Consider the following 57671-nt stretch of genomic DNA (forward strand, 5'->3'; position numbering starts at 1 on the left):
CACGGAACCGATGAAGAATATCGCTCCGATCACGGAAGAAGAAAGTAAGCCGCGCAGCAAGGCCGTGCCTATTGCCATTGTTGTCATTGTGGCTTTTTTCATTGTCGGGCTCCATTTTGTAACGAAGGGTGACGCTACTACTGATAGTAACGCCAATCCGCCGGCGGTGGTTGCTGCTGAAGATTCTTCGGAAATCAGTCAGGATATGCCTGAAGGAGCCGAAGCTGTTCCTGCAGATTCCATCAAGGACGAAAAGAATGAAAAGGTGACGCAAGCCGATGTCGATAAGGCTATGAAAAAGTCTGAAAACCTCCCGGCATCTGCAACGATTTTCATTTCGGCATCTTCTAAGAAAGATACCGTGACGGGTCCGGTTTCGGACAATGGCCGCACGAAGATTGAACTTGTCGGTTCCGGCGAAATGCGTTCCTGGGTCGGCATCAAGCGCGACGAAGATGATGATGAATTTGTGAAAGAAGCGAATATTGCAACGGTCGATAACAAGCTGGTCTATACGGCTAGCGGCACGTTGTATATCGTGATTGGCGAACCGCGTGCTATTGGCAAGATGTATTTGAACGGAGTGGAAACCCCGGTTCCTGTGCCGAAGTTTGGCCGTGTGGCTCGCTTTAGCGTTTATGACGGTCGTGTCCTTAAATAAGAGGTGCTAAGATGCGTTCTTCTAAGATTTCTCGCAAGACGGGTGAAACCGATATTCAGCTTTTCTTGAATTTGGATGATTGCTCAAGAGGAAAAATCAGTTCGGGTTCGGGATTCTTGGATCACATGCTTAACTTGTTCCAAGTGCATGGCGGTTTCCATCTCGACTTGACCTGCAAGGGCGATACTGAAGTCGATATGCACCACAGCATGGAAGACATCGCCATTGTGCTTGGCCAGGCTCTCGTTGAAGCTTTGGGCGACAAGAAGGGAATCGAACGCTACGGTTTTTACTTTGTTCCGATGGATGAAGCCTTGAGCCGCGTTTGCATTGACTTTAGCAACCGCATCGGCTTTGTCTGGAATGTAAAGCTCCCTGCTGCAACTGCAGGCGGAATCGAAGCCAGCATGTTCGAGCACTTCTTCAAGAGCCTTTGCGAAAATGCACGCATGAACTTGCATGTGGAACTGTTCTACGGCAATGACAACCACCATTGCCTGGAATCGATTTTCAAGGCTTTTGCTCGTGCCGTTGCTATGGCTGTGGCTCCTTCGCGTAACGTGAAAGGCATCCCCAGCAGCAAAGGCGTTCTGTAGTAAGGTCGCGAGAATCGTCGCGGTTGAAAAGCGCGAGAATTGCCGAACTTGTCATGCCCGCGAAAGCGGGCTTTATCTTTATTGTCATGCCGGACTTCGTTCTCTTTGACCACTTAGAACTTTAGTTCTTACGTGGTCATGATCCGCGTATGGGGACGGCATCGCCTTTTTAGAATCCTTTTCACATCTTGTAAAGCTTTGCATGGCGAAACTTCGGTTTCGCCATTTTTTGTAAAGAATCCTTATTTTGTGAGATATTTAACGTATTAATATACGTCCTGCATATTAAGTTATTTCTTATAAAAGTTTTATGTTTTGCCTCGGTGTGGGTGTTTTAGCGAGGCCGTGATGAAAGTGATTTCTACGACATTGAAGTTGGCGTGTAGCCCTTTAGCTTTCTGCGATATTGCATGGGCTAAAAGCGATGTCGACTATCGTAAATCGCTTGCTAAAGCACGCGTCTATATGGTGGCTAAAAAGCCCCGCGTTGATTTTTGCAATATGAAATTTTCGGGGCGTAAAATTGATTTTGACCTCGTGAGCGAATGTGGTCGCGTAAGCGTTTCTATCCCTACCGATGAACCGCTTTTTAAGCCGAGTGAAAAGAAAACGCTTGTAGTCGATGTTGGTACTGACGCACCGCATGTTCTCGCTAAAGATGAAATTGTTGCAAAGACTCATGGAATAAAATTCTATGAAGTTGATACGGCGTTCTTTGAAAAGGCAAGCGACAAGGAACTGAAAAAGTGCTTGGACGAGGACTCCTTTGTGGCTTGGCTGACGCCCGAAAGACTTTTGTACCTTTATTCGAATCGGTTGATTCGAATTCCGAATTTGGATAAAACCAAGTGTTTCCTTTGGAATTACGAACCGATGTTTATCGGGAAGGTGGTGCGTCCTGTTGTTAAAAATGCAGAAACGCGCCATGCACGCGAGACAATCCTTGATATGCTCGAGTCCGAAATTGAAGATTGCGAGGATATCTGCAATGACGTTGTGCTCCTGTTCTTTGATGTTGAAGAGCGGGATAATAGCCTTTTAATTGGCAATGCGGTTTCGATCAACGAATTTCAACTCCCTTTAAACGGTCTTGCCTTGCCTTCAATCGATTTGCTTGCGGTGGCGGCCGAGAACGTTTTTACCGAAAAATTCAAGCCCAAGTACAACGCCGCCCTTTTCCACCCGTACCTCAATGGTGAGGATGTCGCAACCGAGACCGAATACGATGCCGTTGATTACGCCGTCGATGACTGGATGACTCTTGTATTCAAGGGGATGAAATGGTATGGCGGGCTTGAAGGAAATTGCTTGGTGTATAGCAAAGGCAATAATTTACGTGTGATGGCACCGACGTCATTTGATGATTTCCTAGAAAGGAAGTTTATCGAATCCGTACTCGCGTGTTCTTGACGTCATGCTGAGCCTATAGGGCGAAGGATCCAGTAATTTCACGAATTATTTTGTCATGCCCGCCTTGAACGGGCATCGCCTTTATGAAACGCAATGTTTCTTGTGAGTGACTAAAAATTGCTAATTTTTAACAAAAATTGCTAAAATTTTATAAAATTTGAAAAATTTGTTTCATTAGTGTTGAATTGTTGGACTGCATAATTTATCTTTATTGGTGTAAAGGTTACATGTAAAAATGAAATCCGTTTTTGAATACAGAAACTACCGCGAGTACATTCGAGACTTTTACGAGAGTCGTAAAAGATGTTCCGCGTTCACTTGGCGCGAATTTGCCAAGCAGGCTGGTTTTTCTTCTTCGGGATTTTTAAAGCTTGTCTGTGACGGTAAAACCCGACTTTCGAAAGTGGCGGTAGAAAAGGTCTTGCCTGCGATGAATTTGTCTGGGGAACAGGCGGAATATTTCCGCTTGATGGTCTCGTTCTGCGATTCGCAACAACCTGAAGTCCGCAGTTCATCATTTGAAAAAATGATGAAGATTGCGCAAGAAAACCGCGTGGAATTTTTGGAAGCGAAGTCGTTCGCGTATTTTTCGTCGTGGACAAATCCCGCGTTGAGGGAACTTGCCCCGATTATGAAGGGCGCAACTCCGCTTGAAATGGGGCATGCGCTTGTCCCTGCAATTTCTGCTGCAGACGCTCGCGAATCTTTGGAACTTCAGGAATCGCTTGGCCTCTTGAAAAAAGACGAATGTGGAAATTATCATCAAACGAGTGAAGGTGTTTCAAGTACCCGCGAAATGGTGTCGGCAACGGTTGTCAGTATGCAAAAGCAGTATGCGCAACTAGCTGCTGATGCTTTAGAACGTTATACGCGCGATTACCGCCACATCTCTGGAATGACGATGGGGCTAGACCGTGAAGCGTATGAACGCTTGGCTTGTGAACTTGATGCTTTCCGCAAAAAAGTTGCAGAAATTGTGTCTAACGTGAAAAGTTACGACCGCGTTTATCGAATGAATTTACAGCTCTTTCCATTGAGCAAAAAGGTGGATAAAAATGAAAAAGAATAAATACTCTATACAAAGTGTTTTGTCAATTTGCTTTGCTTGCTTAATTGTTTTTGCAGGGTGTGCTGGCTTTACCGAAGATGGAAATTCTTTAGAAACAAATAACTCAATTGATATTAATTTAGAAAGTCAATTTGCTGCGGCTCGCACCACTCAGATTGGAAAAGTGGATGTGGGCGAAACGGAAAGCACGATAACTATTATTCACGAACAGATCGGTGCATGCGTTAAGAAAGATAGTGTATTTAAATGGGATGAATCATTCTATTGGGGAGATACGATAAAATATTATTGCAGTTTCAAGGGCGATACTCTTGTTCTTACGGATTCTTCTATAAATCATGATACAGGTTTGCCTACTTATACATCGTTCTTTTTTGTCGGAGGAACTAACGGTGTGCTAGATGGCATTTGGATGGTGTCTCCGTGTGTTTCATTTCAAGGTGATCTTGTATGTTGGGATGATGGCGTAACGACGTTTATTCAAATTGATGGCGATAAAATAGAATTCCGTGAATCTCAAGATAATTTTGATTATATGAGTTCAGGTTTTGTTTATAATCTCTTTTCTTTTATTGATAGAAAACCGCGGATTGATTATTCAGTATTGAGTCAAGCTGATATATTTGCGCATTCAATGGATTTGGAATATTGGACTACTCAAGATAACTTTGTTATTAATAATAAAACAAATAGAAACATGACTTTTACGTATGAAGGTAGATTCTGGACTTTGAATGTTGATTATGTCAGTAGGTCTGATTCTGCGGTTGTGAGTCTCTCGTCTGGTGACGCCACCTGTCAATGGCACTTCCGTGAGAAAAAGAGTTCTTTTCAAGAATTATGCCGTGAAGAATTTGAAGAGTATCTGTATAGCACTTATTGGTATAGCTTTGATACTTATGTATGGAACTATAAAAATAACAATTACGAGGAATTCGGTTCTTGTATTAACAGAATCCAAGGCATTGAAAAAAATTAAAAATAAATTGTGTTAGGAGGAAAATATGTGGTTAAAAAATAGAATGGGCAAATTGGTGGTGACCCTGTTGGCTTCCATGCCGTTGCTTGTTTACGCTTCCGGTTTTGCGACAGATGCGGCGGATAAATCTCTGCGTTTGGGCATTCACGCTGGCGTAAACAAAGTTAACGAAGTTACCGATGCTCCTTGGGGGATTTATGCCGATGGGGTGGGGTATGGCGGAACGCTTTCGTTTGATGTGTTGTACCGTATTTCACCTCGGTTTTCGCTCCATTCTGGTGTGGGCGTGGATTACCGCTATTTTGGTTCAGATCACCAATTTTTGGGATGTGAAACGGAAAATACAGTAATTGATCTAGATGTAGAAGGTTCGTCTCGTAGTGAATGTTTTTGGTCCGGTTCAAATAAAGACTATTTGCTTTATCTAGAAATCCCGATGTTGGTGCAATTTCATATTCCGAATATTCTCTATTTCGAGGCGGGGCCTGTTTTTGATTTTAAACTCATGCGGAAAAAAGACTACTTTGATAGAGAAATTCGTGAAGATAAATGCCAAGAAGACCGCATTGCTGGAGCTGGCTTATCTGTAGGTTTCGGGCACGTTTTTTCATCGGGCTTTTTCATTGATGCCCATTTGTCGTTCCAATTGACGGATCTTGTGTCTATTGATAAGAGCTGTAGCAGTTATACTGTTACTACGTGGAAGACTTATCTCAATCCTGAGACGGGGGAGACCATCAATGAGAAGGATTTTGATTATATCGAAAAAATTGAAGTGGGTTCGTATTTCTTGATAAACAAAATCCAGCTCGGCATCGGCTACTGGTTTTAAACGGGCGTTTTGCTCTTTTCCCCGGCAATCTCACGAACGAGTTTCGGTACGAGGTAGCCGGGGAGTTTTTTGCGTATTTGCGCGATGAGTTCGCGGGCGCATTCATCACTGATTTCAAAATGGGCGACCCCCTTTGCATGGTCGAGTTGATGCAAATAGTAGGGGAGTACACCTTGTTCAAAAAGCTTGCGGCACAAACGTTCCAACGTTTCTGCATCGTCGTTCACGCCTTTCAGCATCACGCTCTGGTTTAAAAGCGTCCAACCGCTAAATTTGAGCTGCGCAAAGACGGCGGCAGATTCTTCATCGAGTTCGTCGGGATGGTTCACGTGCACCACGAGCACGCAATTGAATCGTGCGGGGAGTTCACGCAAAAGTTCAAAATGCTGCATCACAAGGTCGGGACGCATCACGGGGAGTCTTGTGTGGATGCGGAGTGTCGTGACGGAAGGGTGGAATGCAATTGCTTCCACAAGGTCGCGGAACGGCCCTGGCCCAAGTGTGAGCGGGTCTCCGCCCGAAAGAATGACTTCCCAAATGTTTGTATGAACGTCCAGCCAGTTCGAAACTTCACTTGCAATATTCAGTGTGTCCTGGAAGGGGTAGTTGCGCCTGAAACAGAAACGGCAACGCACACCGCAGGCTGATGTCGAAACGATAAGGGCGCGATTCTCGTATTTTTGCAAAATGCATTCGGACTTGCCCGCAGGGAGGTCTCCAACGGGATCATCGACGAATCCCGGAGCATCCTTGAGTTCGTCTGTAGAAGGTAGAACCTCGCGTAGCAGTTTGACGGGCTCGCTTGATTTCTTGATAAGGTCGGCGTAATGCTTGGAACAGTTAAAGGCAAACGAAGGGTTGTGGTCTAGGTTTGCTTGCATTTCGCTTGTCAAACCTGTAAAATCTTTGCCCAAATAGTCTAAAAAATCAGAAATATGCGTGAAAGTTTTAACAGAATTTTCCATTATATTGCTAAATTTAGAATCAAAAACCAAAAGAGGATAATATGGGTACTGTAAGCACCAACGAATTCCGTAAAAAATTGAAAATCATGGTTGATGGTCAGCCGTATGAAATCATCGAAAACCAGTTTGTGAAGCCGGGTAAGGGTCAGGCTTTCAACCGCGTTCGTATCAAGAACTTGGTGACTGGCCGTACTCTCGAACGCACCTGGAAGAGCGGTGATACGGTGGAAGAAGCTGATGTGACCTACACCGAAATGACCTACCTCTACAACGACGGTTCTACTTGGTACTTCCTCAACAGCGAAACTCAGGAAACTGAAGAAATCTCCAAGGAAGCTCTCAATGGCTGCGAAGTTTGGCTCCTCGATGGCGCTACTGTCGAAGTCACTTGGTGGAAGGATCCGAAGACGATGGCTACACTTCCGATCGAAGTTATCCCGCCGACCTTCGTTGACTTGATGATCGTTGACGCTCCTCCGGCAGTTCAGGGCAACACTAGCGGTAACGTGATGCGTGAAGCTACTCTCGAAACTGGCGCTAAGGTGATGATTCCGCTCTTCATCGAAAACAACACCAAGATCCGCGTGGATACCCGCGACGGTTCTTACCTCGAACGCGCAAAGTAATAAGACCGCTCGGCTCTTATGCTAGTGAAAAAGGCTCCCGTGAAACGGGAGCTTTTTCTGTATATAACCTTTTTTAGTGCAAGGTGATTGGAATATTGTTAGGGCTTCGTAGCACCAACAGCGCGGCGGAAAACTCTCGCGACTTCATCCGGGTTGTCGCTTTTGAGCCAGCTTAAGGTTTCTGTACCGCGGTAGCTCCATGCAAAGATGTTCTTGATGCCTGCGGCGCGGCTTTCTTCGACAGCGATGGCGAGGTCGTTTTCTCGGCCCGCTTCAATTTGGTACGCCTTGATCCACATCTGTACGGATTTCCCGTAGCGGGCCGCGACTTCCACAAGCTTGTTTGCGGTTTCGCGATATTTTTCGCGGACCCAATCTTCGCTCGCTCCCCGTTCCCAGTACGGGTCGCTCGCGATTTCATCGACCGCGGCGAGACTGGCGACGCGTCCCCAGTCGTCGAGCCCCGCCGGGAACCACGGCGGGAGCATGCAAACGCAGTTGCGTTTGCCGCGGTCGTGAACGTCTTTCGTCATCTCGTCCAAGAATTCAATCAAACTTTCTTCGCGGAACTGCTTTACGTCATCCGTAAGCTCGGCGGTCATTTCGTACCCAAACTTTGTTCTAAATAAATGGCGGCATTTTTCGCAACGGCAGCTCCAGTTGCTGAGCCCGCCCTTTTCAAAGTAAAAATGCGGCTCGTCCCAAAAGATTGTAGAAACGTTCGTATCGCAAACCGTTGCAATCCACTTGTGCATGAACGCTCTGAATTCCGGATGGTTCGGGCAGGCCGCCACTTTCGGCTTTCCGTCGAGCGCCACTTGGCACATGTCGTGGTTTCTGGCCGTGAGTTCCGAATATGCTTCACCGCCAAACACGCGGCCGACACCCCACGGGTTCACATAAACGGAGAGCCCCATGGCGGCAGACTCGTTCACGATCTGCTTCATGGTGTCGTAATAGTATTGCAGGTCTTCTTCGCTCCATGTGTGGAGCACAGCATTGAATCCTGCTTCTTTTATATGTACAAGGTCGATGCGTGCGAGCTCCGGAGAGCGCACACCAAAATAGCTGACGCCTTTAATCACGGTTAAAAACCTCTGTTAAAATCCTCTGTAGCTCTTGTGCTGGGTCCACTTGGCCCATTGCGGACAACCGTTCTTGTGCAGAACGTTTTCGAGCGTGGCGCACCATTCTTCTTCGCTTACAGGGCGCCTAATCCAGAACGTGCTTTCGTCTCTGGAATCTTCGGGGAGCGGCATGTCGTCCGGGATGATTTCGATTATCCAAGATTCCGGGATGCCGTTGTGGAGTTCCTTGCTGAATGCAAGGTTCTTCTCGGTCGCATGGTTCGCATGATCAAAGATGATGAGCGACGGAGACTGGCCGATGATGAGTGCAGATTCCAAAAGGCTCTGGGCGCTTTCGATGGAATTGCACGTGTAGAGGGTGGAATCGTCTGCCATGTTCCCATGTTCTAAAAGCCAGCGGAAGGTCCACTGGTTCAGCTTGTCTAAGCTGCCGGGCGATGATGGCGTTATAAAAAATATGTGTCCCACGCCTAAAGTATAGAAAGTTTATTGTTAAATTATTGGGAGAAAAAATTGATTTGTCCTTAAAAATATGAAATTCCCTGATCTTGGCGAATTCAGGTTCGTCAGCAAAATTTTGGAAGGGGCTGTACCCTTAAAAAAAGAATCGCCCTCGCACCGCAGCTGGTTGTCCGCCGGTGATGACTGCGCCATCTTTGATGGCTGGCTTGCAACAAAGGATCTCTCGGTCGAGAACACGCACTTCCGCCTGGACTGGTCGAGTCCGGAACAGGCGGTCGAGAAGCACATTGTGTCCAACGTTTCGGATGTGTCTTCCATGGGCGGTCGGCCCTGCATTGCTCTCTTTGGACTTTGCGTGAACAAATCTTGGAGCAAAGAAACTTGCGACAGAATTGCAAAAGCGGTTGCGCAAGGCTTTGAGAGAAGAGGAATTACATTGATTGGTGGAGATACGGTCTCAGGTGATGTCGGGATGTTTTCGACAACGCTTTTGGGCAAAACCGAAGGCGAAACGACTCTCCTCCGTAACGGAGCGAAACCGGGTGACTGTGTTTATGTGGCCGGAACTCTTGGCAAATCCGATGCCGGATTATGGCTTTTGATGAACCATCCCGAAGAGGCCGCGCGCTTCCCCCGACTCGTTGAATATCATCTTGCCCCCAAAATTTGCGAGGATGCTGGGGCTCAACTGGTAAAACAAGGGGTGCGGGGCGCCTGCATGGACATTAGCGACGGACTCAGCTCCGAGGCGAACCATTTGGCCCTTTCTTCGGGTGTTTCCATCGAAATTGACGAAAAAAAATTGCCCATTGACCCCGATGTTTTGGAAATGTGTGATTATTTTGGGCTTTCTCCCCTCAAATTTGCGTTAAATGGGGGTGAAGAATACGAACTTCTGTTCACTTCTAATGTTACAAAAAGTATATATTTAGAAGGTACGCCCCCAAAAGCCGAAATCTACGAAATTGGTTTTGTCGATTCAGGGTGTGGTGTTTACTTGAAAAACCTAGTTGGTGGTAGGATAATTTTAAACGCTCAGGCGTGGTCGCATCTATGAAGGATTCAAACAGCTTAGGACAGTTGCTGGTTCGCGTTAACTTGATTAACGAAGACCAGTTGAAGTACGCCGAAGACGAAGTCAAGTATCAGGCGCAGTTGGGCAAGAAGGTGACCCTCGTCCAGATCCTCATTAAGGCTGGAATGGTCAAGCAGGAACAGCTGACCGATATTCTGGGTGTCCAGATGCAGAGTGTAACCAAGAAACGTATTGGTGAAATGCTCTTGGACCAGGGCTTCATTACTCAGGACCAGTTGAACGAGGCTCTTGAAAAGCAAAAAACGTCGGGGGGCAAGCGCTTGGGTCGCGTGCTCGTCGATTTGAAGTTTATTGACGAAAAGAAACTCACTGACATTCTTTGCTGCCAGTTCGAAGTTCCTTTTGTAAAGCTCGATGCTATCAAGCTTGATGAGAAGGTTTACGAGTATATCTCTGAAGATCAGTGTAAAACACACAAAATTGTACCGCTTTATGTGACGAAGGATTCTCGCCAGGCGCTCGTTGTTGCCATGGCGGACCCGACGAACGTGAGACTCAGGGACTCCATCAAGTTCAAGGTCAAGAAAAACGTCGATGTGGTCATGGCATCCGAACAGGATATCAAGAAGACTATCGATATTCTTTTTGCTGGCCACGGACCTGCCGAAGAATCCCTTGCTGAACTTATCGGCTCTTCTAACGACGATGAACTTGAAACCGTTGAACGCGGTCAGGGTGGTAACGACGAACCGGAATTGACCGACGAAGAAGGTCGTCAGGTCGTTAAGATCGTGACTACGCTTATTCACGAAGCCATTGCCCGCCATGCATCCGATATTCACCTTGAACCGCAAGAAACGTTCCTCAAGTTGCGCTACCGTATCGATGGTGATTTGCAGGTGATGTCTCCGATTCCGGCACGTTTGATGCCGCAGATCCTTTCGCGTATTAAGCTTTTGTCCAAAATGGACATTGCAGAAAAACGTAAACCTTTGGACGGACGTTTTACCGTGCGTTACAAGGGCGCCGAGGTTGACCTTCGTGTGAGCTCGTTCCCGATTTCTTTGCGTAAGCGTGGCGTTTGCGAAAAAATCGTTATGCGTATTTTGGACCCGAACTCGGGTCAGTTCCCGCTAAAGGAAATGGGCTTCGACCCACGCGTGCTCAAGCAGTTTATCGATGCGATTAACGCTCCTAACGGAATTGTGCTGGTTACCGGTCCGACGGGTTCCGGTAAGTCTACGACGCTTTATGCTTCTATTCGTGAAATTCTTGACTCGACGATTAACATCTCGACGATGGAAGACCCGGTGGAATTGAATATTGATGGTGTGAACCAAGGTCAGATTAACAATGCCGCAGGGTTTACGTTTGCGGCGGGCATTCGTGCCTTGCTCCGTCAGGACCCTGACGTTATCATGATCGGTGAAATGCGTGACCAAGAAACCTCGACGATGGCTATCGAAGCTGCTTTGACAGGTCACTTGGTCTTCAGTACGCTCCATACAAACGACGCTGCAGGTGCATTCCCTCGTTTGCTCGAAATGGGATTGGAACCGTTCCTTGTGTCTACTGCAATTAAGGGCGTCTTGGCTCAACGTCTTGTGCGCCGTATTTGCAAGAACTGTAAGGAACCGGTCGAGATTTCTCAGGAACTCCGCGATGAACTCCACCTTTCGCCGGACATGCAGTTCTACCATGGCCGTGGTTGCGAAAAGTGCGATGGTTCGGGCTTCAAGGGCCGTTGCGGTATTTACGAATTCCTCGTGCCGAACGAATCTGTGCGTAACCTTGTGATTAAGCGTGCTTCCGGTGACGAAATCAAGCGCGAGGCCATCAAGTCTTGCGAAATGATTACGCTCCGTATGGACGGTATCAACAAGGCACTCCAGGGACAGACCACTTTGGAACAGGCTATTGGCGCATCCACCGCCGACGAATAATAGACGCTTGTCACCCCGAACTTTTATTCTTGTCATCCCCGCCTCCGAGCGGGGATCTCCTATTTTTGTAAGAGTCTAAACTAATAACCAATGACTAATAACTAATGACCATTGACCAATGACCAATAACCATTGGCTATTTCCTAATGCCTAACCCCTAAAACCTACAACCTATTTTCTATATTGCACATCTGTATATCGACTAGAGGTGCAGGATGGCAAATACTGTAGATGGTAATGTTTTAGATCGTGAGTTGAACCCGGAACAGGCGGCTGCTGCAAAGAAAATCAACGGCCCGATGCTGATTCTTGCTGGTGCAGGTTCGGGAAAGACGCGTTGCATTACCTACAAGATTGCCCATTTAGTTTCGTTTCACAATGTGGAATCCAATCGAGTGCTGGCGGTGACGTTTACGAACAAGGCCGCTCGTGAAATGAAGGACCGTATCCAGAAATTGTTGGATAATCGCTTGCCTTTTATGTGGATGGGAACATTCCATTCCGTGTGCCTTAAGCTTTTGAAACTCTGCCTTGCGAAAGATTTTGTGATTCAGGCGCTTGGTGGCAAGTGGTTTGATGCGAATTTTTCGATTTACGATGACGACGACCAGAAGCGCATCCTCAAGGAAATCTTGAAGGACGATTTGGGCGATGATTATGACCCTGCTGAACTGAAAAAGGTTCATGGTGCGATTTCGCGCTACAAGAATACGATTTTGTATAAAGGCGACAAGGCAACGTTGCAGACTCCTGATATCGCAATGTTGAATGCGGAATTTGCCGACCAAGAACGCAATGCTCGTTACTATGCTGCTTACCAGAAAAAGCTGTCGGAATCGAATGCGATGGACTTCGATGACTTGCTTTTCAATACGGTCAAGATGTTGCAGATGGTACCTAGATTGGTTGAGTCTTTGAGACACCAGTTCCAGTACGTCGTCGTCGACGAATATCAGGATACGAACGATGTGCAGTATGAACTTTTGAAGTTACTCATCAATCCAGAAACCAAAAACGTGACGGTGGTGGGCGATGACGACCAAAGTATTTACGGCTGGCGTGGCGCGAACATCAAGATTATCCGCAACTTCCACCGCGATTTTGCCCCGGTGACGATTGTCAAGCTCGAACGCAACTACCGCTCGACCGCGAACATTGTTAAGGGCGCTGGTTCTGTGATTGCCCATAACGTCCGCCCTGCAGAAATGCAAAAGAACGTTTTCTCCAAAGAAGAGGCTGGCGAACTCATTCACGTGCGCTATTTCGAGGATGACCGTTCCGAAGCTTCGAATATCGCAAAGGCTATTGCACAGGCCGGGCCTGATTTTTATGCGAAGACTGCTGTTTTCTACCGCACCAATGCCCAGTCCCGTTTGCTCGAAAAGGCGTTGAACGATTTGCGAATTCCATCGGTGATTTTTGGCGGAACGAGATTCTGGGACCGCAAGGAAATCAAGGATATTTTGGCGTACTTGCGCGTGCTCGCAAATGAAAAAGACGATGCCGCCTACTTGCGCGTGATTAACACTCCGCCGCGTGCCATCGGTAAAACTACTGTTGAAGGCGTTCTAGCCAAGGTGAAGGCGGGCGAGGGTTCGCTTTGGGACAATCTTTTGGCCGAAGCGAACGGCACGGGGCGCGGCGCTCCGAAGCTGAAAGGCTTTACTGACCTAGTCATCCGCTGGAAAAACATGATGAATTCGGGAGAAACGCCGCTCCCGATTCTTGCTGAAAACATTATCAACGATATCGGTTACAAGGAATTCTTGCGCAAGGAAGACGAAACTACGGCCGATGAACGCATTGCGAACTTGGACGAAATGATCAACGCTATCCGCGAATTTGACGAAGACCATCCGGGGGCGACTCTCGATGCGTTCTTGCAGGACATTTCGCTTTTGACGGATGGCGATAAGAAAGTCGATACGTCGAAAGGCCTTGTGACGCTCATGACAATCCACATGGCAAAAGGCCTTGAATTTAATACGGTTCACCTTGCAGGTTGCGATGACGAAATCTTCCCGCTGGTGCGCGGAACGTCTATGCTTTCGATGGCTGAAATCAATGAGCAGATGGAAGAAGAACGCCGCTTGTTCTACGTGGGCTGCACTCGTGCCGAAAAGAAACTTTATCTGTACCATGCCGAACGTCGATTCTTCCAAGGGAATATCCGTCCGTTTGCACCGTCCAGATTCCTCAAGGAATTGGATCCGTCTGTTGTTGACTTTACGCCGTGTTTGAATACTCGTCCGGGTGTGCCTGATTTTGTAGGCAATACTCGTTCTAAGCCGTCTTATGGTTCTTACGGCTCTTCGAATTATGGATCTCGTCCGTCTTATGGTTCTTCGGGATCTTACGGTAATTCGCGTTCGTCCGGCGCCTCATACAGCGGAAATTCTAACGGAAGCTCTCGTAGCGGTTCCGGCAGTTATGGCGGTTCTTCGTATGGCTCGTATGGTTCTCGCCCGGCGGCGGTACCTGCGTCCATCAAGAAAAACGATAAGCATATTGTCTATCGCAATCCGATTAAAGTGGCTTCGCCAAAGCCTGCTGTTCCGAGTGGCCCGCATGTTGTTTACGATGAATACAGCCAAGTTGCAAACCAGAATCCGTATCAGGCTGGCGTTCGTGTTCGACATTCCAAGTACGGCAACGGCGTTATCATGAAGGCTTATGGTAGTGGCGACAATGCCCGCGTTGATGTTCGTTTTGACCGCGAAAATATCAACCGCACCATTATCCTCAAGTACGCTGCGCTGGAAATTATAGGGTAGGGCATTTCTCCCGTTACATGTAAATTTTCATTAAAACGCTTGGCGTTGTTTTTGCGATTTTGTAAATGATATTCAGATGTTCTCACGTTTGCAGTGCTGAAAGAATGCGAGGCGAATATGAAAATGTGTAAAATGAAAAACTTTTTCATCGCGATTGTCGTCGCAAGTGTTGCTTTCGTATTTTCAAGCTGCAAAGAAGAAACTAGCCGACAGATGGAGTCTAGTAGTTCGACTGTAACGAAGGAATCGGTAAAATTTCGAAGGATTAGTGCAAAAATAGATTCTAATAGTAATTGGTATCGTCGAGGTAAGCCAATTCCTGGTTTTAATGAGGAGCGAGAAACTACTTTTTTTTTGTGTGATTCTCCTGTAATGTCATGTTTCCCAGGCTATCCACCTGTGAAAAACATGTATAAGGGACATGTTAAGATTCCGTCTTTAAGTGATATTGATTTAAAAAATGAAAATGGAGCCAATCGAACTGCTTCAGATGTTATGAAAGTTTTTCGTCAACGAACACCAGGACTTCGTCATGTTTATAATAGATATTTGAAAAAGAATCCTGGATTCCAAGGTAAGATTACCTTAAAATTCACAATTGCTCCCAAAGGTGAAATTACAGACGTTTCCATCGTTTCTTCTACAACGCAAAATCGCAAATTTGATGTCGAAATACAACAATTAGTAGGCAGCTGGGTATTTTTCAGGGTAAAATCAGGTGAAACAATCGTCTCAATCCCGTTGACCTTTACTGAATGAATTTTATTTGCAAACGGTTGTTTGCAGAACAACCTGCTACTCGGTCATGTCAACTCAAGCAAGCTTGGTTGCCGCGACACTCGTGCAAACGGTTGTTTGCAAAATGGATGCTCTGCAAAGCGACCCCTTGTTTTTCTTGAACGTGTTTGTTAGATTATAGCCAGTTCTAACGAACTGACTTTATTATATCGTTTTCTATATCCTTTCTTATATCATTTCTTTTATGAACTTGTCTCTAAAAAGAGAAAGGATATTCTATGGAAGAAAAACAGGAGGCAAAAAAGCCTCACGATGCTTTTTTCCGTTGGCTATTTGCAGATGTTAAGCATCTCAGATACTTGCTTGAACTTGCTGGTAAAATAAATATTGATGTGGGGGAGTTCCTCGCTGCGGTAAATTTGGACACGCTTGTCCGCATTCCGGATTCGTATTCCGAAGTGTACGAAACGGGTGACGCGGATTTGGCTTTCCGTGTTAATGTTCTGACGGGCGCACCCGTATTTGTTGGAATCCTTGTGGAGCACAAGTCCGGTCGCGATGCCGATACGTTCAATCAGCTTGCGCGTTACATGCGTTCTGTGATGAAACGCTTTGACGAGGGACGCCTATTCGACGGCCTCCCGACAATGGCGATGATATTTTACAACGGGCGTGATAACTGGAACCCGCTTGAGTTGCTTGAAAAGGATTATCCCGCATATTTTCACGGCATGGTGCTGCCGTTCCGCTGTGCGTTCGTGAACATGTCGGACATCCCGGACAGTGACTGCCTCGCTTGCGAAAATGTAACGACTGGCTTTGGTATTGCGGCGATGGCGCATGCTTACGACAAGGATGCCTTCCTTGAAGTGTTCCGTCAATTCAAGCCGAAATTGCGAAAAATGCCCAGCAACGAGCTATCTTGTTTGCTCGAAAAAATAAGTCTATATTTAGCAGAGTATCTCGGTAAAGAAGTTATGAAGGAGTTGAACATGGCTTTCAAGAGCATTGGACAGAAGTACGGATTCGTCAGTGCCGGCGATTCTTTCCGCCAGGAAATTGCCGATGCGCGAACCGAAGAGCAAGCCAAGGCGGAAGCAAAATTAGCTCAGAATCGTGATGACACCGAAACTGTTCTACGTGAAATGGGAATGTCCGACGAAAAAATTGCTGAAATGCAAGCCAAATTGGAGGTTCTTCGTCAAAGTAGACAGTCTCATGGATAACTTACTTTGGGTATACCGAGGAACAAATCTTAGCGGAGTAGAAAAAATTTTCTATCTTGCATTTCGTAAAATAAGAGGTTTTTTATGCTTGAACGTGAAGAAGTTTTGAAACTCGCAAAGTTGTCTCGCCTGAGCATTGCTGAAGAAGATATTCCGGCTATCAAGGGTCACTTGGATAAGATGCTCGACCATCTTGAAGCATTGAAGGCTTTGGACCTTTCGAACGTGGAACCGATGACCGCTGTCGAAAACGGCGCAACCATCCTCCGCGAAGACGTGCCGGTCCAGGGCTTTACGCTCGACCAGGCTTTTGCAAACGCTCCGGCTGTTGAAAACGACCACTTCGCCATCCCGAAGGTGATGTAGTCGGCGCGCTCTTCCGCGTGCATTTGTTGCATTTCCGGCGCATTAGGCGTACTGTAGTCGGCGTACTTGCCCGACGCAGTTCCGAATACCGCGCATTTCGTTACGCATTTCGCTTTGAACAAGGTCAGTTGCATCGTTCCGGCCCGCATGGGCTCGTCCAGATTCCCAGGGAAACCTCTCCTGAAGCTCAACGGCAAGGAGATGATTGTCCGTACCTTGGAACGTGCGCTCCTTGCGGATTGCTTTGACCGCATTGTTTGTGCGACGGATAGCGCTGAAATCGAAGCGGTGGTCACGGCGGCAGGCTTTGACTGCGTGATGACCGGCGAATGTGCAACAGGTTCCGACCGCGTGGCAGAGGCGGCCCAAAAGCTTGGCCTTGACCTGGTTGTGAATCTCCAGGGCGACGAGCCTCTCGTTGAACCTTCCGTGCTTCGTGATGTTGCAAAAGACCTCTCGGAACACCCCGACTGCTGGGTGACGGTCGCATGTCCGCTAAACCCTGCAGAAGCTGAACTCAAGACCGTCGTGAAAGTGCTCGTGCGCGATGGTGTGGCGGTCGACTTTACTAGGTCTGTGCCGCCTGCAGAAGCGAGCCGCTGGTTCCAGCACCAGGGCATTTACGCTTACTCCCGCGAAGCCCGCGACGAGTTTGCGTCGCTCCCGCAGAACAAGATTGAGCTGGAACGCTCGCTAGAGCAAATGCGAATTCTGGGGCGCCGCCCGATCCGCATTGTGCAGAGCGCTTACCCGAGCATTTCCGTGGACGTCCCGTCGGACGCAACCCACGTCGAGAATATTTTATTAGATCGTTTGCTTTATCCTTTGCTAGATGAACCTCTCAGAAAAGGCGATGAACGCATCTGAAAAAAGAATCCTCAAACTTGCAATAATCCTCTTTACAATTGGCTTGATCATCCGCTACCTCCCGTGGGGGCTCCCGTCTATCGAAACGTTTGAAGTCGGGGAGTCCGTTTTTGTCGCAAATTCGTCTCCGGGCGCAGTCCCCAACGCATCTTCAGACGCAGTCCCCAACGCATCTACGGATACGATTGTAAATAAAATAAAACCCATTGCAAATCCCGATTCCGAGGTCCGTCAGGAGGGGCAGGTCCCTTTTGAGCACCACCGGAAAGTAAAAAAGAAGGTTACACTTCCGCTCCATATTAATACGGCGGGTGTAGACGATTTATGTGCGCTAAAGGGGGTCGGACCGAAGCTTGCAGAGAAGATTATAGAGCATAGAAACGCCTTTGGACCGTTCAAAAGCCCCTCAGACTTAAAAAAAGTGCATGGAATTGGAAAGAAAAAACTTGAAAACTTGTTACATTCGATAATTTTTGATTAGTTTTAGGAAGAAAACTTTACATAAGTATATATATGAGCGATTCAAAATTATACCTAGGTGTTGAAGTCGGCGACCATTATATGAAGGTTGCTCTTGTGGACTCTTCTGAAAAGAAGGTGGTCAAGGTGGCTATCCTCCCGGTGGAGTGTAACCCCATTTACGATATATTCCTTTTTGAAAGTACGCTCCAGATGTGGATCGACGAAAATCAGATTAAGGATGTCGCAGCGACTTCTGTCACAATCCCTGCAAAAATGTCCATTATCCGTAAGGTCTATGTACCGCCCGAGGCTGCCGCAAACAAGGGGCAGTACCTAAAGTGGTATATGGAACTGTTTACGAATGCCGACGTGGATGCATACATTGTCGATTCCAAGACATTGAGTGGCGATGATTCCCTGGGCTATAACGAACTTGTGATGGCTGTCCGCAAGGAATGGGTCGATGCCCTTCGTAAGGGTTTCCGTTCCCGTGTGCTTGCACCGAAGTCCTTGGAAGTCGACGTGCTTTCGCTCATGAACGTGATGGATGTTGGTGAAAAGATTAAGGATGCCGTCTGCATCGTGAAGGCTGACTTTGACGGTGTGACGATTGTCTGGATGCGTCGCGATGAACTTTTGGCTTTGCGCGGTGTTTCTACGCTTTCGATGGTCGGCAAAACTGCTGATGACGCGTACCCGATTCTTGCCAATGAAATTGTTGAACAGATAAAGTTGGTTGAAACGGAAAACGCTATCAACGGAGTGAAGGATATTCGTCTGTGTGGCGAAATGGCATCGGAAGAAACCTTTGTCGAACATCTTATGGGCCAGTTGGGCGATTACAATGTGTCGCTGTTGAGGTCTTTGTCTCAACTTCCGTGTGACGAGAGTGTTGACCCCAATAACTTGGTTTACTGTGTTGGTGCCGTTGGTGCTGCATTGAACCAGATGGAGGGTGTATGATTCACATGAACCTTATTGCGGTGGCAGAAAAGAATGCCTCCCTTGGTGCGTTGTCTCAGCAGGTGCATGTGACGAACGTTGCCGATGTGGAACGCCGCTACAAGAAGAAATATTTGACTGTTGCGGTAGCAGCATTGCTTGCTGTTGTTGGTTTCAGTGCCTACCTGAGCATGAAGGGCGTTCCTGCTGCATTGGATGGAGTTTTCCCGGATTCTTATTTGAATTTGATTGGGGCAAAGAGCGCTGCTGCAAAGGCAACGACCCCTGCCGGTCCGACTGCCGAACAAATTGCACAGCAGCAAGAAGCTGTGGCAAAGGCCCGCGCAGCAATGTCTGCTAGGGACATTGTTGGCGAAATCAATCCGCAGGCATTGTTTAATAACAAACGAACGAGTTATAACAGCTATCTCCCGCTCGAAAAGCTTTCGTTCCAGAAAACGTCCTTGGCTCAGTTCTTGTCGTTCTTGAATACGGCTTCTCCGGACGATATCGGCTTCTCGGAATGTGTGTATCAGGCTCCGAACTTCTATTACCTCCGCGGTATAGCAATGAAGGCCTCCTCGCAGCATGCCCTTATGGATAGGCTCAAGGCTGTAAGTAAGCAGTTCCAGACGCCGATTGCTTCTGAAGCGGCAACTGAAGTGGCTGCATTTGGCCAGTTCGCAGTGCCGCAGGTTCGCTTGGATGCAGTGCGTGGCTTTGTTCCTGCTGCTGAAATTCCTGCAGAAGTCAAGGCGTTCAAGTCTCTTGCTGCTTCGAATAAAGTTCAACTGAAGGGCTTGGACAAGCCGATTGTTGATGATCTCGGTGTGTACAAACGCTATGTATACAATGTAACATCAACGGCTGACTTTGCTGATTTGCTGAACTTCTTTAACGTGTTTGCAAATTCCACGATTCGCATGGGCGTTTCTAAGGCAGACCTCAGGTTTGCCAAGAAGAACCTGATTACGACTATGCGTGTCGAAATGTTTGTACTCCGCTAGTATGCCGATTCGTATTACTGGCGGTTCTTTGCGGGGGCGCAACATCGAGTCTCCGGACACCATGAAAACACGTCCGACAGCTTCCCGAACAAGGGAAGCTCTCTTTAACATATTGCAGGGCGTCGAAGGTTTCCGCATGCTGGACCTTTTTGCCGGAAGCGGAATTATGGGGCTTGAAGCCATTAGCCGTGGGGCCGAATGCGTTACTGCGGTGGAACTCGCTCGCCCGCAAGCGAAGATGATTGAACGTTCGTACAAGTCCGTGGGCGCTGAATCGAAGCTGCGGTTGCTTGAGACGAGCGTGCTTACGCTCAAAAAGGAACTTGTCTGTGCCGATGGCGGTTTTGACCTGATTTATGCGGATCCGCCTTTCAAGGATATGGATTACCCTGATTTACGCCCGTTTATAGAGTGGCTAAACCCTGGAGGCGTGGCCGTTTTTGAAGCTCCAAGCCGTAAATTGCCGGAATGGGCCAAAGGGGATGATTTTCAGGGCCAAGTTCGCCGCTATGGCGAGTCTTCGCTGATAATTTTCAGAACGTGATTTTTATAAATTATACCACATGGTGTGGAAATCTAAAATCGCTGTTTTCGCAGGCTCGTTTGACCCGTTTACGGTGGGGCATTATGACCTTGTAGAACGTGCTGCAGGCATATTTGATTCTGTGATTGTAGTTGTCGCACAGAATGCGAACAAGAAAAACATGTTCGATGCAGAAACCCGTAAGGCCATGGTGGAGGCCGCCGTCTCTAAAATTCCGAATGTGTCGGTGGCTATTCATGGCGGTCTGACTGTCGATTTTATGAAATCCGTGGGGGCGCGCTACTTGTTGCGCGGCATCCGCAATGCATCGGACCTGGATGCGGAACAGGCAGTAGCCTGGAACAATAAGGTTCTTTTTGACGATGCCGAAACGGTGCTCTTGCTCAGTGCGCAGGAACATCTTGTGGTAAGCAGTTCCCTTGTTCGCGAACTTTTGAAGTGTGGTGCTTCCAAGAGCGATGATGAACAGACGGCGCTCCTTTCGAAGTTTGTGCCGAAGAACATGGTCCCCGTGCTTTTAAAAGAGTTTAGGAAGATTTATGAAACCATTTAAATATTTACCCAAGGCTTTGCGGGTCTTGTTGCTTGCAAATGCAGTTGTTTTTATTATCGCCTTTTTAGGGCGCGGAATCGATGTGGACTTGGGTGCCGGCTATGGCAGTTTGACGGATTACATCAGTTACTTTGGTGCGTTTATGCCGCGCGTCCCGCTTGAACTTTGGCGCTATGTGACATACATGTTCATCCATTTCGACTTTATGCATTTCTTCTTCAACATGCTCATGCTTTGGATGTTCGGCTCTGATGTTGCGGAATGGATGGGAACGCGCCATTTTGTATCGATGTACTTTTTCTGCGGTATTTTTGCTGCGCTGTTCAGTTTTTTCATGTGCTTACTCGGCCTTACGAACAATCCGATTATCGGTGCTTCGGGCGCCTTGATGGGCGTGTTTGTTGCCTATTACAAGTTCTTCCCGGAACGCATGCTCCTTATGTTCTTTGTCATCCCTATGAAGATCAAGCATGCCATGTGGGTGATGATTGCCCTTGATATTCTCTTTGCGAATTCGGGTGACATGATTGCTCATTTTGCACACTTGGGCGGTGTCGTTGCCGGATTCCTTTACATGGCGGTTTACCAGAACGGCCCGAAGGTGCTTTACCATTCGCCGCTTTCTGCTATTTTCCGCCTGTTCTCCAGGAATCCCGAAAAGTATGGTGATGCGCCTCGTTCCCGTACGCGCAATTCCGACGAACCGGAAGTTCTCGAAGGTGAAGTGTTCTACGTAGACGAACAGAAACGCATGGACGATATTCTCAGGAAGGTGGAACGCGAAGGTGTCCAATCCTTGAGCGAATCGGAACGTGAATTTTTATTGAAAGCGGGTGACAAGTTGCGTCGCCGTCGCGGAGGATTCTAATGAAGAAAATTCTTGGTATGGGCGCTGCCCTTGTTGATATTTTGGCTAATGTGAGCGACGAATGGATTGCATCACAAGGCGTTCAGAAGGGCGGCATGAACATGGTCGATTGGCCGCAGATGGAAAAGTTCCTTGGCTCTCTTGAAAATCCGATTCGCGTTCCGGGTGGCTCGACTTGCAATACGATGGTGGGCGTGGCCCGTCTCGGTGGCAAGGCTGCATTTATCAGCAAGGTGGGCGATGACGAACTGGGTAAGCTCTTCCAAAATCATTTGAAGAATAACGGTGTAGAATCGAAGGTCGGGCTTTCTAGTGCTGCAACGGGTTGCGTGTTCTCTGCAGTGACTCCGGATGCACAGCGTTCCATGTGGACATACCTCGGTGCTTCGGATTTCCTCGGCTCTGATGATTTTACTCCGGCTCTCTATGACGGTGTGGGCCTCCTCTATGCCGAAGGCTATCGTGCTTTTAACGGCGAATGTTTCAAGAAGTCTTTTGAACTTGCACGCAGTCTCGGTGTTGAAACCGCTCTCGACTTTAGCTCATTTGGCGTGGTTGACGCATGCCGCAAGCTGTTCGATGAACTTTTCGAAAACAAGATGATTGATATCATCATTGCAAACGAAGATGAAGCTTTTGCTTATGCTGGCGTCAAGGAAGAAGCCGCTCTCGACGTTCTTTCCAAGAAGGCGAAGGTTGCTGTGGTAAAGATTGGCAAGCGTGGCGCCTTGATTGCTAAGGATGGCAAGGTGACTCGCGTGTCTGCAGGTGCTGCAAAGGCAATCGATACGACGGGTGCTGGTGACCTTTGGGCATCGGGATTCCTGTACGGCTACATGAACGGCTGGGATATGGAACGCTCGGGTAACCTCGGCAGCATTGTTTCGAACGAAGTTGTTCAAGTCATGGGCGCGCAGATTCCGGAAGACGGTTGGAAGCGCATCTTGGCCCAGATGTAATTGAGGCTTATATGGTTTCTGTTGCTCGTTCTTTTGTGAAATCGTTAGCTTTGTGCGCCTTGTTCGTGCTTTCTTTTGCTGTGTCGCCGGTTCTTGCGGCTGGTGATGCCGAGAAGGCTGAACTTGTCACGGAACTTGCTGTGCGCGATAGCGTCATGGCACTCCGCGATAGCGCTTGCACTGTAGAAAAAAAGGCGCTCCGTTCGGATTTGGAATTGGAACGCGCCAAGTGCGAAAATTGGGAACAAAGCTACAATACGCTCAAGAAGAACAACGAAACCTGCGCCAAAGCTTTGAGTGTTGCAATTCAAGCAAGTCAGGAACAAGCAGAAAAGCAAGAAGCCAAGGAAAAAGCCGACAAAGAAAAGGATAAGTCTGATGTTGTAATGCAGTCGGCGTCAATGGCTGCAAGTTTTGGACTTGGCATGCTTATTATGTGGCTGATTCTCGACTGAGTTTTGGCAAAAACGCGGCTTTGCCGCATGGGAGATTGTATGAAATATACCGCTTTAGCCATGAGTTTGCTTTTGTGCTCGGGCTTTTCGTTTGCTAAAAAGTCGGATGTTCCGGCAGGCCCGTTCCAGATGGGGACGGTACTAAAGCAGGTTGCTTCGATTCCCATGACAACGGCTGAGATTTCGGCGTTCATGCCCGAAAAGAATGTGTTGTTTGTAGTCGGCGGCGAGAATGTCCTGGAAATTGTCAATTTGGCGGACCCTGCAAACCCGAAAAAGGTAAGCGAAGTCAAATTGCCGGGTGGCGCCTCTAGCGTGACGGTGCACGGAGACCTTGTGGCCGTGAGCCTTTTGAACAATCCTGAGTGGAAAAAAGGCCATGTGCAGGTGATGCGCTACAACAAGAAACTTGAAGTCCTTGGCTTGCACGAACTTTGCTACATGCCCGACATGATTACGTTTACGCCGGATGGAACGAATTTGCTTGTAGCCTGTGAAGGTTCGCCGGATGAAACGTTCACGGAAGACCCAGAAGGCGGCATTGGTGTTTTGTCGATTACGGCGCCTGCGAATGCGGCTGACTTGGCAAAAGCTTGGAAAAAGCCGCAAAAAGTTGTGGTTGGTTTTAATGAACTCGATACGTTAAAATTGATGGCCAAGGGTGTGCGCAAGACTGGCGTAAAGAGCTTTGTCCAATCGCTAGAACCCGAATATATTACGGTAGATGGTGATTCCAAGACGGCTTGGATTAGTTTGCAAGAAAACAACGCTCTTGTAAAGTTCGACGTTGAGGCTAAGAAAATTTTGGACGTGTTCCCGCTGGGTTCTGTGGACCATTCTGTGTCGGGTGCAGGGCTTGATATAAAGAAAGATAAGGCCATTGAAATCAAGAACTATCCCTTGCGCGGTTTGCGCCAGCCCGATGGCATTACTTCGTTCTCTGTAAATGGAACGACATTTGTTGTGACTGCAAATGAAGGCGCTCCGGTCAACGATTACAAGGCCTGGACGGATGTGACGACTCCGATGATGCTTTCGCAGCAAGGCGTGCTTGACCCGGAAGTATTTACGGCAAGTGTGCTGGATGATTTGAAAAATGTGACGGTAAGTAGCCTAGAACGTTGCGATGCTGCCCCGGATAAAACTGCAAATGGCAAGTGCCCTTATATGTATTCGTTTGGCTCGCGTTCCATTAGTATTTTTGATGGCGCTACCGGACATTTGATGTGGGATTCCGGCGATGTGTTTGAACAAACGATGGCTAAGGTCGCCCCGGATTACTTTAACTGGAATTCCAAGAAGGGCAAAGTCAAGATGGATGCCCGCAGCGAAGATAAGGGGTGCGAACCGGAAAACGTGACAACGGGTGTCGTTGGCGAAAAACGCTATGTGTTTGCGGGGCTTGAACGCTCGAGCGCTGTTGCCGTGTTCGATATTACAGGGGTCGAAAATGGGAATGCCCCGAAAATCGTTGATTTTTATTTGAACCCGAAAGATCGTGGCCCCGAAGGCATTTTGTTTATCCCTGCAGAAAAGAGCCCCAACGGGGAATCTCTCTTGATTGTTGGCTACGAATACAGCAAGACATTAGCTGTTTATACAGTAAAGTAGAGCCCCGCCCGCATGTAGTTCAAAAAACTTTTTTCATGTAATGAAATTACATGATTTTTTCAGGCCACGGGTGTTTGGGGTATCTTCCTCGTAATTCTTTGCGGACTTCGGCGTAGGTATTTTGCCAAAAACTCGTGAGGTCCCATGTCTTTTGGATGGTGCGGAAGTTCGGCGCTAGAATGTCATAACGCACTTTGAGCTTGTTATCGGCAATTTTGTGTTCTCCGCGGAGCTGCATAAAGTCTTCGATGCGTGCTGAAATTTCAACAAGAACGCCGTCTGCACTTTGTACGATTTTGCCGCTGCTCTGTTCGTCGTCGGTCGCGACTGCCTGGTAGCTGTAGCGGGCGCGTTTGCCGTTTGGCAAAACATAATGATCGGGGAACGTCTTTTGCAGCCAAGCTAACATGGATTTTCCGAAGTAATCTTCGACGATGTTTCTGTAACGGTCTTCGTTGATATCTCGCAGCAAAAAGATTCCGTCAGTAAGCTCATTGAAAATGAGCTCCATGTCTTCATTGTTGAATTCCGGGAGACCGTATTCCGGATAAAGTTTTGCGGCAAGGCGCATCTTGATAAGGAGCGTTTGCAAATTTTCCGTGAGGTAGCGGCCTGTCCAATTTTCTTTTTCGAGCTTGTCGCGCCAGGCATCGACCGTGAGCTCTTTGAGCTTTTCAAGGACTTTGGGCGAGGCTTCTTGCGGGAGAATTTCTTTGCGGCTTGTTTCGCGAACGTCGCCGTTGGGGCTTTCGCTTTCGTGAATCTCGATGCCGATAAAGCGTTCTTGACCGCTGCGCCACAGCAGTTCGTAGCGGATTTTATCGCTTTCGCCGCCGAGCATTTCTTTGGGCACGGGAGCGTAAAGATTGACTCGTAATTCGGATTTGGAGGCTGCTTCGGTGCGGAGCATCGAAAGCGCGAGTATCGCGTAGGGGGCCTCGGCCACCTGCAGCCGGATGGTGTTGCCGTTGCTTAATTTGTACACGTTTCCGCTTGGAGTGGCTAGGGCTTCTGGGAAGGCGTTTAATAAACTGCGGATGACGACTGCATGGATTGCTTCGCCCCTTTGGGGTTCGCAATGACGTGTATTGTCATGCCCGTCTTGAACGGGCATCTCCTTTGTCTCGCAATGACGTAGCTTATCACGATAATCTCTTAGTTGCTTTAGCGTGAATGTGACTTCGCGGGGCGCGTTTATTGCTTTTGAAAGTGTGTCCTTTGCGAGCGTGAACAAGTCCAATGAAACTTTAGCTTTTTGTACAAATTCTGTTCCCGAATGGATCCATGCCATGGCGGCGAGGAGCAAGTCGGGGAGGTCTTCGGCACATTCTGCTTTTGCTAAAATCAGTGCGAGCGGGATGTTTGAAATTGGCGTTTGTATGGCGCGTTTGCCGAGTTCCGTGATGTGACCGTCTTGCAACATGCCGAAATTTTCGAGCATTGTTGTGGCAGTCTTTTCGCGTGCTGCAGGGATTGCTGTGGGCAATGTAATGGATTGCTTCGCTGCGCTCGCAATGACGTCTGCATCATTTGTCGCTTTGGGGTTGCTGTGGCTCGCAATGACGTTTTGCTGGCTTGTCACCCTGGAGCCGTCAGGCGATAGGGGCCATGATTCTTCGAGTGCGGCTTTTTGCAGTATGAGTTCCGAGGGCTCGATTTGCAATACTTCAGGCACAATTCCTTGTGGCATGTGCTTTTCGGTATCTTCGGTCCACAGGCGGATGGCGCAACCGTTTTGTGTACGGCCACTGCGGCCGCTGCGCTGGATGGCGTTCTGCAGCGAAATCGGCAATGTGCGCAACACATTTACTTTTTTGCTGTCGTCGTATTCGTTCACGCGTTCGATGCCGCTATCGACAACGCCTGTCACGTTTGGCACTGTAATAGATGTTTCTGCGATGTTGGTCGTGAAGATAACGCGCGGGCGTTCTGTTTCTTCGAAAATGCGGTCTTGCGTTTCGCGGTCTTGACCGCCGTAGAGTTCAAGGAACTCTGCGACGCCTACGCCAAGCGCCTCGCTTGCGGCGGTGTGGCAGCGTGCAATTTCGGCTTTACCCGGCAAGAATACGAGCGTTGTCTGCCAAATGTTATTGCGGTACAAAGTGCGTAACGCGCGGACTACTTCACTTTCGATTCCCTGACCTGCGGCAATGTTTACGCCGGCGGCAGGCTTCTGGTGTAGAATTTGTACAGGGTACAGCGGGTGCCCAAGTTGCAAACATTTCACGCCAAGCGCTGCTTCAAGTTCGTCGCGGTTCAACGCCGCCGACATCACTGCAATTCTCGGCAATTGTGGCTTTTGTTGTCTCCCGTTAAAATACGCAAAGAGCAAATCCATATCGGCTTTGCGTTCATGGTATTCATCGAACACCACCCAGTCGGCGTTTAACTTCCCGTGCAAAAGTTCCTGCAAAAAGTTGCCATAAGTCTGGAACAAAATTCGAGTCTCGCTCGATTTGCAACTGTCTTGCCTGAACTGGTAACCGACTGTTTTGCCGCACGGCTCGTTGTGCAATTTCGCTGAGTATTGGGCGAGGGCAAGGGCCGCGATTCGCCTTGGCTGCAACACGACAATGCGCCCGCTAAAGTGCCTGCTCAAGAACCACGGGATGTACAAGGATTTACCGCTACCGGTAGGCGCTTCGATAAGCAAATTCCGCGATGTTTCGATAGCGTGGACTAGCTTGTCTTCTTCTTCGGCAATGGCTAAATCTTTGTACGTGCGCATTGGGCTCTCGTTATCTTGTTGTGGTTCTTTTTAAAAAAGTTGACCCCGGCACTGTGACCGGGGCGTTTAAAAGAAATTAACTGGATCCTTCGACTTCGCTCAGGATGACGGAATCTGCTACTATGCTCTCGGGTATCTCAGCTTTTCGCCAGTAGCTTCGTCAACGTAGGGGTGCTTGCCTTCGCGGAACTTCTGGTTGATGACCAAGTTCTGGAGCCTTCTCTTGATGCCGGCTTCGGTCTTGCAGAAGAAGAACACGACCTTGTTTGTGCCCGGAACCTGGAACACTGCAAGCTTGAACTTTTGCGAAACGGCGCGACGGAAAAACTTCACATCTTCTTTCTTGGGAATCACCTGATCGCTACCCGGCTTGATTTCGCAAATCATGTCGGCATCGGCGAGCAAAGCCTTGGACTTCTGCTGGAGGGCAAGGAAGTTCGGCTCGGTGCTCTTGCGGATGTTTTCCATGTTGAAGGGGCTTCTGGCCTTCAAACCTTTAAGGAATCCGCGGAGAACAAAAAACAAAAGAATGACCACGACCAGGATAACCAAGTAGGGCCAATAGTTTGCGAGAAAGTCTAACATAATCACCTCTAATTCGTGACCCCAATATAGCAATTTTTTATATCTTTAAAATATGACTAGGATTTCACTTACGCTTTTGATTGCTGGAATAGTGGTTTCGTCGCATGCCGCAAGGGTTAATCTTTTTGAAGAAAATACTTATGAATGTGCCGATGGAACCCCAATTGCAATGATTGACATCAATGGGCTCGACCACACGAAACCGCATGTCGTTATGCGGGAACTGACCCATAAAGTTGGGGGCCATTTTTCGCAGCAAACCTTTGAAGCTGAAAAGCGCAAACTTCAAGACCTGGACCTGTTTACCGATATTACGGTCACGTGCGAACCGTTTAGCGAATCTATCAACGACATGCTCGGTGCGCCAGATGAACCCGTGCCGGAACCGGTTGCCGTAGCCCAAACCGAAGAACCTTCGCCATACACCGATACGCTTTCGTCGTTTGTCACGCAGTTGACATCCAATACAGATGCGCTTTCGTCGGTGTTCTCGACACTTTCGACAGAATCGGATTCTCTCTCGGCTTTTGTGGCGCGATTCCCGGCGAGCACGGATGAACTCTCGTCTATCGTTTCTCAGTTGTCTTCGAATACGGATTCGCTTGCAGCTCTGATATCTAGACTTTCTTCGGACATTGGTACGCTTTCTGCAGTTGCGTCGTCCCCAGCAACAAGTTCGAAAATTGCGGAGAAAAAGGTTGTTCAAAATGCATCGGGTACAAGTTATCTTTCGGCGGCCCATTCTTTGAATGCCGTTAAGCTTGTTTACCATGTCAAGGAAATTTTCCGCTGGATTCCGTCGCCGGCCGGCAAAAAGACGGACCGCGATGGGTTCATGATTGGCCTTGCGCTTGCAAACCTGAACATCCTTGGCGAAGACATCCGTGCCGAAGTCCAGTACCGTACATCTGTCGACCCGTTCTTCGATAACAACGAATATGCATTCTATGCAAGTTCACCCTATTTCTTGGGCCTCCCGGTTGGCTGGAGCTTTGAGTTCTTGAGAACAAACAGCTGGGATGATATTCGCGGTTTCCGTGATGCAAGTTGGTTGGTTAGTTTAGATGTAAACTGGAAACTGATTCCGCATTTCTCGATTTTAGGGAAGACTGCTTACCGCTATCTTGAAGGTGGGCCGGAACACCTGCCGGAATTTGGCCTTGGCGTTGCCGTGGATTTCCGCGATAGTGAAATTGACACACGCAAGGGAATTTATTTTGAAAGCATGGTCTCGCACATGGGATTCCGCGAAATGAACGATGAACATTATACGGAGTTTTTGGAAGATGCGCGAGCCTACTATTCGTTTGGACCGTTCGTGACGGGGGCTATGGCGTTGGTGCGTTTGCGCCCGGGCCATGTCCGCTTTTATGATTACTTCTATCATGGCGGCGCGAATACCTTCCGTGGGCACGAATCGAGCTCGAAGCGCTTGGGCGAACACGAAGCTCTCGTAAACCTCGAAGAACGTTTTGTATTGCTCGAACGCCGTTCCGCCTCGCTGTGGGGAATCAACTTCTTCTACGGATTGCAATTGGTGGCTGGCTTGGACGGAAGTTTGCTTTGGAATAAAGGAACGCCCGGCTGGAAAAATTACGAAGGCGCTGTTTATGGAGGTGTGCATCTCGTGATACCCGCGCTTGACCGAATCCGCTTTGAAGTGGGTTACAGCCCGGACCACGGGGAACCGGTATTCCACATTGGCCTCTTCGAAAAGACGACATCCGCTCGCTGGCGTAGCCGCTAGCATCCCCCCTTGATTTTTTGTAAATAAAAGTTAAATTTACGCTACTGTATTAAAAAAGAAAGAAAAATGGCTCAAAGTGGGCCTACGGAGAATAAATGGCCATTAATTATCTGGATCTTCCTATCGGACGCAAGTACCCCTACGAAGTGGATTGCGTCGTGGAAATCGGCAAAGACACGAATTTGAAATACGAATACGACGAACGTTTGCATGTGTTCCGTCTGGACCGCTGCCTTTTGAGCTCCATGAGCTACCCCTGCACGTATGGCTTTATCCCGAGCACCAAGGCCGACGATGGCGATGCCTTGGATATGCTCATTTACAGCCCGGCATCCATGATTACGGGGACGGTTTGCACTTGCCGCGTGATTGGCGCCCTCGACATGACCGACGGTGGCAAAAAGGACTACAAGGTTTTGGGCGTACCTATATTTAACCCGCGCCCGTTCTGCGACATTACCGACGTGGACCAGATGTTCCTCCGCATTACCAAGAACTTTTTCCAGAACTACAAGGAACTCGAAGGCAAGGACGTGCAAATTGGTGAATGGAAAGATGCCGCCTTTGCCCGCGAAAAGGTGATTGCCGCCCACAAGGCGTACTTCCAGAACCAGGTGCAAGTGCCGGAATCCTGCTACCAGGAACCCGAACACGACGAAAAGATTACCGCTGAGGAGCTGATTTAAGGCGCGTTTGCGCGGCTCTCGAACGAGTTTGTTCGCTATAGCTTTTTACAATGGTTTTGCCCCCAAACGGCAAGGCCATTTTTTTTTGTAAACAGTTGGTTTTGTAACAAAATATTTAATATATTATCTTTGATGTAACAATTAAAGTATAACGAGGCTATATGAAAAAGCTTATGCTCACTTGCGCCATGTCGTTCATGCTGCTTAGCACCTCTGCAATGGCATTGACGATAAATGTTGAACCTAAGAAGGAAGAATCTTCCCGTTCAGTGCCCCCTCCGCCGCCACCTCCGCCACCAGCAAAGCCGCTTGTAACCTGCAAGTTTGCTGAACCGAAGTGTGACCGCCATGATAGAATCCATGCTGAACGTTACGACAACGATCAGAAGATGTATAGCCGTGGCGAATGCTTCCGTGGTGAAAAGGAACGTAAGTTTGACTTCTATTGCAACAACGGCGAAGTCTGGATGCAGATTGATTACCGCCGTGACCGCGCTGACCGTATCGATTGCATGGACCCGAAGCGTCACAAGTTCTTTGCGGCCCGAAGCATTGGCGAATGCGAAGAAGTACATCGCAACTACAACCGCCCGGAACCGCCGCGCAAGAAACATGGTCATCACAACCACCGTGACTACCGCGACTAAGCTTGCGTAATGTTAAAAAGCCTCTCGCTAAAAGCGAGAGGCGATTTTTTTAGCCTCTGTAACCCTTGGGGTTTTGTTTTTGCCAGTTCCAGGCGTCGCGGCACATTTCTTCGATGCCATACTTAGCCTTCCAGCCAAGCTCGTCGAATGCCTTTTGCGGATTGCAGTAGCAAGTGGCAATATCGCCTGCGCGACGCGGCTTGATACTGTACGGAATCTTGACACCGTTTGCCTTTTCAAAAGCTTTCACCACGTCGAGAACGGAGTAGCCGTGACCCGTGCCGAGGTTGTAAATGGCAAGCCCGCACTTACGTTCGATAGCCTGGAGTGCGGCCACATGGCCTGCGGCAAGGTCGCAAACATGGATATAGTCGCGGACGCCCGTGCCATCTGGAGTGTCGTAATCGTTGCCGAAAACGCCAAGTTCCTTGCGGATGCCGACCGCCGTCTGCGTGATGTACGGCATGAGGTTGTTCGGAATCCCGTTCGGATCTTCGCCAATGCGGCCGCTCGGGTGCGCGCCAATCGGGTTGAAATAGCGGAGCAACACCACGTTCCATTCCGGGTCTGCCTTTTGCACGTCGCGGAGAACCTCTTCGAGCATGGACTTGGTTTGCCCGTAGGGGTTGGTGCACTGGCCCTTGGGGCATTCTTCGGTAATCGGGATAATGGCCGGATTGCCGTAAACCGTGGCCGACGAACTGAAAATGATGTTCTTGCAACCGTGGTTACGCATGGCATGGAGCAACACGAACGTGGCGTTCATGTTGTTCTCGTAGTATTCCAGCGGCTTTGCCACCGATTCGCCCACAGCCTTGAGCCCGGCAAAGTGGATACATGCATCAAACTTGTTTTCGCTAAAAATCTTGTCCATGGCGGCAGCGTCACGGACATCGGCATTTACAAACGGGATAGGGGTGCCAACGAGTTCGCCCACGCGGCGCAGGGATTCGTTGCTGGAGTTCACAAGATTATCGACGACTACTACCGAATGGCCTGCTTTGTAAAGCTCAATAATGGTGTGGCTCCCGATATAGCCGGCTCCACCCATAACAGCGATTTTCATAATTGCTCCAGGTAAAAAAGTTCGGGACATAATATACGAAAATTTTCACAAAGGAATGTTGTTAAAAATCTGAACGCCCGACGAAAAAGCGGGCTCTTCCCATCTATGCTAAAAAGAGGTATATTATCGTTGACTTAACTAAGTTCGTCCCTACCGGGGGTAACGAACTCGAACGGCAATGGCTAGAAATCTTCAAGAACGCACCGAAGGCAAAATGTATTCCGGCAAATGTTGTAGACGAAATCAGGGATGTCTATGAACGGCTGCTGGTGAGGAATTCGACTAGGGACTTTTTGAGAAAGGTGGTAAATCGTATGCATGACAAGAGAGAATATTGGGCTGGGATTACGACCGCCCGCCGCAGAGGTGAAGCCGAAGGCTTTGCCAAGGGAGAAGCAAAAGGTGAAGCTAAGGGCCTTGCTAAAGGGAAGGCCTTGGGCTTTGTTAAAGGAAAAGCAAAAATTGTAAAATTCCTTCGCTCGAATGGTGCTTCGCCTAAGTTACTTGCTGCAGTCATGGCTTTGAAATAGGGTGTGCTCGCTGGTCAAAGTAAAAACTCCTCAGGGAACAGGCAAAGAATATGGTAATGACAGAAGAAGAACTTGACTATCTCGCCTCGCTGAAAGTCCGTGCCCATGAAGAAGGTTTACAAGAAGGTTTACAGGAAGGTCTAGAGAAAGGTCTAGAGAAAGGTTTACAACAAGCTTTAGAAAAAGTTGCTCTAGACATGCTAGCCGATAACAAGCCTATCGAGGAAATTGTAAAGTATTCGCATCTCCCTGTAGAAAAGGTGCTGGAACTGCAGAAAAAATAGGACATGGCCGCCCACCGGCGGCACATTTCCACCCAATCCTAGCTACGTGGTGGGGAACTGCTATTATTGGGTTAATTATCACTTGAAAATATCTCATCCATTTCTTATATTTTTCATATTGTTTAAGCGTTTTTGGCGTTTTGAACGAAATAATGGGCTTTTGTCAATTTTTGTGACCGAACGCTTGAACTAGAGGTGATTGTCGATGCAGATGGGTGTCTTGTTGTTTTTGAACCAGTGGTGCCAGAAGTTCCTTGGCCGATGTTTTGGAAATAGAATCTGGGGAGGTCTATAAATGGAAGATGTTCCGCACGTTACACTCTCCATTTCTATCGTTGTCTATAAAAAGTATGATGATGTCCTTTTAGCAGTGGACTCTATTGAACGTTATACGGATTGCAACCTATCTAAGCGTATATATATAATCGATAATAGCTGTTATCCTAAAGATAATTCGTATAAACTGGAATTCTTAAAAGCTATCGAAAAGTTTTCGGATGTCGAATACGTTGATACTGGCAAAAATTTAGGATTCGGGAAGGGGCATAACTATGTATTGCCTCGATTGAATTCAGACTTTCATGCAATTGTAAATCCTGATATAGTCCTTTGTTCAGATGCTTTTTCGTCTTTGGTTGATTTTTTGAAAAATCATGATGATGTGGGGATGACCGCCCCGATTTTGATGGATGAAAATAATAATGTCCAACGAGTTTATAGGCGTGATTTGACTGTATGTGATTTGATTACCCGCTATTTTTGTTTACCCATTTTTAAAAAGCGCATCGATTACCATACAATGACCGATGTCGATAAAACGAAGGATTTTGAATGCCCTTTTATTCAGGGGTCTTTCCTTGTTTTGAAAACCGGTTTGTTTAAAGAACTGAAAGGCTTTGATGACCGCTACTTTATGTATGCAGAAGATGCTGACTTGTGCAGAACAGTCCGTAAAGTAAATAAAATAGTTGTCCATCCTGCGGCGAAAGTTATCCATAAATGGGAAAAAGCAAGCCACACGAGTTTCAAGCTGATGCGGATTCACTTCTGTTCGTTGATGAAGTATTTCAATAAGTGGGGCTGGGCTTGGAAAAAAGTTTGAATAATGGTATTCTTGTAAAAAGAGATTTGTCAATAGATTGCGTCAAGGGACTCGCAATCATTGCAGTCGTATTTGGGCATTTAGGTTTTTATTTGCCTTCTATTCAAGAATACAAAATTTCTTTGTCTCCTTTGTTTTTTTCTTTGTGGCATGTTCCTGTATTTTTTTGTGTAGCAGGATTCTTTATAAAAGAAGAACGCTTGGTCCGTCCGGTTGAATTCATCATAAAAAAGGTGAAAACTTTATACCTTAAGACGGTTTTATTTGTTGGAATTGCCGTTTTTTGCCATAATCTTTTTTTGAAAATTGGTTTTTATTCAGGGCAATTGGATTATGCCGGGAAAACAATGTCTTTTTATTCGATAAAGGATATTTTTGTAACATTAATCAAAACAGTTTTATTTATGGGAAGGGAACCTATTACAGGTCCCCTTTGGTTTGCTTATGTATTGTTTATGGCTTTATGTGGCTATTCCTTGTTGACTTATACCTTGAGTAAAATTGTCAGTGACAAACAGAAATTTTTTGCAATTAAAGGCCTTGTAATATTAGCGATAACAATTATTTCGAATGTCCTTACTCAAAATTTCGGGATAACACAGAATTGCGTATCTAACGTTTTCCCGGCTATGTTGCTAATTTATATCGGTCAATGGTTTAATGTTGAGAAAAAAATGAAGTATACATCTCCGTTAGCGGCGTTTTTATGTTTGTTGCTTATTGTGCAATCTGTTGTTCGTTCTGGAGGAATTAGCTTAAATAACAATCAGTTTTATGATGTGTTTCATTTGATTGTTGGTGGTGGGGCTATGACGTATTTGTTGTTGTTCCTTATTAAAAAAGTGAATTTGCCGCACTTGAAAAATGTATTGGCTTTTTTAGGCAACTATTCTTTTGCCATTATGGGGTTGCATTTGCTTTGCTTTAAACTTTGTATGATGATTTGGAATAGGTTGTTCAGTACTTCGTTTAAAGTCGCAGAATTGGTCCCAGGCATAGGAATACAATATATTGCAGGCTTGGTATTCTTGGCATTTGCTTGCTTTGTGCCGGCTGTATTGGGAAAAGTTGTTGAAAAAAATCTTTGTGTGAAACAAAAGGGTTTTATAAAATGATTTTAGGCAAATTTAATAATATTTGCGTAGCTGAACAAAAAAGATTTTCTGATGACGTGTGTGGCGATAGTTTGTAAGAATGTGAAATGGTGACTTGTTGGCTCAATGAAAAAGGAGTATCGAAAATGAAAATTCTTGTGACTGGTGCAAATGGTTATATCGGACGACATGTCGTCAACGCCTTGCTGGACTTGGATGTTCATGTAGTTGCTTGTGATCTCAATACGGCTGATGTTGACCCACGCGCAGAGCGCAAAACTTTGGATATTTTCTCGATACCTGAAGGAAATTTTTTTGAACAGTTGGGCTCTCCGGATGTTTGTCTCCATATGGCTTGGCGAAATGGATTTGTTCATAATGCTCCGACGCAAATTGGAGATTTATCGGCTCATTACAAGTTTTTGACGGCTATGATTGATGGAGGCCTTAAGCAACTTGCTGTAATGGGTACGATGCATGAGGTTGGCTATTGGGATGGTGCTATTGATGAAAATACTCCTTGTAATCCGATTTCTATGTATGGGATTGCTAAGGATGCTCTTCGCCGTTCTATGATTCTTTATTGTAACCAGAAAGAGTGTATTCTTCAGTGGTTACGTTGCTATTATATTTTGGGTGATGATAAGAAAAATAATTCCATTTTCTGTAAATTGCTAAAAGCTGCCGAAGAAGGGAAGAAAACATTTCCATTTACTACTGGAAAGAATAAGTATGATTTCATCAATGTAGATGAGCTTGCTTTTTTGATTTCTAGAGTAGTAACTCAGAATAAAGTTCAGGGAATTATTAATTGCTGTAAGGGTGAGCCGATCAGCCTTGCGGAGCGCGTAGAGGCGTTTATTAAGGAACACAATCTTGAGATTAAATTAGAGTACGGAGCATTCCCTGAAAGACCCTATGATTCTCCATGTGAATATGGCGATCCATCGAAAATTAAACAAATATTGAATGAATCTATTATTCGTTGAAGTTGCTGTAGAAAATAATTTGCCAATTGGTTAAGGAATTGTTAAGATGAGATTGATTTCGAAAATAAGAGAGTATGGCTTTTCAGGACTTGCACGCAAGGCTGTTTTGAGATGGTTGAAAATTGAAAACCACGAAGAAAAAATAAAAACGTTAAATTATTTCTTAAACAAGTTTCATGAGTGTTCGCAATTGCCGCCTACGGATGATGCTGATCTTCGTATTATGCAAAAATGCGATGTCGTTTTTTTAGGTATTTTTGATAAATTGTGCCAGAAACATAAATTGACATATTGGCTTGATTATGGAACTTTGCTTGGGGCTGTTCGCCACCATGGATTTATTCCATGGGATGATGATACTGATTTGGCAATGCCTCGAGAGGACTATAATCGTTTGACAGATGCTTTCAAGTTGGAATTTGAATCTCTAGGTTTTTCTTTTGATGAGCGACCGGAACGTCCAATGATGTCTGTTGGTTTAGGATATAAGCACCACACAACTGGAATTTGGACGGATATTTACCCTGTTGATACTTGTTTAGCTGATAAAGATCAATTTCTCGCAAAAAATAACATAAAAGCAATTTGTGAACTATACAGAAACTATTATGTAAAAAATTACTATAAGAAAAAAAATCACGAAAGTCTTGATAAGCTGGCTGAGTATAAACAATCACTGTTTTCTAATTTGCCTTCAAAAGATTCTGAGTATTTAATTCATCCGATGGAAACTATGGCGCCCATAACGGTTAGTAAACCGGAAGATATTTATCCGATAAAAAAGATGCTTTTTGACGGCTTCGAGTTAAACGTGCCTCAAAAGACGGAATTATACTTACAGCAAATGTACGGAAAATCCTTTATGAAATTCCCTTCAGAAGGTGTAGAACATCATGGTGGAGAAGGTACTGGTCGCCCACCATTAAAAGATTGGGCAAAATTGAACAATGTAGACATGAATGAGGTGTATGAACACCTCTTGAAGGTTTATAATAGTTTGTAGGTTTATGACCTTTTTGATGGATAGAATTAAATCATTCTTTAGTGGAGATGAGCGTTCGCTCACCGTGAAAAAGAATGCTGTATTTTCTATCTGTTTAAAGGGAATAAGCATATTGGTTTCCTTTATGCTTGTTCCTTTGACTATTGGTTATGTTTCCCAAGAACTTTATGGTGTGTGGTTGACTCTATCTTCCATGGTTGTATGGTTGGGGTTTCTTGATATTGGATTTAGTCAAGGATTGAAAAATAGACTAGCGGAGGCTCTTGCTTTAAATGATTGGGATCGTGGGAAAAGACTGGTTTCAACGACATATTTCCTAATGGTTTTAATTTTTGTACCATTGGGAATTCTCGCTCAATTTATCGTTCCTTTAATCGATTGGTGCTCGTTGCTAAATATTTCTGAAATTTATCGTGATGATGTTATTAAATCATTGCATGTATTAGTTGCTCTCACATGTTTGCAACAAATATCCAATGTTTTAGTAGGGGTTGCTTTTGCTTTTCAGAGAGTTGCGTTCTCTAATTCGTTTCTTGTTTTAGGAAATGTTATTTCATTAATCATAATATGGTTGTTGACGAAATATGTACCCTCATCTCTTCTTAATTTGTGCTTTTCCTTAGCTGCAATGCCCATATTGGTTACGATTGTTGCATCAGTATTTTTGTATCGTAAAATGTTTAGAAGAGTGCGACCGTCAATAAAATTTATTGACCTAAGCCTATATAAAGACTTGTTTGGTTTGGGATACAAATTTTTTATAATCAATATACAAGTTGTTGTTTTGTTTCAAAGTACAAATATGTTAATCTCCTATGTATCTTCACCTAAAGAAGTTGCAGAGTACAATATTGCATATAAGCTTTTAAATTGTGCTATGATGGTTTTCTTTCTGGTGACAGCTCCTTTGAGACCTGCTTATACTGATGCTTATACTAGAAAAGATTTTCCTTGGATGAAAAAAATGAGAAAAAAAATGGGAAGGATTTTGACGCTTTCAGTAGGGGCTTGTGCTATATTGACGGCGATGTCTCAGCCAATCTATTCTATTTGGATTGGTGATAAGGTTGATGTTCCCTTTACGATGACTCTGGCGGTCTTTAGTTACGTTGCTGTTTATTGTTGGTCTAATTTGAATGGAACATTGATTGTGGGTATGGGAAAATTGAAAATGAATACTATGATAAGCCTAGTTGGAATGTTTGCCCATATTCCATTTTCATTGTTTCTAAGCAAATATTTAGGAGCCTATGGAGTTTTGGTTTCGTTGGTGGGAATCAACTTTTTTTATGCAGTAATGCAACATATTCAGGCGAGTAAACTAATTAATCAAACTGCGTCAGGCAATTGGGATAAATAAAAATATGGGTGTTATTAGTAAAATACGAACGCTTTATACCGCGTATCAAATGCGTAAGTTGAAACAAAAATTTGGATTTTGTGGGAAAAACGTAGAAGTCAGATCTTACAATATTTGTAAACCGGGAAATTTATTTTTGTATGATAATACAAATATTTTTTCTGGTTTTACATTTGTCAGCGAGGACGGTCACTTCATAATGAAGTCTGGGTCTGGTTCTGCTCAAGGACTTACTGTTGTTACAGATAACCACGCACGAGAAACAGGAAAGTTATTGAAAGATCCCGAATTGTTTTATGGACGAAAGGGAACTGTCGCTCGCGATGTTATTGTTGAGGAAGATGTGTGGATTGGTGCTAATGTAACGTTGCTTCCTGGTGCTAAAATAGGTAGAGGCTGTAACATTGGTGCTGGGTCGGTAATTAGGTCTTCTGTTCCGCCTTATGCTATTGTTTTGGGAAACCCAGCCAAAGTTGTTGGCTTCGTTTTTACGCCGGAAGAAGTTTTGGAGCATGAAAAGAAATTGTATAAAGAAGAAGATCGTCTTTCAAAAGAACTTCTTGAAAAAAATTACAATAAGTTCTTTGTCAATCGAATGAAAGAAATAAAAGATTGGACTAAATTGTAATTAAAATAGATTTTTCGTAAAAACAAATAACAAGAGGATATATCCATGAATCTTAATGATTTCATTATAAATTTTGCAGAACAATTCGAAGACACGGATTCTTCTGAAATTACTGCGACTACCAAATTTCATGAATTGGATGAATGGTCGTCTCTTTTGGGCATGAGTATTCTTGCTTTAGCAAAAGCAACCTATGGCAAGTCTATTTCAGGCTCTGAATTAAGGAACTGCGAAACAGTTGAAGACGTATTCAATCTCATTAAGAATAAGTAACGTCCTGTATTTGCTAACAAAGGAGACCTTATGGAACCGTCCTTTAATCCATTCTCACTGCAAGGAAAGACTATTCTTGTGACGGGAGCATCTTCTGGCATTGGACGCGCAATTGCGGAAGCCTGTGCTAAAATGGGTGCAACCATAGTATTGAATGGACGCAACGCAGATCGGTTGAAATCAGTCTGCAATGAACTGCCTGGAGAAAATCATACCATTATCATGGCAGATCTTACCGATTATGCAACTGTTTCTGCGGCTGTTGAGGGTATGCCGAGGTTAGATGGGGTTGTTCACTGTGCAGGCATTGGACACCGTAAAATTGCAAAGATGCTTGAAGCAGATGAAATTGATCGAGTTATGAACGTCAACTTTAAGGCTCCTGTGATGCTTCAGACGGAATTGCTTAAGCAAAAGAAAGTGAATAAGGCTGCTTCAATCATTTTTATGTCTTCTATGGCAGCTGATAGTGGCAGTATTGGAAATGGGGTGTATAGTGCAAGCAAGGGGGCTCTTATTTCTTACGTGAATTGCCTCATGTTAGAGCTTGCTCCTCGCCAAATTCGGGTCAATGCAATATGCCCTGCTATGGTGTGGACAGATTTGATTTTGAAGGATGGCTTGGATGAAAATGAACTGAAGAGGGATGAACAAAATTATCCACTCAAACGTTATGGAAAGCCAGAGGATGTGGCTAATCTTGCTATCTACTTGCTGAGTGACGCTAGTTCTTGGATGACAGGGTCGTCAATCAGGTTAACTGGTGGAGGTCGGTAGGATTACGTAAACCGATAGAATTAAAATGGCATACATTAAAGCAATATCATTCTATCTTCCTGAAAAGGTTGTAACTAACGAAGAACTTCTACAGGAGTTTCCTGAATGGAGCGTTGATAAAGTTGCTGCTAAAGTCGGTGTAAACTCCCGTCACGTGGCGGGTGCGAATGAAACAGCCGGTGATTTAGCCGAAAAAGCGGCGCGAAAACTTTTCGAAGAGTACTCTGTTGATCCTAAATCAATAGATTTTGTTCTTCTTTGTACACAAAGTCCCGATTATGTGTTGCCGTCTACAGCTTGTATTCTTCAGCATCGTTTAGGAATTCCTACAACGGCAGGCGCTTTCGATTATGATCTTGGTTGCTCTGGATGCGTGTACGGACTTGCTATTGCTAAAGGGTTGATTGCTGGTGGAATTGCAAAAAATATTTTGTTATTGACTGCGGAAACCTACAACAAATATCTGCATCCGCTTGACAAAAGTAATCGCTCTATCTTTGGGGATGGTGCTGCTGCATGCTTAGTTAGCACGAATGGTTTTGCTGAAATTGGCGAATTTTCTCTTGGCACGGATGGTAGCGGAGCTCAGTCTTTGATTGTTGAAACTGGTGCAGCCCGACATAAGAATGTGACGGGTAAAGAGTCAATCGATGATGATGGACATGTCCGTAGAGAAGATTACCTTTATATGGATGGGTCTTCCGTTTTTAATTTTACGCTTGATGTCGTTCCTGCGATGATGAACGAAGTATTTGCCAAAAATGGGTTAGAAAAGGATGATATTGATTATTTTGTATTTCATCAGGCAAATAAATTCATGCTTAGCACGATTCGTAAGGTTTGCTCTTTGCCCAAAGAAAAGTTCTATCTAGATCTTGCTGAAACCGGTAATACTGTTTCGTCTACTGTGATGATTGGGTTGAAACAGAGTTTAGAAAAAGGCTGCATCATGCCGGGAATGAAAGTAATGATTGCTGGCTTTGGCGTGGGGCTTAGTTGGGGTGGTACGATTCTTAAATTTTGTTAAGGTGGATAAATGAACTTTATATCGCTGATGAAAAAAATAAAAGGACGTTTGTTTTCTTTGATACATACGCCCTATATGCACTATGGACATATGGGAAAAAATGTGAAAATTGACAAACGATATATTGACATATTCCACCCGGAGTGCATTTTTGTGGGTGATGGTGTAAAAATTCATGCCAATTTGAGAATGATTGCGCTGAAAAAATACGGAAATGAAGCGTTTTCTCCCCAAATAAAGATTGGTAACAATGTTCACATAGGTCAAAATTTTCATTGTGCTTGCGCACAATCCATTCTTATTGGAGATGGTACTACGATTACTCCCAATTGTGGAATTTGCGATATAGTGCACCCATATGAGGATGTTTCGATAAATCCTAGATGGCAAAATATTGAAGTTTCACCTGTTGTCATTGGGGAAAATTGTATGATTGGAATGAATTCTGTTATACTGGCAGGAGTTGTTTTAGGAAATCATGTAGTTGTTGGCGCGAATTCCGTTGTCACTCATGATGTCCCTGATTTCTGTGTGGTTGTTGGTGCGCCGGCTCGCATTATTAAACGGTATAATGTTACTTCGCAAACATGGGAAAAAACAGATCCGCAAGGAAATTTTATAAGGAGCTAATTTGTGCGAAATGTTTTGATTACTGGAGGCGCGGGTTTCATCGGCTCCAATCTTGCTCTTAAGTTGCTTGCAAAGGGCTATCAAGTTTCCATTTTGGATAATCTATCAAAACAAATACATGGAGATAACCCGGACGAAACATCGCCACTTTATCGATCGGTTAAAGATAAAACCAACTTCGTTCTTGGCTCGGTTACGTCGCGTGACGATTGGGAAAAGGCTCTAGATGGCCAAGATGCAGTAATTCATTTGGCTGCGGAAACTGGTACGGGGCAGTCCATGTACGAAATTGAAAAGTATGTGCAGTCAAACATTGGTGGCACTGCTCTTTTGCTTGATATCCTCACGAATTGCAAGCATACCGTAAAACGCGTCGTTGTTGCCGAATCCAGAGCAATTTACGGTGAGGGCAAATATGTTTGCCCCAGATGTGGCGATGTATATCCCATGGAACGCAAGGATGAGGATATGCGCAAGGGAGACTTTGAGTGCCATTGCCCCAAATGTGGTGGACCTGTGGAACTTGTCGCCACTACAGAAGATAGCGCGATTCATCCTTCATCGGTTTATGGTGTTGCAAAGCAGGTCCAAGGACAATTGGTCCATTTGGTCTGTCCAACGATTGGTGTTGAGTCTGTCAGCTTTAGATATCAGAATGTGTATGGCCCGGGTCAATCTTTGAGTAATCCGTATACGGGGATATTGAGTATTTTTTCTACTAGAATAAAGAATGGAAATGGGATAAACATTTTTGAAGATGGTAAGGAGTCTCGAGACTTTGTCTATATAGACGATGTTGTTGATGCTACTATTCGTGGTTTGGAAACTCCCGAAGCTTCGGGGTATGTGTTCAATGTGGGTACGGGCGTGGCGACGGATGTGTTGACTGTTGCTAATACTCTATGTGAAAAGTATGGTGTCAAGGTGCCTATAATTGTTAGTGGGAATTATCGCTTGGGTGATATTCGGCATAATTATGCGGATATTTCCCTTGCACGAAAAATTTTAGGCTTTGAACCAAAGTGGTCTTTTGACAAAGGCATAGAACAATTTGCCAATTGGGTGAATGGACAAACGATTCAAGAAGATAAGTATGAAGCTAGTATTGCCGAAATGAAGGCGAAAGGCTTGTATAAGTAGGAAAATATGTCAAAAAGAGTTCTCTTTGTTGCTCCCAAATATATGGATTTATATAAAGATATCATTGCCGAGATGGAACGGCAAGGATATGAAGTTGACTATATTCCTGAACAAAGCTACAAAGATGACCCGTTGAATATTCGGGGGTATTCAAGGTTTTCAAAACGCCTGGTTTCTCCGGCTAAGTTTTCCATAAAAATCAATGATATTTGGTTAAAAAAACTGAATAGTGAAGAATTTTCAAAGAGCTATGATTATGGTTTGATTTTGGATGGGCAGTCTTTAAGTCCTGTATTTTTTGAAGTATTGAAAAAAAGGAACCCTAAAATAAAGTTTGTGAATTATTTGTTCGATTCTACTACTGGGGTATATCATTTTGAACAAAATTTTAAATACTTTGATAATGTTTATACCTTTGATATAAAGGAAGCTCAAATCTATAAAATAGGGCTGTTGCCCATATATTGGACGGATTGCGAAAATGTTGATTGTCCTAGATACCAATTTTTTGGTTTAGGGGCTATCAAAAATGATCGTTATGAGTTGTTCAAAATGATTGAATCGATTGCAGTAAAAAAAAATATGACATACTATTTGAAATTGTACGATTTTGTCAAAACGAAAAATATGATTTTGTATAAAATTCGTTATGCTTTGTATAAGTTGATTGGTTTGAAGGAAATTATTTCTCCTAAGGCTTTGCAGTCTCACTTTGTAACTAGGGATTCTATGCCTCCTGAAAAATTTAGAAAGCATATTGCAGGTTGTGATGTTGTTGTTGATACATCTGCTCCTTATCAAGATGGTTTGACCGCTCGATTTATGTGGAGTGTTGGGCTTGGCAAGCGCATAATTACAACAAATACTAAAGTTGCTCAATACGATTTTTTTGATAAAAATCAAATACTAGTTTGTACTATGACAACATCTGCAAAAGATATTGAAGATTTTTGCAATACTAAGTTTGCGATGAATGATGAAATTCGTAAGAAATTGTTAGATTATAGACTTGATAATTGGGTTTGCAAACTTCTAGAATAGTAATGGTTTTTTTATGATTCATATAAACAAAGTTATTTTGTATCTGTTTCCTCTAATCTCTTATTGGGGGTACAGTTGTGTTTATACCGATCTTAAAATCTGGAAAATGCTGCAATTCGTATCTATTCCACTTTTGTTCGTTTATGTCTTAAGCGAAATATTGTCTCCTCATAAAACAGTTATAGCAAGAAATGTCCTGTATATTTTTGGGCTGGTTGTACTTTCTGTTGTAATGTCATTTATTGTATGGGGACAAGATATTGTTTTGGGATACAGAGCCTCCGCAGGTTTCTTTTCGGTGCTCTTTTTCTTTTTTCTGAAAAAGGCTCAATTTCCCGAAAAAGATATTAATCGTTTTGTTATTGTCTACGGGGTAATATGGATTTTTACGTGGGCAGTAAATATGGTGATGTTTCCTATGCCAGTGTTTGGCTTACTTGATCAAGAACACATTAGTGAGGCTCGTGGGGTAGCTCGTTTTTTCATCCAAGGTGATGGTTTCTTGTACATATTATTTTTCTTTTTTTTGAACAGATGGATGAATGCGAATAAAAAAATATATTTGGCTTTATTTGTTGGAATTTTCATAGTTATTGTAATGCAAGTTACTAGGCAAACTATTGCGTTTTGTTCCTTAGTTGCTTTGTATTATTTGTTAAAAAAATCTCGCCGTATATTTATTTACTTAGCCGTTGCTGCGGCTATATTCTTATTTATTGATTTTAATATTCCTAAAGATTCTGTCATTGGAAAATTGGTTGAGTTGTCTCAAGATCAATATAGAGATAATTCGTACGGAGATAGAAATGTACGTTTGGACGAATATGAGTATTTTTTTACGAGATACAGTCCTAATATTGCCGCAGTTGTTTTTGGTAATGGGTTGCCTCATGATGATTCTAGATATGGAAGAATGTATACGGAATTACGCAATACAATGAGGTATTATTATTCAGATGTTGGTTATGCTGGGATATTTATCATGATGGGTATTCTCGGCCTTGTTGTGTTTGTTCGATTTGCGTTTGTTTTGGGATTTGTCAAGGTATATGATAAGAATATTCTTTGGACAAAAATGTTCTTGATGTACTTGTTTTTATGCAATACGGTTTCTTTCGTCATTAGTGTTAGTATTATTCCAATGGTGACAGCCTTATATTTAATTGATAAGAACTCTGCTATTGAAAAAAAGAAGGGCTAATGAGAGTTTATTTTTTTCCATCTTGCCCAAGAGAGGGCTATATAAATCCTTATTGCCTAAACTACAAAAAAAGTTTATCGAAATATTTTGATGTAGAAGAACAGGACAATTGTGTAACTAGAATGAAGGCTTTGACCTTGTTTAAGTTTTCCTGGTTGTCTGATGTATTTGTATTGAACTGGATTGAAAATGCTACAAAATGGAGATTTGGCATAATCCAGTTTGTTCTTGTTATACTCTCCTTATGCATTATCAAAATACGAAAAAAGAAAATAGTATGGATGTTGCATAATTTGCAGCCGCATGAAGGTGTGGATTATGGATCTCGTTTTACTATGAATTTTTTGTACAAGTATGCGAATTTAATTGTCTCTCATTCAAATGACGCTGCTTTGGTTGCTCGTGAAAAAGCTCATTGTAGAGTTGAATATATTTGCCATCCAATAACATCGATTGAGAAAGTTTCATATGAAGGTCGACTATTTCCTTGTGATATCCTTATATGGGGGAGTATTCTTCCGTATAAGGGAGTTGCGGAATTTCTTCAAGTCTTTAGGGAGAAGAAATGTTCTTTGAATGTGGTCGTATTGGGAAAATGTTCTAGTGAATCCTTGAATAGCCAATTGTTGTCTTTAGTAGGAAACAATATTGTTTATGAAAACAGGTTTGCTGATTTTTCGGAAATTCATGCATATATTCAAAACTCAAAGTATGTTCTTTTCCCTTATATAGGAGATTGTGTTTCTAGTTCTGGAGCTTTAATTGATTCGATTGCGATGGGTGGTCTTCCTGTTGGCCCTCGTAAAGGCGCTTTTCGCGATCTGGAAAAAGAAGGAGTTTGTGTAACTTATTCTGATTATGAAGAATTATTCAATATTTTACAATCTAATCATCCCCAAAATAATGTAGTTGAATTTTTAAAGAATAATTCTTGGGAAAATTTTTCTGCTGTTTTAAAACAATTACTACTTTAAAAGGATTCTGCTTGAGATGAAAGTGCTTTTTGTAACACATTATAGTTTTCTTTTAGGATCCAACCGATCTTTGGAAAGTCTTGTCAAATATTTTCTAAAACAGGGCGTTGCTGTTTCTGTGCTAATGCCTTCTAGAGGTTTGTTTTTTCAGCATTTACATGAAATGGGTGTTGACGTGCATTGTGTTAAATTCTTCTTTGAAGCGATGTATGTAAAATTGAATAAGAAATATTTAATATTGCCGATTTTGTGGTTGTATAATTTATTTGCTTTTTTTCTTTTGTTGTATAAAGTGAGGATGATTAATCCTGATATAATCTATTCGAATAGTTCTGCAGATTGTTATAGTATATTGGTTGCAAAATTGTTGCAAAAAAAACATGTGATGCATGTGAGAGAATTTATGCAAGAGGATTTTGGTGCTAGATACATTTTCGGAAGAAAAAGTAAGAAAAGCAAGATCCTAAAAAGTGATAAAATTATTTTTGTGTCTAAAGCGGTTGCCAAGTCTGTTGTCGGTGAAATCCCTCAAAACGGACGGGTTGTGTATAATGGATTGCCTATACCAAATGCGATAGAACCATTTCATTTAAATAGACAAAATGTTAGATTAGGGATTGTTGGTAATATTGATATATCCAAACAGCAACATTTAATTATAGGCTTTATGCCCCAAATATTAAAAAAATATCCTGGTCTGACGTTACACATTGTGGGGGATAAAGAGAGTCCTTATAAAAGACGAATTGTCCGGCAAGTAAAAGATTTGAAAGTAGAAAAGAACGTTTTTTTTGAAGGCTTTGTTCGGAATACCGATGATATATATTCAAAATTTGATATTCTTGTGATGTGTTCAAGATCAGAAGCTTTTGGACGGGTGACTATTGAAGCTATGTTGCGTAATAAACCAGTGATTGGGTTGGATGCTGGTGGAACTCCCGAACTTATCAAATCGGGCGTTACAGGTTTTCAATTTGTTACGGAAACCGATTTCCTTAAACGATTGGCGCAAGTGATTAATGATGTCGAAAATACGAAACGTATTGTTGACTGCGCTCGAAAATATGCTGTTGATAATTTTGCAGAAATTGTGTATTGTAGAAATGTGTATGATTTTGTCATTGAATAACGTAAATGAATTGTTAACGTGTTTGACAGGACTACCCGACAAGAATGATTGGTATTGTATGTGTTTAGGAGTATTGACGAGGCTTAGGTTCTTGCTCCGGAATAGTTATGTTTTTATATGTTGCTATATTAACGGGTACCTGCATTCCTCGCTTGGTGGAATATTGTCCGCGAAGATGCTGGCCAAACTGCAAAATTTGGGGAGATTATTGCGAAGATTATGAGTAATGGAAAAATAAGAAATCGCTCCGGGAGCTATACGGGAGGGGTGTATTAAGGGTAATTAAGTCAGATCTGTCAAGACTTTGTAAACCGACATTTGGCAATGCCATAAGGATGTATTTGTTACCACGGGGGACTGTTTTTAGATTCGACGTGTGGTTTCGACTCCTTCAATGGTCTAGACTTACAAGGTTGCGAAAAATACTGATAAGTCCGGTTATATATCTCATCCTGCGGCATTATGAATACAAATATGGAATACATGCAAATGCAAATATCTATGTTGGTGAAGGACTTCTCATTAAGCACGGTGATTGTGTCTATCTGAATTGTGAGTATATCGGAGAAAACTTTACAGTGTATCAAGGTGTGACATTAGGAGTTAAACATAGAGGGCGACCGACAATACTGGATAATGTGACTGTGTATACGAACTCAGTTGTCTGCGGAGAAATAACTTTGCATGATGGGTGTGTCGTATGTGCTCAGTCTTATCTGGATAAAGATGTTGCTGAGGGTGTGTATGTTGCAGGAGTTCCTGCAAAAGAGATTACGAGGAAGTAGTTGGATATGCTTGAGAGTAGAAAGAAATTTATTGGAAATTATGATGTCGTAGGAGCACTTGTGATTGCGATGTGTAAGATTCCCCTCGTAATTGTTTAATTTCATGGTACTATAAGTCGAAAAAATTTGGGAAAAAGCATGAACCTATTTATTGGCGAGTACCTAATAGCAAAATATACACTGGTTGGAGAACTAATTTTTTCAACTAAAAAGGGATAAGTTCATTAACTATTTTCAAGGAAAAATAATATGCAAGCAGTCATTTTAGCTGCAGGAATGGGAAAACGCCTTGGCGAGTATACTAAGAACAATACGAAATGTATGGTCCCAGTAAATGGGACTCCTTTGATTGACAGAACGCTTAACCAGTTGAGCAAGTTGGGGCTGACTCGTGTTGTTATCGTTGTTGGGTATGAAGGCAAGAAGTTGATGGACTACCTCGGGACGGAACGGAACGGCTTGAAAATCGAGTATGTAAATAATCCGATTTACGACAAGACGAACAATATCTATTCCCTTGCACTTGCGAAAGAACAGCTTCAGGAAGATGACTCGCTCCTCATCGAAAGCGACCTGATTTTTGACGACGGAATGTTCAATCTCCTCTTGGACAATCCGTTCCCAAATTTGGCGTTGGTGGCAAAGTACGAAACTTGGATGGACGGTACCATGGTCAAGCTTGATCGTGAGAACAATATCGTCAATTTCGTAACCAAGGCAGCGTTCAGTTACGGCGAGGTTGGCTGCTATTACAAGACAGTTAACATCTACAAGTTCAGCAAGGAGTTTTCCCGCACCAAGTATGTGCCTTTCCTAGATGCATACTGCAAGGCTATCGGCAACAACGAGTATTATGAGAATGTCTTGCGTATTATTTCTTTCTTGAGCAAGAGCGACCTCAAGGCTTTGCCCATCACCAACGAGAAATGGTACGAGATAGACGACAAGCAGGACCTGGATATTGCCGAAGCTCTCTTTGCAGAAGAGAAGGATATTCTCCGCAAGTATTACGGCCGTTATGGTGGATTCTGGCGTTTCCCGAAGATGCTTGATTACTGCTATCTGGTGAACCCGTATTTCCGCAATTCCCGCATCATTGACGAGATGAATGCCAATTTTAGGACGCTTATTGGCGAATATCCTTCTGGCATGAAGGTCAATACGCTCCTTGCCTCCAAGTGCTGGGGAGTGAAGGAAGAATATGTAATCCCCGGCAACGGTGCCGCCGAACTGATTAAGGCCCTGATGGAAGATCTCCCCGGCACGCTGGGCGTGACCCGTCCCACGTTCGAGGAGTACCCGAATCGCCGCAATCCGGAAACTCTTGTCACCTTTGTTCCGAAGAACGCCGATTACCGCTATTCTGCCAAGGATTTGATGGAATTCTTCGGCAAGAATCATGCGGACAATCTGCTGTTGATTAATCCGGACAATCCGTCAGGTAATTTTATTCCTAAAAAGGATATCTTGACGTTGGCCGAATGGTGCGAAAAAAATGGTACCCGTCTGATAGTGGATGAAAGCTTCGTAGATTTCAGCCATGGCTATGAGGACAATTCGCTTCTTGATGACAAAATTCTGGAAGCGCACCCGCACTTGGTGGTAATGAAGAGTATTTCCAAGAGTTATGGCGTCCCGGGAATTCGCCTTGGAATCCTTTGCTCTGCAGATAAGGACCTCATTGCCAAAATGAAGAAGGTCGTGAGCATTTGGAACCTCAATAGTTTCGCCGAGTTCTTCATGCAGATTTACACCAAGTACGAAAAGGACTACAACCTTGCCTGTGAACAGTTCATCGAGGAACGGGATGCCTTTGGAGATGAGCTACGTAAAATCAAGTTCCTGAGGGTGATGCCGTCAGAAGCGAACTATTTCCTCTGCGAAATCCTTCCGCCGAAAAACGCGAACAGCCTTGTCCTCACGATGCTCAAGAAGTACAATATTTTGACGCGTGATTGCAGCGACAAGAAGGGCTTCGACGGCAAACAGTACATGCGAATAGCGGTTCGTAGTCACGAAGATAACGCAAGACTTCTCAAAGCCTTTAAGGAGCTAGACAAATGAAAATCATTTCTGAAAAACTGATTCGCAGCTTGAACATTTCGCCAAAGGAATGTGTGAAATGGATTCGTGAAAGTTTTGCCATGAAAAAAGAGGCTCAGCTGCCTGCAAAAATAAGCGTGCATCCGGCTGATATGGATTTTTTTACATCCATGCCATGTCTTTTGCCCAAAAACAAGAATGGACGAATGTTTTTTGGAATAAAGGAAGTTCACCGAATTGAAGGCGCGGTTCCAAGTCTTGGTAGTGACATGATGCTGTATGATGCTGCTTCAGGGGAGCTGTTGGCTCTTGTGGATAGCGACTGGATAACGACCATGAGAACCGGAGCGGTTGCTGCTGTTTCTGCAAAGGCCCTTCGTGTGAACAATGCTAGTACTTATGGTTTCGTTGGACTCGGAAATACTGCGCGTGCGTCGTTGCTGTGCATTCTTGAACAGGAGCCGGAAAAGTTTTTCCAGGTAAAATTACTTCGATACAAGGATCAGGCAGAGCAATTTATTGAACGTTTTAAAGCGTACTCGAACGTGAGTTTTGAAATCATTGACGATATAAAGGATATGGCTTCGTCGGTGGATGTCTTGATTAGCTGTATCACAAGTGCTCATGGGCTGTTTGTCGAGGATGAATCCGTCTTCAAACCTGGTATAACGATCATTCCTGTGCATATGCGTGGATTCCAAAACTGTGATGTTACGTTCGATCGCGTTTTTGGAGATGACACGGATCACGTGAAAAACTTCAAGTATTTCCCGCAGTATCACGATTATAACGAAATTGGGGAAGTCCTTGCAGGACGCGATCCGGGGCGTAAGTCAGAAGATCAACGAATTATAGATTATAATTACGGTTTGGCTCTTCATGACGTTGTCTACGCATCAAAAATTTACGAACTCCTGGAGAACCAATCTGTTCCTGAAGTAAAAATTGAAAAAGAGACAGAAAAGTACTGGATTTAAAATGTCCTATTTTACGGAAGATTTTCCATTCGGGCTCCGGTTTATTGTGGATTTGGCAAGAAAGAATGGCGTTGACACCCCGAAAATAGATATAGTCTATGAATGGGGTATAGAAAAATGCCAAACAAGACGATAGAAATTGGGATCGGTTATGTTGTTAGAAATTATTTATTATGGGGTTTGCCTTTGGGCAATACCCATAATATACATGACAAAATTTTTGGAAAAAACTTCAACAATTTTGCAACCAGCTGTTGTTAAAAATTGTCATTATGCAAACTGAAACTTACAAGGATTTTTGAACAAAGGAAATTTTAAGCGTGTTGCTTGAAACAGAATAGATGAAAACGGCAAGTTTTTTTTGGGGGGGAGGGGTAAACTTAAAATTTTGAAAAATGTTCATTTTTATGTGAAAATAGATGTTTGGATTTTGCAAATACACCTTTTGTAAATCTTATAATTTACTATTTTAATTGATGTGTTTAAATGTTAATTACTCTTAATAGTTTAAGGCAAGTGTTTTACACGAAAGGTTTATAATTAGAATATGACTAATACAACAGAAAATCAGATGAATCAGGGCCCGGTAACGCAGGGAGGGATTAATCAGAACGATGTCATTGACGTTTTTGAATTGTTCGGCATTTTCCGCCGCCATTGGTTTATTTTCGCCCTGCTTTCTTTTATAGGGTTGGTTGTTGGGGCTACATACGCCCGCTACAGTCGGGATGTTTTTCGTAGTACGGCGATGCTGCAACTTGACACGAAGTCTAGGAGTGGCAAGGCTATAGCCGATATTGGCGAACTGTTCGAATCGCATAGCCCAGCCAAGTCAGAGATTTATTTGATTAAGAGCCTTAGCGTGCTGATGCCAGTGGTCGAAAAAATGCATCTGAATTATGGGGCTGAACCAGTTGGTGTTATGGATCGCCTTATGCACCGCGAGGGGCGGATGGACTTGGATTTGTTCGAACCCCCTAGGGTTTTTGATGAAGATGATGGCAACTGGGTTGCCGAGGTAAAGTCGGAAGATTCTTATGAATTGTTTACTCCGCTTGGTACAAGCGTTGTTGTGGGTAAGGTGGGCGAAACATATCGCGTGCATGTGGAGGGGGATTCTGTTGCTATTTGTGTGCGCTCTATGGATGCGCTCCCGGGGCAAAAATTCGTTTTACACAGGTTGTCTGTTCTCCGTATGGCTGAAATTTTGCAAAAAATAGTGCAAGCTGATGAATTGGGGAAGAATACGAATATCATCGAAATTGCGTACCAGGATCGTTACCCGGACCGTGCTGCCAAAGTGCTTAACGCTGTAGCGCAGATGTATGTACGCCAGAACGTAGAGATGCGCAGTGCAGAGGCCGAAAAGTCCCTGGAATTTTTGGAAAAACAACTGCCGACGATTAAGGCTAAGCTAGATTCTGCCCAGCAACTTTTGACTAATTACCGTAACAAGGTGGGGACTGTCGACTTGGGGGCCGAGGCTCAAGGTACATTAAAACGTCAAGTAGACCTCAAAACTCAGTTGCTTGCATTGGAACAGGAATATCAAGAAAAATCTCGTTTGTTCAAACAAGACCACCCTGCCATGCAGGCGATTCTTTCGCAACAAGGACGTATCCGTAAAGAAATTAGTAAGGAAGAGGGTAAAGTCAAGGCGCTCCCGGTTACGCAACAAGATGTGCTAAAGCTCAAACAAGATGTGGAACTCAACAACGAACTTTACACGTCTATTTTGAACAACATCCAGCAGCTCCGTGTGGTGCGTGCAAGCGAAATCGGTAACGTGCGTATTGTAGACCCTGCCTATATTCACTGGAAGCCTGTTAAACCGAAGCGTAAGATGATTGTACTTGCTGGGCTCGGTGGCGGTTTTGGCTTTGCTTGGGTTCTCGTTCTTTTGTTGCATCGCATACGTAACCGCGGTGTGGGTTCTTCTTCAGAGATTGAACGTGAAACGGGTGTGAGCGTTTATGCCAAGGTGCCCAAGACGCATATCAGCCACAAGCTGCCTGGCGTAAATGACAAGCGTTTTATTTTGGCAAAGGCCGATTCCGAAGACTTTGCTATCGAAAAGCTTCGTGCGTTGCGTACGGCGCTGGAATTTTCGTGCATCGACGAGGGCGGGCGCGTGCTGATGGTGACGGGTATTTCGCCCGAGGCGGGCAAGAGCTTTGTGTCGTTGAACCTTACGTACCTTTTTGCAAAGCAGAACAAGCGCGTTATTTTTATTGATGCGGACCTGCGCAAGTCCAGGCTTTCGCACAAGCACGAAAAGGGCGTTTCGGATGTTATTGCAAAGTCGGCGACATTGGATAGTGTTGTTGTGGATATGGGTGAAGGTGCTTACTTTTTGCCGAAGGGTTCGCGTGTGGCGAATCCGGGTGAAATGCTTGCGTCAAAGGCTTTTGCCGAGCTGGTGCAGGAATGTCGCGAAAAGTACGATATCGTGGTTATCGATACGCCGCCTTGCTCGCTGGTGTCCGATGCGCAGGCAATCGCAAAGCTTGCCGATTTTGGGCTGATTGTCGTGGAATACAAGAAACATTCCATGGAGAACATTCAGGAGATTATCGACCAGTTGAGCATGGCTAAGCTTGAGAAAAAGGCCATTGTGCTGAACAAGTGCGTGCATGACGGTAGTTCGTACGGTTATGGTTACGGTTACGGGTATGGCTACGGCTACGGTTACCGCTACCGGTACGGCGAAAAGAAGAAGTAAACAAAAAAAACTCCCTCCCGGGAGTTTTTTTTTGTATACGTATTCAAGTCTATGGTGCACATCTAGGGAATATTTTATGCGGTTTTTACGTCGAAATGTGCATTTTTGTGATAGATGAAAAAAAAATACACTGAAATTATATATCTTTTTTACTAAAGGTATAAAAATGAAACTTAATGTTGAAAATTTTGGGAAAATCAAATTTGCCAGCGTGGAACTGAACGGATATTCCATTTTTGTTGGTGACAACAATAGTGGTAAGACGTACCTGATGCAGTTGATATATGGGGTGGTTGATGCTCTTGATCATATTCAAGATTTTGATAGCCCTGTTTTTAATGATTATCCGTTTCGGATAGATGCTTCGAATATAAAGGATATTCAGTCGTCAGTTAATAAATGGCTTTATGAGAACAAACAGAAAATTGTAAAAAATATTTTCAACGAAAACCTTATGATAGGTTCTTTGTCGTTGGAACTTGATTTGGATGATATTGGTGAAAAGTTTTTTGAAATTAGAAAAAATCAACTAAATGAGATAGAAAGAATACAGAAAAAGGTTAGGTATTCTAAAAATATTGATAAGGGTACTAGTGATTCTTTTATTTGTATAGAAAACAATGATTTTGTTTATGTGGCAGCGAAGGAAGGAGAACGTTCGAAATCATTTTGGATTGATTTCCTTGTTGGCTTGACAATGCAACGTTTGATGTATAAGCAGGGATCGAGGTCTTTGTTTTTACCGGCATCTCGTTCTGGGTTGAATTTGGTTTATAAGAACCTTTTTGCGGAATTGGCACGACCGATCTCTTTTGATCTGGACGAATCAAAAGCGCAACCCTTGGAATCAAAAAAATTAGGTTTGACAGGACCTGTTTTTGATTATTTGTCTTTTATGCAAACTTATAAGTTCGATGCGGGATCTTTTGAACGAAATAAGGAGTTAATTGATTTTATTGATAAGAAAATAATTCATGGAACCATAAATCGTATTGGTGAAGAGATCCGATTTAGAACTCAAGATGGAATGGATTTGCCATTGTATTTGGCATCTTCTATGGTAAACGAATTATCCCCGTTGGTCCATGTGTTATCTTCGGTTGATCTTTTTGGACGTATTTTTTATGATGAAATTGAGACTAGCCAACACCCAACAACGCAAATACAGTTGGCTCGTCTTATGAATCGATTGGTTAATTCAGGCGTTAATGTGATTGTAAGTACGCATAGTGATACTATGGCTGCTGCAATTTCGAACCTTGTAACAATGTCGTTCTCTGAAAATTCTGTTTCAATAGCTGAAAAATTGGGATATGAATCTGATGATTTGTTGAAAGAAGATTGTGTTCATGCTTATCAATTTATAAAGGATGTTGAAGGGCGAACGGTTGTAACGGAAGTGGAAAAATTTATCAATTTAGGTATAGGCTACGATTTTTCATTGTTTAATGAGACAAATGATAAGTTGTATAGTGATTATCTAGCTATTACGGGGAAAAATGCGTAGCTTAGCCAATCGTTATAAGTTTTTTAAACCGCAGAAAGATGTTTTTTCTTTCGAAAAAAAAGCTAATACTGTTTGTAAATTAACTGCCGTAAATGGCGATGATAGATTCCTTTTTGTTGAAAAAGGAACAATCTGTCAAAGAGTTGATGGCGTTGAGAGTCAGGTCCCTTTTACGGATTCCGTCATTGTTTCTGTTAAACTTGATGGTGACAACATTGCACTGCTGGGTTATGAATGTTGTTCTTCTGAATTGCAACCAAAGTCTTCTGGTGTGAATGCTGCTGATATTCTGTATATATTTTTCCCAGTCGATAAAGAAAAAAAAGCTTGTTTCATTTACGATATGAAACATACTTTTGGTCATGAAAAAAAGGATGTATTACGTTTTTACAATCAGTGTATTTCAACAATGAAGTATGCTGCCTCTCTCTGCTATTTAACTGATGAATCTGATTGTATAGATTCTGTATTTTCAAATATAGAACCACATTTTGGGGTTGTGACAACTGGTTTTTCGAAGGAAAGGCTTGATGGCCTTATTAAATCTTTGGATGTTGTTCCTGAAGTTCCTCAAAATGCGCAAGAACGGAAATATGCTGCACAGAATCGTCAAAATGAGAGAGAAATGAGTATTTTGCGTTCTTTCCTTGATGCACAGGTGCCTTTTAATAATTCTGTATATCCACTTGATATAAGAATTGCTGAACGACAGCCTTATGAAATGCATTTTGTAAATGGAATATTGTTGTAATTTGCTGTTCTATTGTTTAGAATACTGAAAAAGTCTCGCCGTTGGCGGGACTTTTTGTTTTTTTGCGTGGGAGGGGATGCCCGATCGAGCCGGACATGAAAAAAAAAGCTCCCTTGAGTAAGGGAGCGGATGTTTGCTTAGAAAGACTTGATTTCGTCGATGGTGAAGCCGGTTTGTGCGGAGATTATTTCCAAAGGAACCTTGGCATCACGGAAACCTTTGGCCATGGCCTTTTTCTCTTCTAAGGCTTTGGCTTCTGCTTCTTTTCGTATTTCATTCTCTCGTTCGTGAAAATCATATTCGTAAATCATGTATCTTTTCCTTATGAACGTATCGGTCTTGTAAAAGGATACTTGTTTGTTGATGGTTTCGGTCTCACGAGAGTCTGGGTTCTGTGTCGCAAAGTACTTCATGTAAGCTTTGACGATTGGGTCTGCAAATTCCTCGTACTTACTAAAAATAATAAATCCTGCAAGGCGAGAAAAGTGACCGACTTGTTGGGCATTTCCGAGCCGCAGCGGATTTGGAGCGAAGCTCAAAAGTTTTTGAAAGTAAGGTCATTATGGGGAAGCTTACAGCCCGATCGAGCCGGACGTGAAAAAAAAGCTCCCTTGAGTAAGGGAGCGGATGTTTGCTTAGAAAGACTTGATTTCGTCGATTGTGAAGCCTGTTCGCTTGGAGATAGCTTCTAGAGGAAATCCATCGTCACGGAAACCTTTGGCCATGGCCTTTTTCTCTTCTAAGGCTTTGGCTTCTGCTTCTTTTCGTATTTCATTCTCTCGTTCGTGAAAATCATATTCGTAAATCATGTATCTTTTCCTTATGAACGTATCGGTCTTGTAAAAGGATACTTGTTTGTTGATGGTTTCGGTCTCACGAGAGTCTGGGTTCTGTGTCGCAAAGTACTTCATGTAAGCTTTGACGATTGGGTCTGCAAATTCCTCGTACTTACTAAATATATAAAAGTTTTTGAAAGTAAGGTCATTCAGAGTGATGTTTGTATTCTCCTTAGCTCTGTTTTCAAAATGGTATGCAGGGAGTCCGCCTTTGAAAATGTCCTTGGGACACAGGAAAATGATATATTGTTCCCGAAGACTTGTGTAAAAGTCGCCTTTGGAAAGGGCTACGCCATCACCTACGCTCTGGTAATATCTGGCTCTTTGTGGAAGTTCCTTGGTATCGACCATTTGCATCTCAAGATCAAAG

The 57671-nt window shown here is 44.2% G+C and carries 58 protein-coding genes (2 of these 58 cut by a window edge); 50 read left to right on the top strand and 8 right to left on the bottom strand.

The window, feature by feature from the left end; all coding sequences use genetic code 11:
- The 6 genes from BUA34_RS01820 to BUA34_RS01845 form a co-directional block, all read left to right on the top strand.
- On the top strand, positions 1–661 hold the 3' portion of the coding sequence (locus tag BUA34_RS01820) for a helix-turn-helix domain-containing protein (RefSeq protein WP_072827022.1). It extends 278 nt beyond the left edge of the window; 661 of the gene's 939 nt are visible here — the last part of the coding sequence; its start codon lies beyond the left edge, outside the window; the stop codon is at positions 659–661.
- An 11-nt stretch (positions 662–672) separates the two neighbouring features.
- Complete coding sequence (hisB, locus tag BUA34_RS01825; RefSeq protein WP_072827023.1) at positions 673–1257, top strand: imidazoleglycerol-phosphate dehydratase HisB; 585 nt, start codon at positions 673–675, stop codon at positions 1255–1257.
- 348 nt (positions 1258–1605) lie between these two features.
- On the top strand, positions 1606–2667 hold the full coding sequence (locus BUA34_RS01830; RefSeq protein ID WP_072827024.1) for a hypothetical protein: 1062 nt from the start codon (positions 1606–1608) through the stop codon (positions 2665–2667).
- A 235-nt stretch (positions 2668–2902) separates the two neighbouring features.
- A complete protein-coding gene (locus BUA34_RS01835) occupies positions 2903–3736 on the top strand; it encodes a TIGR02147 family protein (protein WP_072827025.1) in 834 nt (277 codons plus the stop codon).
- The gene (locus BUA34_RS01840) at positions 3723–4715 is read left to right on the top strand and encodes a hypothetical protein (protein WP_072827026.1); all 993 of its coding nucleotides are present in this window, start codon (positions 3723–3725) and stop codon (positions 4713–4715) included. The genes BUA34_RS01835 and BUA34_RS01840 overlap by 14 nt, the downstream gene beginning before the upstream one ends.
- A 25-nt stretch (positions 4716–4740) precedes the next feature.
- Positions 4741–5547, top strand: coding sequence for an outer membrane beta-barrel protein (locus BUA34_RS01845; protein WP_083579701.1), 807 nt, complete (start codon positions 4741–4743; stop codon positions 5545–5547).
- Here the strand turns inward: BUA34_RS01845 and BUA34_RS01850 are convergent.
- A complete protein-coding gene (locus BUA34_RS01850) occupies positions 5544–6512 on the bottom strand; it encodes a KamA family radical SAM protein (RefSeq protein WP_072827028.1) in 969 nt (322 codons plus the stop codon). The genes BUA34_RS01845 and BUA34_RS01850 overlap by 4 nt on opposite strands.
- Before the next feature lie 41 nt (positions 6513–6553).
- Between BUA34_RS01850 and efp the strand changes: the two genes are divergently transcribed.
- A complete protein-coding gene (efp, locus tag BUA34_RS01855) occupies positions 6554–7138 on the top strand; it encodes an elongation factor P (RefSeq protein WP_072827029.1) in 585 nt (194 codons plus the stop codon).
- 98 nt (positions 7139–7236) lie between these two features.
- Here the strand turns inward: efp and BUA34_RS01860 are convergent, their stop codons facing one another.
- Complete coding sequence (locus BUA34_RS01860; RefSeq protein ID WP_072827030.1) at positions 7237–8223, bottom strand: hypothetical protein; 987 nt, start codon at positions 8221–8223, stop codon at positions 7237–7239.
- 15 nt (positions 8224–8238) lie between these two features.
- Positions 8239–8544 (bottom strand): hypothetical protein, encoded by a 306-nt coding sequence (locus BUA34_RS15675; protein WP_139255851.1) that lies wholly within the window; start codon positions 8542–8544, stop codon positions 8239–8241.
- Between BUA34_RS15675 and BUA34_RS16230 the strand changes: the two genes are divergently transcribed.
- The 17 genes from BUA34_RS16230 (at position 8532) to BUA34_RS01945 (ending at position 25039) form a co-directional block, all read left to right on the top strand.
- Positions 8532–8678: an SWIM zinc finger family protein gene (locus BUA34_RS16230; RefSeq protein ID WP_083579702.1), complete on the top strand. Its 147-nt coding sequence runs from the start codon at positions 8532–8534 to the stop codon at positions 8676–8678. The genes BUA34_RS15675 and BUA34_RS16230 overlap by 13 nt on opposite strands.
- An 80-nt stretch (positions 8679–8758) precedes the next feature.
- On the top strand, positions 8759–9745 hold the full coding sequence (thiL, locus tag BUA34_RS01870) for a thiamine-phosphate kinase (RefSeq protein WP_072827032.1): 987 nt from the start codon (positions 8759–8761) through the stop codon (positions 9743–9745).
- On the top strand, positions 9742–11667 hold the full coding sequence (locus BUA34_RS01875) for a GspE/PulE family protein (RefSeq protein WP_254794279.1): 1926 nt from the start codon (positions 9742–9744) through the stop codon (positions 11665–11667). The genes thiL and BUA34_RS01875 overlap by 4 nt, the downstream gene beginning before the upstream one ends.
- A 215-nt stretch (positions 11668–11882) precedes the next feature.
- Positions 11883–14441 (top strand): ATP-dependent helicase, encoded by a 2559-nt coding sequence (locus tag BUA34_RS01880; protein WP_072827033.1) that lies wholly within the window; start codon positions 11883–11885, stop codon positions 14439–14441.
- 117 nt (positions 14442–14558) lie between these two features.
- Positions 14559–15200, top strand: a complete 642-nt coding sequence (locus BUA34_RS01885) for an AgmX/PglI C-terminal domain-containing protein (protein ID WP_072827034.1) — start codon at positions 14559–14561, stop codon at positions 15198–15200.
- 257 nt (positions 15201–15457) lie between these two features.
- The gene (locus BUA34_RS01890; protein WP_072827035.1) at positions 15458–16405 is read left to right on the top strand and encodes an Rpn family recombination-promoting nuclease/putative transposase; all 948 of its coding nucleotides are present in this window, start codon (positions 15458–15460) and stop codon (positions 16403–16405) included.
- A gap of 84 nt (positions 16406–16489) precedes the next feature.
- The gene (gatC, locus tag BUA34_RS01895) at positions 16490–16771 is read left to right on the top strand and encodes an Asp-tRNA(Asn)/Glu-tRNA(Gln) amidotransferase subunit GatC (protein ID WP_015732335.1); all 282 of its coding nucleotides are present in this window, start codon (positions 16490–16492) and stop codon (positions 16769–16771) included.
- 66 nt (positions 16772–16837) lie between these two features.
- Complete coding sequence (locus BUA34_RS01900) at positions 16838–17638, top strand: 3-deoxy-manno-octulosonate cytidylyltransferase (protein WP_254794280.1); 801 nt, start codon at positions 16838–16840, stop codon at positions 17636–17638.
- Positions 17625–18119 (top strand): ComEA family DNA-binding protein, encoded by a 495-nt coding sequence (locus BUA34_RS01905; protein WP_254794281.1) that lies wholly within the window; start codon positions 17625–17627, stop codon positions 18117–18119. Before BUA34_RS01900 ends, BUA34_RS01905 begins: the two co-directional genes overlap by 14 nt.
- Before the next feature lie 32 nt (positions 18120–18151).
- On the top strand, positions 18152–19063 hold the full coding sequence (locus BUA34_RS01910; protein ID WP_072827037.1) for a type IV pilus biogenesis protein PilM: 912 nt from the start codon (positions 18152–18154) through the stop codon (positions 19061–19063).
- A complete protein-coding gene (locus tag BUA34_RS01915; protein WP_072827038.1) occupies positions 19060–20049 on the top strand; it encodes a hypothetical protein in 990 nt (329 codons plus the stop codon). Before BUA34_RS01910 ends, BUA34_RS01915 begins: the two co-directional genes overlap by 4 nt.
- 1 nt (position 20050) lies before the next feature.
- On the top strand, positions 20051–20593 hold the full coding sequence (rsmD, locus tag BUA34_RS01920) for a 16S rRNA (guanine(966)-N(2))-methyltransferase RsmD (RefSeq protein WP_072827039.1): 543 nt from the start codon (positions 20051–20053) through the stop codon (positions 20591–20593).
- Positions 20594–20612: 19 nt separating this feature from the next.
- Positions 20613–21146, top strand: coding sequence for a pantetheine-phosphate adenylyltransferase (gene coaD / locus BUA34_RS01925; RefSeq protein WP_072827040.1), 534 nt, complete (start codon positions 20613–20615; stop codon positions 21144–21146).
- Positions 21133–22014 (top strand): rhomboid family protein, encoded by an 882-nt coding sequence (locus BUA34_RS01930; protein WP_072827041.1) that lies wholly within the window; start codon positions 21133–21135, stop codon positions 22012–22014. The genes coaD and BUA34_RS01930 overlap by 14 nt, the downstream gene beginning before the upstream one ends.
- Positions 22014–22973 carry an adenosine kinase gene (locus BUA34_RS01935; RefSeq protein ID WP_072827042.1) on the top strand — a complete coding sequence of 320 codons (960 nt, stop codon included), beginning with the start codon at positions 22014–22016 and terminating at the stop codon, positions 22971–22973. Before BUA34_RS01930 ends, BUA34_RS01935 begins: the two co-directional genes overlap by 1 nt.
- Positions 22974–22984: 11 nt before the next feature.
- Entirely contained in the window at positions 22985–23428 is a 444-nt protein-coding gene (locus tag BUA34_RS01940) for a hypothetical protein (protein ID WP_072827043.1), read from the top strand.
- A 39-nt stretch (positions 23429–23467) separates the two neighbouring features.
- Entirely contained in the window at positions 23468–25039 is a 1572-nt protein-coding gene (locus BUA34_RS01945) for a choice-of-anchor I family protein (protein WP_072827044.1), read from the top strand.
- A gap of 46 nt (positions 25040–25085) precedes the next feature.
- Here BUA34_RS01945 and BUA34_RS01950 read toward each other — a convergent pair whose 3' ends face one another.
- Together BUA34_RS01950 and BUA34_RS01955 are read right to left on the bottom strand one after the other, a co-directional pair.
- A complete protein-coding gene (locus tag BUA34_RS01950; protein ID WP_072827045.1) occupies positions 25086–27767 on the bottom strand; it encodes an ATP-dependent helicase C-terminal domain-containing protein in 2682 nt (893 codons plus the stop codon).
- Positions 27768–27887: 120 nt separating this feature from the next.
- Positions 27888–28352 (bottom strand): hypothetical protein, encoded by a 465-nt coding sequence (locus tag BUA34_RS01955; protein WP_072827046.1) that lies wholly within the window; start codon positions 28350–28352, stop codon positions 27888–27890.
- Positions 28353–28404: 52 nt separating this feature from the next.
- Between BUA34_RS01955 and BUA34_RS01960 the strand changes: the two genes are divergently transcribed.
- The 3 genes from BUA34_RS01960 to BUA34_RS01970 all read left to right on the top strand — a co-directional run bounded on the left by BUA34_RS01960 (position 28405) and on the right by BUA34_RS01970 (position 31432).
- Complete coding sequence (locus BUA34_RS01960) at positions 28405–30099, top strand: BamA/TamA family outer membrane protein (protein WP_254794282.1); 1695 nt, start codon at positions 28405–28407, stop codon at positions 30097–30099.
- A gap of 95 nt (positions 30100–30194) precedes the next feature.
- Positions 30195–30785, top strand: a complete 591-nt coding sequence (locus tag BUA34_RS01965; protein ID WP_072827047.1) for an inorganic diphosphatase — start codon at positions 30195–30197, stop codon at positions 30783–30785.
- A gap of 161 nt (positions 30786–30946) precedes the next feature.
- Complete coding sequence (locus BUA34_RS01970) at positions 30947–31432, top strand: hypothetical protein (RefSeq protein WP_072827048.1); 486 nt, start codon at positions 30947–30949, stop codon at positions 31430–31432.
- Positions 31433–31481: 49 nt separating this feature from the next.
- On the opposite strand, the gene galE is transcribed toward BUA34_RS01970, so the two are convergent.
- Entirely contained in the window at positions 31482–32498 is a 1017-nt protein-coding gene (gene galE / locus BUA34_RS01975; protein WP_072827049.1) for a UDP-glucose 4-epimerase GalE, read from the bottom strand.
- 314 nt (positions 32499–32812) lie between these two features.
- Between galE and BUA34_RS01980 the strand changes: the two genes are divergently transcribed.
- The 23 genes from BUA34_RS01980 to BUA34_RS02095 all read left to right on the top strand — a co-directional run bounded on the left by BUA34_RS01980 (position 32813) and on the right by BUA34_RS02095 (position 56465).
- The gene (locus BUA34_RS01980) at positions 32813–33028 is read left to right on the top strand and encodes a hypothetical protein (protein ID WP_072827050.1); all 216 of its coding nucleotides are present in this window, start codon (positions 32813–32815) and stop codon (positions 33026–33028) included.
- A gap of 56 nt (positions 33029–33084) precedes the next feature.
- Positions 33085–33312 carry a hypothetical protein gene (locus BUA34_RS01985; RefSeq protein WP_072827051.1) on the top strand — a complete coding sequence of 76 codons (228 nt, stop codon included), beginning with the start codon at positions 33085–33087 and terminating at the stop codon, positions 33310–33312.
- Between the two features lie 295 nt (positions 33313–33607).
- Positions 33608–34414: a glycosyltransferase gene (locus BUA34_RS01990; RefSeq protein ID WP_072827052.1), complete on the top strand. Its 807-nt coding sequence runs from the start codon at positions 33608–33610 to the stop codon at positions 34412–34414.
- Complete coding sequence (locus tag BUA34_RS01995) at positions 34399–35529, top strand: acyltransferase family protein (RefSeq protein ID WP_175545406.1); 1131 nt, start codon at positions 34399–34401, stop codon at positions 35527–35529. Before BUA34_RS01990 ends, BUA34_RS01995 begins: the two co-directional genes overlap by 16 nt.
- Positions 35530–35654: 125 nt before the next feature.
- A complete protein-coding gene (locus BUA34_RS02000) occupies positions 35655–36497 on the top strand; it encodes an NAD-dependent epimerase/dehydratase family protein (protein WP_072827054.1) in 843 nt (280 codons plus the stop codon).
- Positions 36498–36543: 46 nt separating this feature from the next.
- Entirely contained in the window at positions 36544–37500 is a 957-nt protein-coding gene (locus BUA34_RS02005) for a LicD family protein (protein WP_072827055.1), read from the top strand.
- A gap of 16 nt (positions 37501–37516) precedes the next feature.
- Positions 37517–38860, top strand: coding sequence for a lipopolysaccharide biosynthesis protein (locus BUA34_RS02010; protein WP_072827190.1), 1344 nt, complete (start codon positions 37517–37519; stop codon positions 38858–38860).
- A gap of 49 nt (positions 38861–38909) precedes the next feature.
- A complete protein-coding gene (locus tag BUA34_RS02015; RefSeq protein WP_175545407.1) occupies positions 38910–39488 on the top strand; it encodes an acyltransferase in 579 nt (192 codons plus the stop codon).
- 45 nt (positions 39489–39533) lie between these two features.
- Entirely contained in the window at positions 39534–39761 is a 228-nt protein-coding gene (locus BUA34_RS02020; protein ID WP_072827057.1) for an acyl carrier protein, read from the top strand.
- 30 nt (positions 39762–39791) lie between these two features.
- Complete coding sequence (locus BUA34_RS02025; RefSeq protein ID WP_072827058.1) at positions 39792–40538, top strand: SDR family NAD(P)-dependent oxidoreductase; 747 nt, start codon at positions 39792–39794, stop codon at positions 40536–40538.
- A 25-nt stretch (positions 40539–40563) separates the two neighbouring features.
- The gene (locus BUA34_RS02030) at positions 40564–41565 is read left to right on the top strand and encodes a 3-oxoacyl-ACP synthase III family protein (protein ID WP_072827059.1); all 1002 of its coding nucleotides are present in this window, start codon (positions 40564–40566) and stop codon (positions 41563–41565) included.
- A gap of 9 nt (positions 41566–41574) precedes the next feature.
- Positions 41575–42195: an acyltransferase gene (locus tag BUA34_RS02035; protein ID WP_083579705.1), complete on the top strand. Its 621-nt coding sequence runs from the start codon at positions 41575–41577 to the stop codon at positions 42193–42195.
- A gap of 3 nt (positions 42196–42198) precedes the next feature.
- Complete coding sequence (locus tag BUA34_RS02040) at positions 42199–43335, top strand: NAD-dependent epimerase/dehydratase family protein (protein WP_072827060.1); 1137 nt, start codon at positions 42199–42201, stop codon at positions 43333–43335.
- Positions 43336–43341: 6 nt separating this feature from the next.
- Entirely contained in the window at positions 43342–44376 is a 1035-nt protein-coding gene (locus tag BUA34_RS02045; RefSeq protein ID WP_072827061.1) for a WaaS/CpsH family glycosyltransferase, read from the top strand.
- Positions 44377–44482: 106 nt separating this feature from the next.
- Positions 44483–45577 carry a hypothetical protein gene (locus tag BUA34_RS02050; protein WP_139255852.1) on the top strand — a complete coding sequence of 365 codons (1095 nt, stop codon included), beginning with the start codon at positions 44483–44485 and terminating at the stop codon, positions 45575–45577.
- Entirely contained in the window at positions 45577–46551 is a 975-nt protein-coding gene (locus BUA34_RS02055) for a glycosyltransferase family protein (protein WP_072827063.1), read from the top strand. Before BUA34_RS02050 ends, BUA34_RS02055 begins: the two co-directional genes overlap by 1 nt.
- 16 nt (positions 46552–46567) lie before the next feature.
- Positions 46568–47680: a glycosyltransferase family 4 protein gene (locus BUA34_RS02060; protein WP_072827064.1), complete on the top strand. Its 1113-nt coding sequence runs from the start codon at positions 46568–46570 to the stop codon at positions 47678–47680.
- 1034 nt (positions 47681–48714) lie between these two features.
- The gene (locus BUA34_RS02070) at positions 48715–50529 is read left to right on the top strand and encodes an aminotransferase class I/II-fold pyridoxal phosphate-dependent enzyme (RefSeq protein ID WP_072827066.1); all 1815 of its coding nucleotides are present in this window, start codon (positions 48715–48717) and stop codon (positions 50527–50529) included.
- On the top strand, positions 50526–51485 hold the full coding sequence (locus BUA34_RS02075) for an ornithine cyclodeaminase (RefSeq protein ID WP_072827067.1): 960 nt from the start codon (positions 50526–50528) through the stop codon (positions 51483–51485). Before BUA34_RS02070 ends, BUA34_RS02075 begins: the two co-directional genes overlap by 4 nt.
- A 1-nt stretch (position 51486) precedes the next feature.
- Positions 51487–51621, top strand: coding sequence for an NAD/NADP octopine/nopaline dehydrogenase family protein (locus BUA34_RS16235; RefSeq protein WP_083579706.1), 135 nt, complete (start codon positions 51487–51489; stop codon positions 51619–51621).
- Between the two features lie 411 nt (positions 51622–52032).
- Positions 52033–54207, top strand: coding sequence for a polysaccharide biosynthesis tyrosine autokinase (locus tag BUA34_RS02085; protein ID WP_072827068.1), 2175 nt, complete (start codon positions 52033–52035; stop codon positions 54205–54207).
- A 166-nt stretch (positions 54208–54373) separates the two neighbouring features.
- Entirely contained in the window at positions 54374–55714 is a 1341-nt protein-coding gene (locus BUA34_RS02090; RefSeq protein WP_072827069.1) for an AAA family ATPase, read from the top strand.
- On the top strand, positions 55707–56465 hold the full coding sequence (locus tag BUA34_RS02095) for a hypothetical protein (RefSeq protein WP_072827070.1): 759 nt from the start codon (positions 55707–55709) through the stop codon (positions 56463–56465). Before BUA34_RS02090 ends, BUA34_RS02095 begins: the two co-directional genes overlap by 8 nt.
- 137 nt (positions 56466–56602) lie before the next feature.
- Here BUA34_RS02095 and BUA34_RS02100 read toward each other — a convergent pair whose 3' ends face one another.
- Both BUA34_RS02100 and BUA34_RS02105 read right to left on the bottom strand, forming a co-directional pair.
- Positions 56603–57004 carry a hypothetical protein gene (locus BUA34_RS02100; protein ID WP_072827071.1) on the bottom strand — a complete coding sequence of 134 codons (402 nt, stop codon included), beginning with the start codon at positions 57002–57004 and terminating at the stop codon, positions 56603–56605.
- 96 nt (positions 57005–57100) lie between these two features.
- Positions 57101–57671, bottom strand: partial view of an Rpn family recombination-promoting nuclease/putative transposase gene (locus tag BUA34_RS02105; RefSeq protein ID WP_072827072.1) — the 3' portion only. 233 nt of this gene lie beyond the right edge of the window; only the last 571 of its 804 coding nucleotides appear in the window; its start codon lies off the right edge, out of view — the gene reads right to left on this strand; its stop codon occupies positions 57101–57103.

Source organism: Fibrobacter sp. UWB12 (genome assembly GCF_900142485.1).
Taxonomy (GTDB): domain Bacteria; phylum Fibrobacterota; class Fibrobacteria; order Fibrobacterales; family Fibrobacteraceae; genus Fibrobacter.

What these genes read in the sequence shown, in the direction of transcription:
- BUA34_RS16235 (WP_083579706.1), top strand. Translation starts at nt 51,487, where the DNA reads ATGTCCTATTTTACGGAAGATTTTCCATTCGGGCTCCGGTTTATTGTG.
- efp (WP_072827029.1), top strand. Translation starts at nt 6,554, where the DNA reads ATGGGTACTGTAAGCACCAACGAATTCCGTAAAAAATTGAAAATCATG.
- BUA34_RS01945 (WP_072827044.1), top strand. Translation starts at nt 23,468, where the DNA reads ATGAAATATACCGCTTTAGCCATGAGTTTGCTTTTGTGCTCGGGCTTT.
- BUA34_RS02045 (WP_072827061.1), top strand. Translation starts at nt 43,342, where the DNA reads ATGTCAAAAAGAGTTCTCTTTGTTGCTCCCAAATATATGGATTTATAT.
- coaD (WP_072827040.1), top strand. Translation starts at nt 20,613, where the DNA reads ATGGTGTGGAAATCTAAAATCGCTGTTTTCGCAGGCTCGTTTGACCCG.
- BUA34_RS02055 (WP_072827063.1), top strand. Translation starts at nt 45,577, where the DNA reads ATGAGAGTTTATTTTTTTCCATCTTGCCCAAGAGAGGGCTATATAAAT.
- BUA34_RS01955 (WP_072827046.1), bottom strand. Translation starts at nt 28,352, where the DNA reads ATGTTAGACTTTCTCGCAAACTATTGGCCCTACTTGGTTATCCTGGTC.
- BUA34_RS01830 (WP_072827024.1), top strand. Translation starts at nt 1,606, where the DNA reads ATGAAAGTGATTTCTACGACATTGAAGTTGGCGTGTAGCCCTTTAGCT.
- BUA34_RS01835 (WP_072827025.1), top strand. Translation starts at nt 2,903, where the DNA reads ATGAAATCCGTTTTTGAATACAGAAACTACCGCGAGTACATTCGAGAC.
- BUA34_RS01980 (WP_072827050.1), top strand. Translation starts at nt 32,813, where the DNA reads ATGCATGACAAGAGAGAATATTGGGCTGGGATTACGACCGCCCGCCGC.
- BUA34_RS02025 (WP_072827058.1), top strand. Translation starts at nt 39,792, where the DNA reads ATGGAACCGTCCTTTAATCCATTCTCACTGCAAGGAAAGACTATTCTT.
- BUA34_RS02030 (WP_072827059.1), top strand. Translation starts at nt 40,564, where the DNA reads ATGGCATACATTAAAGCAATATCATTCTATCTTCCTGAAAAGGTTGTA.
- BUA34_RS01960 (WP_254794282.1), top strand. Translation starts at nt 28,405, where the DNA reads ATGACTAGGATTTCACTTACGCTTTTGATTGCTGGAATAGTGGTTTCG.
- gatC (WP_015732335.1), top strand. Translation starts at nt 16,490, where the DNA reads ATGCTTGAACGTGAAGAAGTTTTGAAACTCGCAAAGTTGTCTCGCCTG.
- BUA34_RS01970 (WP_072827048.1), top strand. Translation starts at nt 30,947, where the DNA reads ATGAAAAAGCTTATGCTCACTTGCGCCATGTCGTTCATGCTGCTTAGC.
- BUA34_RS02010 (WP_072827190.1), top strand. Translation starts at nt 37,517, where the DNA reads ATGGATAGAATTAAATCATTCTTTAGTGGAGATGAGCGTTCGCTCACC.
- BUA34_RS02070 (WP_072827066.1), top strand. Translation starts at nt 48,715, where the DNA reads ATGCAAGCAGTCATTTTAGCTGCAGGAATGGGAAAACGCCTTGGCGAG.
- BUA34_RS01915 (WP_072827038.1), top strand. Translation starts at nt 19,060, where the DNA reads ATGATTCACATGAACCTTATTGCGGTGGCAGAAAAGAATGCCTCCCTT.
- BUA34_RS02095 (WP_072827070.1), top strand. Translation starts at nt 55,707, where the DNA reads ATGCGTAGCTTAGCCAATCGTTATAAGTTTTTTAAACCGCAGAAAGAT.
- BUA34_RS02060 (WP_072827064.1), top strand. Translation starts at nt 46,568, where the DNA reads ATGAAAGTGCTTTTTGTAACACATTATAGTTTTCTTTTAGGATCCAAC.
- BUA34_RS02035 (WP_083579705.1), top strand. Translation starts at nt 41,575, where the DNA reads ATGAACTTTATATCGCTGATGAAAAAAATAAAAGGACGTTTGTTTTCT.
- BUA34_RS02085 (WP_072827068.1), top strand. Translation starts at nt 52,033, where the DNA reads ATGACTAATACAACAGAAAATCAGATGAATCAGGGCCCGGTAACGCAG.
- rsmD (WP_072827039.1), top strand. Translation starts at nt 20,051, where the DNA reads ATGCCGATTCGTATTACTGGCGGTTCTTTGCGGGGGCGCAACATCGAG.
- BUA34_RS01880 (WP_072827033.1), top strand. Translation starts at nt 11,883, where the DNA reads ATGGCAAATACTGTAGATGGTAATGTTTTAGATCGTGAGTTGAACCCG.
- galE (WP_072827049.1), bottom strand. Translation starts at nt 32,498, where the DNA reads ATGAAAATCGCTGTTATGGGTGGAGCCGGCTATATCGGGAGCCACACC.
- BUA34_RS01875 (WP_254794279.1), top strand. Translation starts at nt 9,742, where the DNA reads ATGAAGGATTCAAACAGCTTAGGACAGTTGCTGGTTCGCGTTAACTTG.
- BUA34_RS01840 (WP_072827026.1), top strand. Translation starts at nt 3,723, where the DNA reads ATGAAAAAGAATAAATACTCTATACAAAGTGTTTTGTCAATTTGCTTT.
- BUA34_RS02090 (WP_072827069.1), top strand. Translation starts at nt 54,374, where the DNA reads ATGAAACTTAATGTTGAAAATTTTGGGAAAATCAAATTTGCCAGCGTG.
- BUA34_RS01935 (WP_072827042.1), top strand. Translation starts at nt 22,014, where the DNA reads ATGAAGAAAATTCTTGGTATGGGCGCTGCCCTTGTTGATATTTTGGCT.
- BUA34_RS01930 (WP_072827041.1), top strand. Translation starts at nt 21,133, where the DNA reads ATGAAACCATTTAAATATTTACCCAAGGCTTTGCGGGTCTTGTTGCTT.
- BUA34_RS01950 (WP_072827045.1), bottom strand. Translation starts at nt 27,767, where the DNA reads ATGCGCACGTACAAAGATTTAGCCATTGCCGAAGAAGAAGACAAGCTA.
- BUA34_RS01890 (WP_072827035.1), top strand. Translation starts at nt 15,458, where the DNA reads ATGGAAGAAAAACAGGAGGCAAAAAAGCCTCACGATGCTTTTTTCCGT.
- BUA34_RS01850 (WP_072827028.1), bottom strand. Translation starts at nt 6,512, where the DNA reads ATGGAAAATTCTGTTAAAACTTTCACGCATATTTCTGATTTTTTAGAC.
- BUA34_RS02000 (WP_072827054.1), top strand. Translation starts at nt 35,655, where the DNA reads ATGAAAATTCTTGTGACTGGTGCAAATGGTTATATCGGACGACATGTC.
- BUA34_RS01940 (WP_072827043.1), top strand. Translation starts at nt 22,985, where the DNA reads ATGGTTTCTGTTGCTCGTTCTTTTGTGAAATCGTTAGCTTTGTGCGCC.
- BUA34_RS02005 (WP_072827055.1), top strand. Translation starts at nt 36,544, where the DNA reads ATGAGATTGATTTCGAAAATAAGAGAGTATGGCTTTTCAGGACTTGCA.
- BUA34_RS01990 (WP_072827052.1), top strand. Translation starts at nt 33,608, where the DNA reads ATGGAAGATGTTCCGCACGTTACACTCTCCATTTCTATCGTTGTCTAT.
- BUA34_RS01985 (WP_072827051.1), top strand. Translation starts at nt 33,085, where the DNA reads ATGACAGAAGAAGAACTTGACTATCTCGCCTCGCTGAAAGTCCGTGCC.
- BUA34_RS02075 (WP_072827067.1), top strand. Translation starts at nt 50,526, where the DNA reads ATGAAAATCATTTCTGAAAAACTGATTCGCAGCTTGAACATTTCGCCA.
- BUA34_RS01910 (WP_072827037.1), top strand. Translation starts at nt 18,152, where the DNA reads ATGAGCGATTCAAAATTATACCTAGGTGTTGAAGTCGGCGACCATTAT.
- thiL (WP_072827032.1), top strand. Translation starts at nt 8,759, where the DNA reads ATGAAATTCCCTGATCTTGGCGAATTCAGGTTCGTCAGCAAAATTTTG.
- hisB (WP_072827023.1), top strand. Translation starts at nt 673, where the DNA reads ATGCGTTCTTCTAAGATTTCTCGCAAGACGGGTGAAACCGATATTCAG.
- BUA34_RS02015 (WP_175545407.1), top strand. Translation starts at nt 38,910, where the DNA reads ATGCGTAAGTTGAAACAAAAATTTGGATTTTGTGGGAAAAACGTAGAA.
- BUA34_RS01845 (WP_083579701.1), top strand. Translation starts at nt 4,741, where the DNA reads ATGTGGTTAAAAAATAGAATGGGCAAATTGGTGGTGACCCTGTTGGCT.
- BUA34_RS02050 (WP_139255852.1), top strand. Translation starts at nt 44,483, where the DNA reads ATGCTGCAATTCGTATCTATTCCACTTTTGTTCGTTTATGTCTTAAGC.
- BUA34_RS01965 (WP_072827047.1), top strand. Translation starts at nt 30,195, where the DNA reads ATGGCCATTAATTATCTGGATCTTCCTATCGGACGCAAGTACCCCTAC.
- BUA34_RS01905 (WP_254794281.1), top strand. Translation starts at nt 17,625, where the DNA reads ATGAACGCATCTGAAAAAAGAATCCTCAAACTTGCAATAATCCTCTTT.
- BUA34_RS01885 (WP_072827034.1), top strand. Translation starts at nt 14,559, where the DNA reads ATGAAAATGTGTAAAATGAAAAACTTTTTCATCGCGATTGTCGTCGCA.
- BUA34_RS02020 (WP_072827057.1), top strand. Translation starts at nt 39,534, where the DNA reads ATGAATCTTAATGATTTCATTATAAATTTTGCAGAACAATTCGAAGAC.